Below are 55,064 nucleotides of genomic sequence, written 5' to 3' on the forward strand. Positions count from 1 at the left end.
TGCAGAAAATTACATTGAACAAGCTCTAAAAGAAAATAAATAACTACACCCAATAACTAAGCATTCTGACGGCTGGAACCCTTCGACAGGCTCAGGGACCAGTAGTGTTGGAAACTTGGTTTTTATGGGGAATGGTTTTCTTTTTTTAAGTTTTTGGGCAGAGCGTTTGAAAAAGTAGATATTTTTAAGTAATTCGTTGTTCTAATTTACCTTTTTAATGACAGTAACCTTTGATTTAGGCGTTTTTTGGATTCAGATCAAACCGATTTATTATTTTACCTCTAATTGAATGGGGACTGAAATTTTATTTGCGTAGTTACTTTTAGATCAATAAAAAATTTTTGAGCCATCAGGTTCTATTTAATATTAGTTATACCAACAATGAAAAAACTTTTTATATTAATTATTTTCATCCAAATAGCTTCACCTGTTTTTGCTCAAAAAGAAGCGAATAATTGGGCGCTTTCAAATTATCAGCTAGACTTTAATGCAGAGGAGCCTGAAGTGCATTTCGAATATGCTGAATACCTCAATGTGGGATTAGGACTAATAAGCGATGAAAATGGAGATTTGCTGTTTTATTCTGATGGGTATTCTATTTGGAATAAAAATCATCAGTTGATGCCTAACGGATCTGAAGTAATTCCTTCTCCAGAAGGTTTAACTTCCCGAGAGTCATTGGTAATCCCTCACCCTTCAGACAATCAATTGTACTATTTATTTACTGTAGATCCCTGGGAAGGTTTTGAGTCTTCGGGCCTCTATTACTCAGTCATTGATATGAGTCTTGAAGGTGGTTTAGGAGATGTAAAGAGCAAGGGGAAAAAAATATTAGCCAATACCAGCAAACGAATTACAGCCGCACTTCATGAAAATTTAGAAGATTATTGGGTAGTAGTACATGAATACAATACAAACAATTATTATTCCTTCTTGGTTAATTCGGAAGGTGTTTCAAATGTGCCTGTTGTCAGTTCAATAGGAGGAGCCTATGAACTTTTTCAAGGGCAATTGAAGTTTTCTCCCGATGGGAGAAGAATAGCATCCAGCCGAGATTATGACAATTTAAATAATACATCTTTAGATTTATTTGATTTTGACTCTGGCACAGGAAAGTTGACCAATGGAATTAATTTAGTCCTTCCGGCTATGAGAACTAGTTATGGTGTAGCGTTCTCATCAGACGCTAAAAAACTCTACGTAAGCCAAGAGGGTAGTACAGGTGAAAGTGGATTGTATCAGTTTGATCTTGAATTTGTAGACAAGGCATCAATCCAAGATTCTCGAAAGCTTTTGCACAGGGAGGTATTTAATCAATTTCGCTTTTTACAATTGGCAACCAATGGAAAAATCTACATAACCAAAGGCGGAGGTGGAGGTGGAACTGAGCATTTGGGAGTGATATCAAATGTTAATGAAATCGCTGAAAATGTTGTAGTTGAGGAAAATGGTTTTTTTACTGAAGGGGGCTATTCACTTGCCAACGCTACCCCAAACTTTATACAGAATTACTTCTTCAAAACAAGTTTTCTTCAAGAGGGGACCTGTCAATCCTCTCCCACTAATTTTAGAATAACCAATTCATATCTTTTAAAATCAACGCATTGGGATTTTGGAGATGGGGCTACATCCGTAGAGACCAATCCTCAACATACATATATTGAAGCAGGAACTTATGCAGTTACCCTCACAGCTAATTACGCTGATCATTCGGATGTAATTACCAGAGATATAACGATTGATCCATTTCCGGTCCTAGAACTTGGAGAGGCCTTGGAATTGTGTTCTGGCTCCAAATTAACTGTTGAAGATGTATATGCTTCCTATCGTTGGAGTACCGGGGATACGACGCATACAACCAGGGTTAGCCAGACGGGTTATTATTTCCTTGAGGTTACGAATGAGCTTGGATGTATTTCTAAAGATTCGGTATATATTGATGTCGTGGAATTACCGGAGATCAACCTTCCTGATACACTTTCTCTTGGAATTGATCCAGTTGAAATTAATCCTGGACAATTCAATAGTTACGCTTGGAGTACAGGCGAAATCACTCCCTCAATTTTTATTGCGCAGCAAGGTTGGTATTCAATACTTGTGTCAAATGAATTTGGATGTGAATCAGCTAAATCATTTTACGTAAGTGATGATTCTGAAATACAGGAAAAGCCAAATAAATGGATTCGCCTTAACCCGCACCCCTCATCTCTAGCGGGAACTGACATTGTTTTTGTCGATGATTTTTCAGGATTTGTCGTTAACAGTGAGGAGTTGCTTATAACGAAAGACCAAGGGAGTAACTGGGAGAAATTAATGAATTTAGATAATGGTTTTAGGATAAGTTTCAAAGATGGTTATGGGATCATTATAGGTAGTAGAGGGGCAATATACGAATCAACTTATAAAGGAGAAGGGTGGAACCTATTGGAGATAAACCTTAATGATAAGCTCAACAGTATCAGTCAGCTCAGCAAAGAAACCTTTTTCATTACAGGTGATAGCACTTTATATAAAACTTTTGATGGAGGGGTAACCTGGAGTGAATTGGAGATCCCAGATGTGACCGTTGAAGATGCTTATTTTATCAGTGAAAATATAGGCCATGTAGTCTGTAAGAATGGTGTTATTAAGAAAACAATTGATGGTGGAGAGACTTGGTATTTGACGGAAGCTTCAAATACAGCTCCTTCTAATTTTTTCAGGGTCACTTTTGTCAATGAACAAATTGGTTATGCAACACAAGAACATAGTGAAGTATACAAAACTACAGATGGAGGAGAAACATGGCATGAAATAACATCACTTGATGCAGCTTACGCAATACAATTTATTGATAAGAATATTGGGTTTATTGCTGGTGAAGATGGCGTCATTCACAAAACTGAAGATGGTGGAGATACATGGGATTGGCTAGGGTTTGATGGTAGAGAATTCGGAAATAGCCTTTATGGTATTCATTTTATTAACACAAACCTAGGGTTTGCCACAGGGCTAGGTGGTAGAATTATCCGGACTTTTGATGGGGGAAAAACTTGGGAAAACTATAGCATCACTTACGGTGAAATCTCAAACGTAGAAGTTACATCAAATGAAACAGTGTATGTGCATGTGGGTAATGATATCATTAAATCGACAAATCAAGGGGAAGAGCTGATCAACTTGGGTAGTCCCTTTATAGATCAGAAAACACAAGAAATTGACTTTATAAGTAATGAAATTGGGTTTGCCTTAGTAGGTGGCACACCTGGTTCTTCAGGGATTAGTAAAAAGGTTCTAAAAACAGTTGATGGGGGGCTAACATGGTCCTTACAAAATAGGAATGATATTGAATATGGATCTAATGGCCTTATAGCTATGAATTTTATAGATGAAAATACAGGATTCATAAGCGGAAGTAGAGGGCAGATATTTAAAACAGTGGACAGTGGCATTTCATGGACAGAAATTAATTCCCCAGGAGATAGAATTGGAGAATTTCAGTTTACTGATTCGGATATAGGATATGCATCTAACACCTACAGTTACTACAACCGGGTTTTTAAAACAATGGATAAAGGGGAAAATTGGGAGTTGATATATGAAAATTCTGGAGACCCAATTTATGCCATGCATTTTATTGATAATGAAGTTGGTTACCTTATTGGTGATCCGGAATTGGGCTTGCATAAAACCAGTAATGGAGGAGATACATGGGAGGCTATTGATATTCCGAGTGGTTGGTTTAAAGATGTCTATTTCCATAATGAAAACTATGGATTTATTTGTAATGAAAATGGATATGTTTTTGAAACTTTGGATGGAGGCAAAAACTGGGAACCTACAAATGAGCTTTCTGGAATAATGTCTTTTTCAAGCCATCAAAAAGAAATCTATGCGTATGGGGTTAATGGTAATCTTCTTAGAAACAGTATCTTGTTGAGCGATCAGTTTAGGTTGTCTTCACTAAAAGTTGTTGATTTTAGAGATACAAAGACTACTCTTTTAAATACGGAATTGTTGTCAAGCATTGATAAGTTGGCTGTTAGTCTTGAGCTTAGCTCAGAAGGGTCCATCATTGGGCTTTATGAATATGGGATAGTAAATGCAGGGACTGAAAACCTGGAATGGGAATTGACCAACTTGGAAGACAATAGCACTTATTATTGTCGGATTAAAATTGAATTTGGAGACGAGGTGTTTTTCAGCGAGCAAATAATGTTTGACACCTTCCTTTTCGATCCAATTTTGGGTTTAGAAGAAGGTTTTGGAAAAGACATAGTGATTTATCCCAACCCTACTGAAAATTACTTGAAAATAGAGGGATTTGATAACTTGTTAGAAGCCGTACTACTCAATCTAAATGGTGTTGAAATCAAAAAAGAATTGGTAAACCCTTATACTATGGATCTATCAGACATAGCTCCCGGAATTTATATTCTTCTTCTTAATGGGAAAACGCATCATGTGTTTAGGCAAGTAATAGTTCGCTAAAAAAAAACAGTAGGCGACCATGGACAGGCTTTAGCGTAATTAATAAAGTGGATTGCTCTAAAGCCTGAGATTTATCGGTCAGAAATTAATAACCAAGAGACAAAAATAAGCAAGAGGACCTACCTAAAACTGGTAGTTTTCCATACAATTCACATTAAACGGTAAAAATATCCTGTACTTAACACTTCAGGTTTTGATAAGAGGCGACTGATCCTTTGGTTTTTATTGTTACTTTTAAAAGTATTTTTATTGGGTAAAGAATCACCCCCCCCTACGTTTATATGAAGAATTAAAATGAAAAACATGAAATTAAAATTAATCCTACTTTTTGTATGCTGTAATGTTTTTTTACTAAAAGCCTCTCAGGTAGACACGGTCTTTGTGGAAAGTGAATCCATGAGTAAACCCATTGCAAACATTGTCATCCTACCAGACAGTTACGCCAGCCAAAAGGAAAGTTTCCCTGTTTTGTATTTGCTTCATGGGGCAGGTGGAAACCATACGGATTGGATATCCAAAGTGCCTGCCATTAAAGAATATGCAGACCAATACAACATGATAATTGTTTGCCCTGACGGGAATGCCACCAGTTGGTATTTTGACAGCCCTGTGGACGAAAAGATGAGGTATGAAACCTATCTTTCTAAAGAATTAACTGGAACCATAGACAAAACCTACAATACCACAGCCGAAAAATCAGGAAGAGCCATTACAGGTTTAAGCATGGGAGGACATGGGGCCTTTTACCTTGCCTTTAAACATCAGGACATTTGGGGTGCCGCTGGAAGCATGAGTGGGGGACTGGACATTCGTCCATTTCCTAAGAACTGGGATTTAAGCAAACGCCTGGGAGATTACTCCGAGTACAAAGAAAATTGGGAAAACAATACGGTTATTAACCTGGTGTATAAACTCAAAGGAGACAGCTTAAAACTCATTTTTGATTGCGGTGTAGATGATTTCTTTTACGATGCCAATAAACGATTGCATGAAAAATTGATGGAACGAAATATTCCACATGACTATACAGAACGTCCAGGAGGCCACAGTTGGAATTACTGGACCAACTCATTAAAGTACCATTTGCTGTTTTTTGACGATTACTTTAACCAATAAAAACTGCAAATTACAACCCAAAATGAACCTACTATGAAGGTGTTAAACAAAATAAATCTAAGGTGGCTTTCGCCCATTTTTATACTATTGTTTTTGGTGTCAAGCTTAAATGCACAGCATTTACCTTATAAATTGGAAAACCCCATTACCGCAAAGTACCTAAAAAATAACCTGAGTAAAACATCACCTCGGCTTGTCCTGAACAAGGATATAGAGAAGAAGCTGAAGAAAAAATTAAAAACTGATCCAATTGTGCAGAATGTCTATAAAGGCATAAAGCAAAATGCAGAAGCTGTTTTTGAGCAGACGATTATTAACCTGGATATTCCCCTAGAAGAAAGGTCACAGAACAATCAGCTGGATATTTCCAGGGACTTGCTGCATAGGATCAGCATGCTGGCGATGGTTTACCGAATAGAAAAGGATCCTCGCATGCTTGCTCGGATAAATGAGGAGGTTATTGCGGCCTGTAATTTCCCTACCTGGAACCCCAAGCATTTTCTCGATGTAGGAGAAATGTCTCTTGGAATTGCCCTGGCTGTGGATTGGGTAGGGGAGGACTTGCCAGCATCCACCGTAAAGCTGGCTAAAAAAGCCCTGATTGAAAAAGGCATTAATCCAAGTTGGCCGGAAAATGGGGAAGACCCTAATTGGGCTTATGGACATAATAATTGGAATCAGGTATGTAATGGTGGATTGGTAGCGGCAGCGATTGTGGTGGCTGAAGAAGCTCCTGAACTGGCGGCCAAGACCATTCATAGAGCCATTGACGGAATGGCAAACGCCATGGATCAATATGGGCCTGATGGAGTCTATCCTGAAGGTGCTACCTATTGGCGGTATGGAACTTCTTTTTCAGTGGTAACGGCTTCCATATTCGAAAGTGCCTTTGGTACTGATTTTGGAATACTTGAATATCCCGGGTTTAAGGAAAGTGCCCTATTTAGGGTGCTTTCTGACAGTCCTATGGGCCTGTTTTATAATTTTGGAGATTGTGGAGACAATAGCGGAGAAAATGGTGACATTACCTTGGCTTGGTTTGCCTCTAAAACAGGGAACAAAATCTTCTTTGAAAAAGAAAAATTCATGAGACCCTATGAGGAAACGGGGAAATTGTCAAGATTGATGGGGCCTGCATTGGTGTGGATGTCCCAATATGAAGAAAAAGATGAAATGACGGTTCCTTCTGCATGGAGCGGGAATGGAGCAAATCCTGTCGTGTTTTTCACAGGAGGAGACAATGATCCCAATAAATTTTATTTCGGAGGCAAAGGAGGAAGTGGATCGGTGAGTCATGGCAATATGGATGCAGGTTCATTTGTTTTTGAATTGGATGGCGTGCGTTGGAGTATAGACCTGGGAAAAGATAGGTTTTATGGCGTTATTGAGAGGACTGGCTTTAAACTCTGGGGAAGATGTCAGGATTGTGAGCGATGGACACTATTGAATAAGAATAACTTCGGACACAGCACACTTTCTGTAAATAACCAACTTCATGTAGTGGATGGGAAAGCCACCATTATTGATTTTAAAGAAGGAGCAAATCCGGAAGCTACGATTGACTTGTCACCGACCTTTGAGGGACAATTGAAAAGTGCCAAACGAAGGTTTGTAAAAAGCAGTCCCAGGTCACTCTTGATTGAGGACGATATAGTATTGTCCGAGGATGCAGAATTGATCACCTGGCAATTAATTACTCAAGCTGATGTTAAGATTGTTGATGGTGGGGCAATTTTAAGCCAAGATGGGAAAAGCCTAAAAATAGAAAATCTATCCCATCCTGAGTTTAGCATTTCTGTTATTTCGCTCAATCCTCCTCCATTCTATCTGGACACCAAAAAAGACAATCTAAAACGCCTGGAAATTCGGATTCCTGCCTGGACTGTAGAAGGTATGGAAACAAAAATTAGGGTGCAACTTTCCGGGGAATAAGCCATTTTATATGACTAGCGCTGGGTTCTTTTTTCAAGGCTTTTTTTTAGAGGTTTGGGTTTTTACCTGAACCTTTTTTTGGTTTTAAGAATAATCAAGTGGTTGCATGATTACCGCCATTAAACAGCAATAAGTTCCAAATTATAAATCCGAATATATCATAAGTTTTTCAGGACTTTTAAAACATGACTTGATCTTAATATTGTAAGAGAAAATAAAACGGAGGTTAATTGTTTAAGACAAACTTTCAGTTATTCATTCATTAAAAAAAGATTGTTATGTATTGGAGTAAAAGGACTTATGGGTTGATTGCAGGAGCATCGATCTTGGCCATGGCTATAATTGCCATGTTTAGTTATGGTTATGTTTTTGAAAAGTTAATCGTGAAAGGGGATTCAATTGAAACTTTCAACAATCTAAAATCTTCCTATACTATTTTTGTAGCAGCAATTATTGGTTTGGCTGCTATACTTTTATTGGATGTCTTGGTGGCTTGGTCTCTAAATCATTTTTTTAGGGAATTAAACCCCGGACTTTCTCTTTTAACCGCGGTGTTGAGAATTGTTTACGCCGTGGGATTGGCATACGCCATTCTTCAATTGGTACCTATTGTCTCGCTTTTAGGCAGTTCTACTGAAAGACATGGGTTAGTACTGATGAAAATAAAGTCTTTTGAATTAATATGGTTAAAATCTTTAATCATATTTGGTTTTCACCTCATTGGTTTGGGCTTTGTTGTATCTAAAATTAATATTATTTTTAATAAATTTGGTTATTTTATAGTCTTTGCCGGATTATGTTATGTATTGCTCAACCTGGTGAAGGTAACATTCCCATCCCTAGCTGAGGAGATCAAAATGGCAGAGTTGATATTGAGTTTACCTATTGCAATGGCTGAGATTGGCTTAGGGTTTTGGCTACTTTTAAAAGGAGGCAAAGCTTCTTATCAGAAAGGAAAAGAGCAATTGATATGAATTATATTAAAAGGTTTCTCCAAATAATAGGGGTAGCGGTAATGCTTCTGCTTGCCATTTTGATTTTCTCCTTTTTGCAGGAAAGGCACAATCTTGCTTTTCTTAGCATAGAACAAAATGACTCCTTTCAGCAAAACAGCTATTTAATAAAGGATGTGAATATAATCCCTATGTCAGAAGATACACTGCTTAGGAATCAAATGATCTTAATTAAGGAAGGGGTTATTGCAGAGATTTCACACGACATTCCAGCAGGTGATTGGACCATTATTGAAGGCAAAGGAGCTTATATGTTACCGGGATTAATCGATATGCATGTGCATGTTTGGGATGAATATGAATTGGGCTTGTACTTGGCCAATGGGGTTACGGCAGTCAGAAACTTATGGGGGCAGCCCATGCATCTAAGGATGAAAGAAGCCATTCATGAAGAAAAGATAATAGGCCCTTTATTTTTTACCTCCAGCCCTAAATTGACAGGACCTGTTTTTATTGGAGACGACAACCTCCAAATGAGAAGTCCCCAACAGGCCGCTGATAAGGTTAAGGAGTACAAATTGAGAGGGTATGATTTTATTAAAACCTACAATGGATTGACAAAAGATATTTTTGATGCCATAGTCAAAGAGAGTAAGGTACAGGAGCTTGACATAGTGGCCCATCCCAGTTCGGAATTGCCCTATGAATATCATATGGAGACTGAGGCTGTTACGGTGGAGCATGCTGAAGATATTGTCCAACAGCCATTGCATTATCAGCTGGATACCAATAAACTCAATGAGGTAGTTGCTATGTTTAAAGACCATCCTGAGGTCTCATTTTGTCCTACTTTGGTGGTTTTTTATAATATTTATCGCATGTTAGTGGACCGTTCGGTTTTAAATTCCAAGCAGCTGATTTTTATGAACCCATTGATACGAAGGGTAGACAGTAAAGCGCAATTTGATCGGTGGAGCCAAACCAAATCGAACGATGCTACGGTAGTAAAGAGAATTGAGGCACAGCATGATTTTCACTTATTGGCGATAAATAAACTTCATAAGGCCGGGGTAAATATTGTGGCTGGGACGGATGCAGGGATAGGCATTACGCCTGCCGGTTTTTCTATTCATGAGGAACTTAATTTTTACAAACAAGCCGGCTTGTCAAATTTTGAAGTCCTAAAAACAGCCACAATCAATGCATCAAAAACCCATGATTTTTTAGGTAAAGTGGGCACAGTCGAAGTGGGGAAAATAGCTAATTTGGTATTGGTAGAAAATAACCCTCTGGAAAATCTGAATGAATTAAGAAAGCCAAGCAGCGTTTTTATCCAAGGAAGACACCTACCCCAAGAAGTCTTAATAAACTTTAAAAAAAGCGCCATGGAGCGGAACAACTTGATTGTTTCAGGTCTGAAATATTTAGAATATTTATTGGTCGAAAAATGACATTTACAGCCAATACCATTATTTGTCGATGAGCTTTATTCAAACCAATCTAAACTTATCTTTAACCTAACGTCATGAAAAATAAAAGAACTCAATTAATCGTCAGAATTGGATTAGCTCTAGGCACCGTAATTTCCTTATGGTTTGTTCCTTGGGTTTTATTTCTTGCTTGGTTAACGCCTATATCGGATACTATTCAGGAAGAGTTAAACAATGCGCTTTCCCATGATTTTGAAGGAATCATTGTTTATGTCGATAAAGCCGGTCAAGCACCGGGATTTTATGCCGCAGGTTGGCATGACAGAGACAAAAAAATTCCAGCTGATCCAAAGGCATTGTTCAAAATTGCTAGCATCGGCAAATTGTATGAAGCAGTCACCATTGCAAAGCTGGTAAATGACAATCGCCTCTCACTGAATGAATCGTTGGGTAATTATTTACCCGAGCTAGTAGGAAGAATTGAAAATGCGGAAAAAATCACCTTACGCATGCTGGTGCAGCACAGGAGTGGCATACCCAACTATACCAACAGTCCAAATTTTTGGATGGATCCGCCAACAAATGTTCAGGAGACTTTGGATTTGATCCTTGACCAAGCTGCTAATTTTGAGCCGGATGAAGATTATGAATACTCAAATACCAATTATTTACTCCTCTCCCAAATTAAGGAACGGGTTCTCGGAATCAGTAATTTTCAGTGCATTCGTGAAGAGATTCTTAACCCTTTGGGTCTTAACAATACCTTTGCCTCGATTCAGGACGTGAATATAGAAAAATTAATGAGTGGCTATTACAAAGGTGTACCGGAAGATATAAAAGAAGTGAATTACGGTTCCATGGTGGCTACCGCTGAGGATGTGGTCGTGTTTTTACGAGCCTTGAATGATGGATCCCTTTTTGAACCCGGAGGTCAGGAGGTTTATTCTTCTATTTATAAGTATGAGCATACTGGGCTGATTCCCGGCTACCAAAGCATAGCCAAATATCATCCCGATATAGATGCGGTTGTGGTGCAATTTATAAATACTACTGATTTTGAGGGATATCATTGGAGTCTGTCTGAGATTGTTTACAACCGGATTATAAAAATCATTACCCATAAAGAAGAAGATTAATAGGAGGATTTACTTTTAAGAATGGATTGTTTGAATCAATGATTTTTTTATCAATTCTTTTGAAAGGTGTATGAATTAACTGCAGCTTGGAACTTTTGACCTTAACCAATTAACTGTTATCTTTCAACCTCTTGTCATTGGTGGATGGTTTTGGGTAGGGGGCAACGCAAAAGGCTGTTATTAATGCGAATGAGTCATTTTATAAATTGGAAGTGACCTCCATTCATACCGCACCATGGCAAGGCCAGACCCTAATTAAAGAGGTCGTTAGATACTCCCTAAAAGATTTCATCGAGGCTAGGTACAGCTTCTTATAATTTTTGTAAGGACTTTTCATAACCGATCTAATTTGATTTCGACTTATGGTTAATGGCAAGTCAATTTCACAAGTGCCTGATTTATTTTTACTTTTCATAAATTTTGCTTAATATTTTAAGGATTGAGATTGACAATGCGCTCTGAATACTGAGATAACAATCGTTTCAGAACCACTGTATTTTGGGGTTTTTGCCTAACTAACTGGTATTTTATAAGCATTAAAATCATTTAAAATGAAAAATATTTTAGTCCCAGTAGATTTTGACAAAGGGGAAGCATTATTAATTGAAAAGGCATTTCAAATGGCAGATGCTTTTGGTTCCAAATTGTGGTTAATGCATATAGCGGCCCCTGATCCGGATTTTGTTGGGTATGATGTAGGTCCGGAATACATAAGAGAAAGCAGGGCCTCGGAGCTAAGAAAGGAACATCGGCAGATTCAAGCCTACAGTGAGACACTCAAGAAAAGAGGTGTCGCGTCGGAAGGCTTATTGGTTCAGGGAGCTACCATTGAAATGATATTAAAAGAATCGAAAAAGCTGAACGTTGATTTGATCATGGCTGGTCATCATGAACATGGATTTTTTTATAAGGCCTTTGTGGGGAGTGTGTCTGCTGAGATTATCAAAAAATCAAAAATACCTGTCCTTATCGTTCCATTGGACTAGCTTAGAGCCAATCTCCAATAAAAAAGCCCCTTGAAATCAATCAAAGGGCTTTATAATATGTGGGTCCGTGCAATTATAAATGCAAGGCTCTATTGTCTGTGGCTCCCAAACATGCTTCTTTAAAAGCTTCTGTATAGGTAGGGTGTGCATGTGACATTCTTGAGATATCTTCAGCAGAAGCCCGGTATTCCATGGCCACCACTGCCTCAGCAATCATGTCTGCTGCGCGAGGCCCAATCATGTGTACCCCAAGAATCTCATCTGTTTCAGCATCAGCCAAAACCTTCACAAGTCCATCTATATCTCCACTGGCTCTTGCCCTGCCTGAAGCCATGAAAGGGAATTTTCCAGTCTTGAATTTTTTGCCATTTTCTTTGAGCTGCTCTTCAGTATAACCTACGCTCGCTACTTCTGGCCAAGTGTAAACCACACCTGGTATCAGTAAGTAATTGACATGCGGTTTTTGACCAGCTAAGGTTTCAGCTACAAATACGCCTTCTTCTTCTGCTTTATGGGCCAACATGGCTCCTTTCACCACATCTCCGATAGCGTAGATATTGTCAGCGGAAGTTTTTAGGTGTTCGTCAACTTCTACCTGTCCTTTTTCATTGATTTTCACACCTGCAGCAGCAGCGTTCAAACCGTCGGTATAAGGTTTTCTGCCTATGGATACCAGGACATAATCTCCTTTAATGCTGATGGTTTCATTTTTGCTGTTTTCAGCAGAAACGGTAACTTCTTTCCCCTTTCTTTCTACTGCCGTTACTTTGTGTTTCAAAAAGAATTCAAAACCAAGTTTCTTTAGAGACTTTTGAAGCTCCTTGCCCATGGTTTTGTCCATCGTTGGGATAATGCCATCCATGTACTCAACTACGGATACCTTAGCGCCTAATCTTGCGTAAACAGACCCCAATTCAAGACCAATAACACCACCACCTATAATGACCAGGTGTTTTGGAATTTCTTTAAGTTCAAGTGCCTCAGTAGAGGTGATGATACGCTCTTTATCTAAAGAGATAAATGGAAGGCTAGTAGGTTTAGAACCAGTGGCAATAATGGTGTTTTTTGCCGTTAACTCTTCCGTTTTGCCATCCTCTTTAGTGACAATAATGGTGTTTTTATCTTTGAAAGAACCGATGCCTTGGTGAACATCGATTTTATTTTTCTTCATTAGGTATTGAATACCATCCACGTTTTGACTTACTACTTCACGCTTTCTGCTAACCATTTGCTTGAAATTGACTTTCAAGGAACTAAGGTCTATACCATGATTTTTAAAAGTATGGGCAGCATTGTGATAGTGTTCTGAAGAATCCAGAAGTGCTTTTGAAGGGATACATCCTACATTCAGGCAAGTACCTCCAAGAGTAGAGTATTTTTCTATAATAGCGGTTTTCATGCCCAGTTGTGCAGCTCTAATTGCAGCTACATAGCCTCCAGGTCCAGATCCGATTACGATTAAATCATACATTATATATCATCTTTTAGAACCATGCCGATCTTTGATTTATAGGCAGGTAATATTTCTAATAAGTTTTAAATTCCCAACATTAATCTTGCAGGATCTTCAAGAAGCTCTTTCATTCGAACTAAGAAGCTAACAGACTCTCTACCATCAATGATTCTATGGTCATAAGACAAAGCAAGGTACATCATTGGAAGAATCTTAACCTCTCCATTTACGGCCATTGGTCTTTCTACGATATTGTGCATTCCCAGGATTGCTGCTTGAGGAGCATTAATAATAGGAGTAGACATCATCGAACCAAATATACCACCATTGGTTAGGGTGAAAGTTCCACCTGTCATTTCATCGATGGATAACTTACCGTCACGCGCTTTAACAGCCAGACGAACAACTTCTTTTTCTACACCGGAGAAAGATAGGTTTTCCGCATTTCTGATTACAGGTACAACCAATCCTTTTGGAGAAGAAACTGCAATTGAAATGTCACAGTAATCATGATAAATGATCTCGTTTCCGTCAATTTGAGCATTTACTGCCGGCCATTCCTGAAGGGCAACACATGCTGCTTTGGTGAAAAAAGACATAAAGCCAAGGTTAACTTCATACCTCTCTTTAAATTTGTCTTTGTATTGTTTTCTGATGTCCATGATTGGTTTCATGTTGACCTCATTAAAGGTGGTCAGCATGGCCGTTTCATTTTTCACAGAGACCAATCTTCTGGAAATGGTTTTTCTTAGAGAGGTCATTTTCTCTCTTCTTTCTCCACGTTCACCTTTTACTGCTGTGTCTTTGACATCTGCAGAGGCAGGTTTAGAAGTACTTTTAGCTGCTGCTGGAGCTGCTGGTTTTGCTTTCTCTGCTTTTTCAGCATCTTCCTTAGTGATCCTACCGTCTTTTCCAGTACCCTTTACACTGGCAGGGTCTATTCCTTTTTCCGATAAGATTTTACTTGCAGCAGGTGAGGCATGACCTGTAGCATAAGTCTCATTGCTGCTTGTGTTTTTATTACCGCTATCAATTGCTGCCGTATTTGAAACAGTTACATCAGCTGTTTCTGGAGCTCCATCAGTCACCTCAATTTTACAAATCAGGCCGCCGATCTCTAAAGTATCACCTTCACCGGCCACCTGTCTTAGAATTCCTGATGCTTCAGCAGGAAGTTCAAAGGTGGCCTTGTCAGAATCCACTTCGGCTATTATTTCATCCAATTCCACATAATCGCCATCGGATTTGATCCAAGAAGCCAAAGTGACCTCAGTAATCGATTCTCCTACTGCAGGTACGTGCATTTCTTTTACCTCTCCTGTGCTTTTGGCAGGTGCAGCTGTTTGGTTTGGTTGACTGTCTTCTTCAGTAGACTCAGTTGTTTTTGGGCTTTCTACTTCCTTTCCTTCTGTGTCAATTTCACAAATTACAGCTCCAATTTCAAGTGTATCACCTTCCTCAGCTTTGGTGAAAAGCACTCCTGATGCCTCTGCTGTAAGCTCAAAAGTAGCCTTGTCGGATTCCAGTTCGCAAATGACTTCATCCATTTCTACAAATTCACCATCTTTTTTAAACCATTGACCTATGGTTACTTCGGTGATGGATTCTCCTACTGCAGGGACTTTGATTACTATACTCATCGGTTATTTGATTTTTTCCCGTTATTAAAATGCTTCCGGGTCGAATTTCAATATTTTAGATATAAATGATAATAGAAATGGGAAATTAAGGATTTATTTTCAAAGCTTTTTCCAAAATTTGTTTTTGTTCTATCAGATGCACTTTATGGTATCCTGTTGCCGGCGAAGCACTTGGCTTTCTAGCGATGACATCCATGGCCAAATCTTTATAAAGATTTCTGACAATGAAGGCCCAGTATCCCATATTTTCCGGCTCTTCCTGAAGCCAAACTGTTTCTACATCTTTTTTGTAAGCCTTTAATGCTTCGAGAATTTGATTTTTTGGCAGCGGATGAAGTTGTTCCACACGAATAATGGCTACATCTTCAATTTTCTCCTTCTCCCTCATTTCAATCAATTCATAGTAGATTTTTCCTGAGCAAAGTACCACCCTGTTTACCTTTTTAGGGGTGGTGGTTTCGTCCAATAAAATCTCTCTGAAATTACCACTGGTAAATTCACTTAATGGTGAAATTACTTTTGGATGACGAAGCAATGATTTTGGAGACATCACTATGCATGGCTTCCTGAAATTCCAAGCTAGTTGACGGCGAAGAAGGTGGAAGAAATTGGAAGGTTCTGTAATATTGGCAACGATGATATTGTATTCTGCAGCCAATTGTAAAAACCTTTCAGGTCTTGCATTGGAATGTTCTGGTCCTTGTCCTTCATATCCATGAGGTAAAAGCATTACCAAACCATTCATTTTCTGCCATTTCGATTCACCTGAAGTGATGAATTGGTCGATCATGGTTTGTGCACCATTGGCAAAATCACCAAATTGAGCTTCCCATATGTTTAGCGCATTTGGGTTGGCCATGGAATATCCATATTCAAAGCCCAGTACTGCATACTCTGACAATAAGGAGTTATAGATATAGAACTTACCTTTACTGTCCTTTAATTCCTTTAAGGAGTCATAAGGTTTGTTGGTATTTGCATCATGAACTACAGCATGCCTATGTGAAAAGGTGCCTCGCTCACAATCCTGACCAGTCATTCTGACGGTCTTGCCATCAAGCAATAAAGAACCATATGCCAAAAGTTCTGCCGCAGCCCAGTTGAGTGTTTTGCTTTGGAAAAACATCTCTTTCCTTTGCTTGAGCTGTGCTTCTATTTGTTTGATTGGTTTAAATCCTTTAGGAAGAATGGTCAAAGCTTCTGCCACTTTTTCAATGGCTTCCTTGCTTATGGATGTATTCGGAGATTTTTCAAAATCTTCTGGTTTGGAATAATCCAATGCTTTCCATGCCTTTTCAAATGGTGAAATGGTGTAGGGAAGTGGTTTTACCTTTACCATAGCCAATCTGTCTTGAAGCAATTGACGGAATTCTTTGTCCATTTGCTTGGCAAGCTTGGCATCTACCTGGCCCCTGTCCAATAGGGTTTTATTGTAAATCTCTCGTGGATTAGGATGTTTCGAGATGATATTGTACAATTCCGGCTGGGTAAATTTGGGCTCGTCAGACTCATTGTGTCCATGTCTTCTGTAGCAAACCATGTCAATAAATATGTCCTGATTGAATTTTTGACGGAATTCAACAGCAATTTTCGCTGCAAATACCACCGCTTCAGGATCATCACCATTGACGTGAATAACAGGTGCATCAATTATCTTGGCCACATCTGTGCTGTAGATAGAGCTTCTTGCATCATCAAAATCTGTAGTAAAACCTACCTGATTGTTAATTACAAAATGGATGGTTCCACCTGTGTTATAGCCTTTTAGATTGGCCATCTGGGTGACTTCATAGACGATACCTTGTCCTGCTACAGCCGAATCCCCATGGATAAGAATTGGAATTACCTTGTCCTCATCTCCTTTATAATGGTCGTCTATTTTAGCCCTGACAAATCCTTCTACAACTGGGTTTACAGCCTCTAAGTGAGAAGGATTAGGAGCCAATTTTAAGATCATTAATTTACCATTGGTGGTAGGTACTTCCGAAGAGAAGCCCATGTGGTATTTTACATCACCATCTCCCATGGTTAAGTCTGGCGTAGCAGTACCTTCAAATTCAGAGAAAATCTGTTCGTAGGTCTTGCCCATTACATTGGCCAGAACATTCAGACGTCCCCTGTGGGCCATTCCTATCATCATCTCTTCCACTCCTAAATCTGATGCTTTATTAATCAATGCATCAAGGAATGGAATGGTGCTTTCTCCGCCTTCTAATGAGAACCTTTTTTGACCTATATATTTGGTATGCAAGAAGTTTTCAAAAACTACTGCTTCATTTAATTTGAATAGAATTCTCTTTTTCTCCTCTAGAGGAGGGTTGAATTCCAGAGATTCTTTTTCTACAATTATCCTAAACCAATCCAGCATTTCAGGATCCCTTATGTACATGTACTCAAAGCCCATTGAGCCTTCATATATGATTTTGAGGGAATCAATTATTTTGGAAAGTTTGGCATCGCCTATTCCAATTTCATTTCCTGCTTGAAAGACGGTATCTAAGTCTGATTTTTCCAAACCAAAATCACTCAAGTCCAACAAAGCACGTCGATCTCTTCTTTCTCTTACAGGATTGGTTTTAGACCTAAGGTGACCCCTGGATCTGTAAGCATGGATCATTGCCCTTACCTTTATTTCCTTGGGTAATTGCTCCATGTCCATAATAGTGCCCTTTGTGGCCAAGTTGCCATTTAAAGGAGCTTGATTACCTGAAGCAGTCTCTCGGGTTTCTTCTTCACCAAATTTGTTTATGGCGAAATCGAATCCATCAAAAAAAGCTTTCCAACTGCTGTCTATTGCTTCGGGGTCTTTTTTATAATCCTCATATAGCTCATCTATGTAAGCAACATGGGCATTGGAAATATAAGAGTATTTATCCATGGGGTTATTTAATATATTGCGCTCCAAAATTAGGTTAATATGTTATTTAATAAAAACCGCTTATGCGGATTAGCGAATATCTCTGATTATCAGGAGTGTTTAATTTATGATACCATATAAAAGTTTGCCTTTTCTTACTTGGTAAAATTTAATTCTTATCCAGTGGGTTTTATAAAAGTTGCTTCTGATTGTTTTGGCTAGTTTTCCGGAATTAATAAGAATTCTTGTTATGTTTTTTTTATTGGGAATGATTTTATCACGTTTTATGTCTCTGAAAATCTAGTATTTGCTTTAATTAACCGGTATAGGTGAAATCAAGAGGGTTTTCATATATAAATTGAAAATTTGTGTTCTTCCATTTTTCCACCGAAATCTTCTTCCATGCCTGAGTTTCCTTCTTTGAATAAGATGCAGGAGCAGGGAAGCCCAAGTCAGCTGCATTCTTTTCAAAGATTTCCCGCTTGTTTGGATGTTCAGGACAAACAATATTGTACGTTTCATTCCATAACTTGTTTTCAACCAGCCAGAGAATTGCCCTTGCAGCATCTTTTCGGTGAATGTAGTTCACCGGATGTTGTCCTGCAACATTTTCTTTTCCTGAAAAATATTTCCCTGGGATTCTGTCATCCCCCAATAAACCTCCAAAACGAACAATTGTTAAATCATAGGTTTTGTCTTCTCTTAATATTTTTTCAGCATTGAATAGTGCTAGGTTTCCAGTATTGCCCGCATCAAGAGGGTCAGACTCTTTTGCAATTTGATTCTGGCTGGGATAAATTGAGGTTGCGCTAATGTAAATGATTTGTTTGATGCCATGCTTTATGGCCATGGACTTGATAATTTCGATCTGACGTGGATGGTAATCAGAAGGCTTTCTTCTGGTAGAAGGAGGGATGTTGATAAATAAGATGTCTGTATCGAAAATTTTCTCTGGGGGCGGACCGACTAATTCTGGTGATAAAATCAGTTGTTCACAGGCAATGCCTTGATCAGCCAATGAATGCAATTTATCAAGGCTTCTTGTAGTTCCTTTTACGATTTCTCCTGATTCCTGTAAGGCCTTGGCCAAAGGAAGACCTAGCCATCCAAGCCCAATTATACTAATAGTCATTAGCTCCGTTTGTCGTTTTGGTGAAATGTCTTCTTAAAAGTATTTTAACCCGGATTCAGCAATAAGGTTCGTGAAACCTGTCCCATTTTGAAGGAAATTGATTTAATTAATAGAAAATTGCTGTATTTGGTGATTGAGGAAGGCGATGCTTAAATAGCATAGGGCTAGCTAATTTTATATTGTTCCTTATAAAAGATTGTAGATTCAATTGCCTATAACTTAAAAACTCCATTCACCTAAAAGTATTTCAACCTAAATAAAGGAAGTGGAAATACTAGATAGTTGAATGGAGTTCAACGAAATTAATAGCTACTTATGATTAAATGGACTTTTCAAAAAGAATTCAATCTGGCTGTTATTAGCCTTTAACGTATTCTTCCGATCATTTTCTTTTTTATTTTTTTGGGGCCGTCCCGAATACGTAATCCCAAATAGGTGTACTTACACCAAAGGCTACATCTGGATCTTTGTAATGGTGAATGGCATGATTCACCCATAGAACTTTCAAGAAGTTTTTAGGTGGCTGAAAAGCATGCACGATATAGTGAACACCTAAATAAGAAGCGTATCCTACTAAAAATCCTGGAAGAAAATACAGTGAAAAATCTCCCATCAGGAAGCTGAATAGGAAATAAAGAATTACTGCATAGAGTCCGGAAATAAAAGGCGGCATGGCTAATCTATCCTTGTCTTTAGGGTAGTCATGATGAACCCCATGTACGTTGTACTGCAGTTTGTCTTTGAATTTAGTATCCGGAACCATATGGTAAAGGTACCTATGGAGAAGGTATTCCACCAATGTGAAAGTGAAATAACCCCCAAGAAAAAGTGCTAAAGCTAATGTAAATGAGATAGAGGTTGTTGAAATACCAATATAGAAAGCGTATAAGCCAACCCCTAAAAATAAGGCGATTGGTATACTGATATGCGTTCTGCTCAAGCGTTCCAAAACTGGGTTGGTGAACATTTGGGCTGTTCCGCTATTGTCGGGCCGGTCCAATCTTCCAATTTTTTTCATTTCATGGTTGTGGTTTTATCCAACATCTTATTCAATTATTATGCCTACTTTATTGAAAAGTAAGGCAATTTAATGCTATTTGTATTCTAACGTTACTATTGAGGTAAGTAGTTTCATTTTTAGCAGTTAATTAAAACTGATTTTTATCATTATTTTAGAGCTACTTGCATTTTTTCTATGGTTTTTTGGTAAAAAGCTTCATAAAGTGGAAGGATAGCTGAAACATCAAATAATTTTGCACGTGCCAATGCGTTTTTCTTGAAATTTGATAAATTTTCGTCAGCAAGGATAAATTTTGCTTTTGCTGTCATTGTTTCAATGTCACCTACTTCACATAAGAAGCCAGTTTCGCCTTCGATATTTAACTCGGGAATTCCGCCTACATTACTTGTTAAAAGAGGGACCTCACAGGCCATGGCTTCCAAAGCTGCCAAACCAAAGCTTTCTTTTTCGGAAGGCATTAGAAATAGATCTGCTACTGACAATACTTCTTCAACAGCCTCGAGTTTTCCTAGAAAACGAACATCCTCACAAGTTCCTAATTCTCTACAAAGCCTTTCCATCTTGTCTCTTTCAGGTCCATCACCTACAAGTAATAGCTTTGAGGGAATGGATTTTCTCACCTCGTAAAAGACTTTAATTACATCCTGAACACGTTTTACTTTCCTGAAATTGGACGTATGAACCATCAATTTTTCATCATTAGGGCAGATGGCTTTTTTAAAATGATCTTTTTTCTGTCTCTTAAATCTAGAAAGGTCAATGAAATTGGGGATGACTTCAATGTGGTTGTCCACATCAAAATGCATATGCGTGGCCTTTTTAAGGTCTTCAGAAACTGCCGTAACTCCATCAGATTCGTTGATGCTAAAAGTGACCACGGGCTCATAACTGGGGTCTTTACCTACCAGGGTTATGTCTGTGCCATGAAGGGTAGTGACCACGGGGATGGTTATACCCTGTCTTTTTAATATCTGTTTTGCCATATAGGCAGCAGAAGCATGCGGTATGGCATAATGAACATGTAAAAGGTCCAAATCTTCATACTTGACCACATTCACCATTTTACTCGCTAATGCAAGTTCATATGGGGCATGCTCAAAAAGAGGATAGCTTTTAATGTCTACTTCGTGGTAATATAAATTCTCACTAAAAAAATCCAGCCGTGTAGGTTGGCTGTAGGTTATAAAATGAATTTGATGACCTTTTGCAGCAAGGGCTTTACCCAATTCAGTGGCAACTACACCACTACCACCAAAGGTGGGGTAACATACTATCCCAATTTTCATTTTAAATTTATTTGATGAGATTTTATTGTAAGTATCTTAAACACTACACAAGTACTGTTTTGTTCATTTATCTGCCAAAAGAAATCTATTTTCTATAGATTGATAGATGATGTCCTGAATGTCAGAACGAACATTGTCTCTTAAAAGTTGGTTATTTCCTGCATTTGGGTGAACCCGATTGGAAAGAAAAATATAAATTAACTGTTGTTCCGGATCTGCCCAAGCAGCAGTTCCTGTAAATCCTGTGTGTCCAAAAGTGCTTGGAGAGGCAAGATTACCTGTTGGTCCTTTATCCTTTTTAGGATCGGGCTTGTCCCATCCCAAGCCTCTTCTGCTCTGAAAGGACTGCTTGCTGGTAAATTTTTCTATGGTGGCCTGATCTATAGGTTCCTCCAATCCGTATTTCCCATTTTGCAGCATCATCTGCATCATTTTAGCCAGATCATTGGCATTACCAAATAGACCGGCATGACCCGCTACTCCTCCATAAAGTGCGGCTCCGGGGTCATGTACATAGCCCTGAACCAGGGTTTTTCTGAACAAGTTGTCTAATTCTGTAGGTGCTATCTGATCAGACTTAAACCTTTTTAAGGGAAGATAGCCAAATTGGTACATGCCTAATGGAGCATAAAATTGCTGTTCCAAAAATTCTTCCATAGGTTGGTTGACCAACTTTTCAATTAGCTTATGTAAAAGGTACATGCCTACATCTGAATACCTGTAGTTGTATTTTGTGCTTTTGGTACCGCTATACCTTAGGTTTGAAGCCACGGTCCATTTCCATACGCTATCTGGAAGGGACTTATTGCCATAAATCCCATTTGCTATTTCCAGAGGGTATTGTTCGCTTTTTTGATGACTGTAATACTCGGGCTTCCAATTACTTCCCTCTAAGGTGTTACTGAAATGGGGGATATAGGGTGTAAGCCCCGCTTCATGGGTCAGGATATTCCGTATTGTAATGTCTCCCTTATTGGTGCCTTCCAATTCAGGCAAGTGTATTTTTAGCTGGTCATCCAAGTTAATCATTTCTCTGCTGTTCAAGAACATGATCGCTTGTGTCGTAGCCATTACCTTTGTAAGCGAAGCCAGGTCGTAGAGTGTTTTGTCAGTTACAGCTTGTTGGTGGGTATAGTCGTAATGACCATAGGTCTTTTCGAACACTACCGAGCCATTTTTTGCAATAAGGATAGACCCTCCTGGTGTAGCTTTGCGAGCAATGGCATTCTCCATTAATCTATCAATTTTCATCAACTCTCTGCTGTCCATTCCCTGGGCCTCAGGGGTGGAATAAGCCAGTCTATGTAAGGTTTTTGTCTTTACCCCTTGACCTTCTTCCCAAGACGCTTGCAGGCTGATGGGGAGTTTTCCCGTGCCTTCCCTACCTCCAAAAATAACTTGAGGTGCTAATTGCTCAGTGAATTCATTTCTTTCATAAGCCATTACCAAATTGTCGAGGTCTTTAAACCTATTGGCGGAATATGCATTTCCAAAAACAACAGTGATGACTTTATGGTTTTTTTGCAATCGATTGATAAAAGCTATTTCATCATTATTTAATCCAAAATTCCTTCGTGAATTATTGGTCATGCCCATTACTCCCACTACGATGGTACTGAATTCTTCCAGGTTTTTTTCCATTGCCTGGAAGTTGTTCTGATTGCTATTGGCCCTTAATGTAAAGTGTTTGAATTCGGCGTATTTGCTTAGGTATTTTTTGAATGTTTCCCCTTTATTTCCTAAAGTGAGGGATGCCATTTTTTCAAGATCCAGGTGCTTTACAGGTATCAAATCATTTTCATTGTTCACCACAGTTAAGGAGGAGGCGTACAATTGTTCAATAAGTGCTTTAGTTCCAAAGTTGGAAATTCGCTCAACCAACTTATGGGTATCTACTTTTTGTTGCTTGTGAAGGCCTGCCCAGTATTTGGCATTCAGGATTTTTCTAACCCTTTGGTCGATTTCTTCCTGACTGATTCTTCCATCTGCTACAGCCTGTAAAATAAGTGTTTTGGATTTGGGTACATCTTCTGCGTACAATAAAACGTCATTGCCTGCAAGTAAAGCCATAAGTTCCACTTCTCCCGGTTTGTATAGACTGCTGACCCCTTTCATGTTGAGGGCGTCAGTAAAAATTAGTCCCTTGAAGTTCATTTCTTCCTTAAGTAGCTGGGTGACTACCTTTGGAGACAGGGTTGTGGGGAGATTGGCTTCGCTTCCTAAGCTTGGAATATGCAGGTGGGCAACCATGATACTCATCAATCCTTCATCAATCATCTCTCTGTAGGGATACAAGTCCACATCCACTATTCTGGCCTTGCTGTTGTTAATGACGGGTGTGGTATAGTGAGAATCTGAATTGGTGTCACCGTGTCCGGGAAAATGTTTGGCATTAGCCAAGATGCCATTGTCCTGCATTCCGCGCATGTATGCAAGAGATTTGTTGCTGACCAATTCTTTCCTTTCGCCAAAGGAGCGGTAACCTATCACAGGGTTGGCTGGGTTGGAGTTTACATCTACTACTGGAGCAAAATTAATGTGCATACCAATTTCTTTAAACTGCCTGGCAATTTCTTTCCCCATTTGATAGACCAGGGCGTCATTTTTGGCCGCCCCAAGGGTCATTTGTTTTGGGAAGTTTAGCACACTATCAAGGCGCATGCCTATACCCCATTCTGCATCCATTGCGATGAAGAGCGGGGTTTTAGAGATCTCTTGGTAATAGTTGGTTAGATTGGCTTGCCTTACAGGTCCTCCCTGAAAGAAAATTAGACCTCCGAGGTTCTCCTCTTCGATTAATTTTGAGATGTTATTGACATGTGCCTGTCCTTTGTTTGAATAGGCGGCTACCATAAAAAGTTGTCCAAGTCTTTCTTCGAAGGTAAGGCTGTTGAAGACACTGTCTACCCAATTGCTTTGAGCAATTGAATTTTCGCTAACCAAGGGATCCCTTGGTTCAGAGACATCGTGACCTGACACCAATCCTATCAAAAGAAGGCAACAGAAAAACATTGCGTAAACTTTTTGCCACATGGGGGTGTTAAAATTTTATTGGTAATAATTTAAGAATAACTTTGTGTAAATCACACGGCATTTGATTCAAACTTACATAAAATCCCTACTTCTACCTATGTAAAAGTGATGAATAGAATAAATTTTATTCAAAACACAGTAAGGCAGTTGAGGGTTCAGTTGGTTTTGTTGGGGAATATTGTCACCAATGGGAAACCAAAAGACTTGTTTTTTGAATCTAAAAATTGTTAAGCAATTAAAAATCAGGCAAAATGAATTTTCCATCCATATTTAGAGTAAATCGGCCAAGTAGGTTTAACATCAACCCTAGACATTACGATCCCGTAAAGGAAGAGATAGCAAGCAGGACGGAAATGATCAAAAAGGATCTGGAAAGTAAGGGAGTGCTTACTCCTGAAGAGGAAGCGCTACTTGAGAGAAGGATGTCGGGAAAAGGATCTACCATCCGAGGAGCATTTACCAGCGGTAGCCCAATTAAAAAGCAACCGACCAAGATCATGGAGAAAACCGGCTTGGTCCGAATGATTATAGTTATATTATTAACTGGAGGCTTCGGTTCTTACATTTATTTTGGGCCAGTAGTAGGTTATTATTTTCTTTATTTAGCTGCCACCGGAGCGCTTTTATTTGGCTTGTTTAAGCTAAAACCACGGAAGAAAGATGAATGATATGATTCAACTGTTGCCGGATGCTATAGCCAACCAGATAGCGGCTGGTGAGGTAGTACAAAGACCGGCCTCAGCTTTGAAGGAGCTTTTGGAAAACGCCATTGATGCGCAAGCCGAATCGATTCAGGTAGTGATCAAAGATGGGGGTAAATCGCTGATTCAGGTAATTGATGATGGACTAGGAATGTCCGTTACTGATGCTAGGATGTGCTTTGAAAGACATGCTACATCTAAAATTAAACAGTCAGCCGACTTGTTCAATATCAGAACGCATGGATTCAGGGGGGAAGCCATGGCTTCCATCGCAGCGGTATCTCAGGTGGAGCTAAAGACCAAACGGGAAGAGGATGAATTGGGAACCCTAATTCAAATAGAGAGCTCTACAGTCAAAAAGCAAGAACCTATTGTATACCAAAGAGGCACCTCTGTTTCGGTAAAGAATCTCTTTTGCAATGTCCCAGCAAGAAGAAATTTTCTTAAATCCAATGCGGTAGAAACCAAGCACCTGGTTGAAGAATTTCAGCGAGTGGCTTTGGCTTATCCAAAAGTGTCATTTTCGTTTTATCAAAACGACATGGAGCTTTTTAAATTAGCCGGTGGGAAATTAAGCAAAAGGATTGTAGGGATTTTTGGCAAACAATATAGAGATAAGCTGATCGTTTGTCAGGAAGAATCCCCTCATATTGATATTCATGGTTATATTGGAAAGCCTGAACAAGCAAAAAAATCAAGAGGAGACCAGTATTTCTTTGTCAATAATCGATACATAAAAAGCAATTACCTTGGGCATGCTGTTAGTACGGCTTTTGAATCCTTAATTGGACCTGATCATCATCCGTTTTATGTGCTTTTTCTAGAGATTGATCCCAAACATATCGATATAAATGTGCATCCTACAAAAACGGAAATTAAATTCGATGATGAACGAACCATATATGGTGTAGTAAGGGCTGCTGTAAAGCAGGCTTTAGGTGCTCATCATGTGGTACCCACCATAGATTTCAGTTTGGATGTCAACTTCACTGACAATTGGAGTCAGGATACAGAAAAAAGAAAAGAGGTAGGGCTGGAGAACAATTACAGGACCTATAGAGGGCCAGGAATGGCCAATAAGGATGCCAAAGGTTGGGAGCAATTGTTTCATAAAGACCATGAGGAGCGTGCTATAAATTTTGATCCTGAAAAGGACAATATAGGGCAGCAAGAGCTTAAAACTTTTCCCAGTAAAGTAAATAGTAGGGATGAGACTACCATTGGTGAGATTAACAAACCTTCTATTGGTACAGGGAATACCTTTCAGGTGGAACAGGCATATATTGTTACTCAAACTTCTTCAGGATTGCTTATCTTTGACCAACAGGCAACGCACCAGCGAATTTTATATGAGCGGTATGCAAGTCAATTGGATCAATCGAAAGGAGCATCACAGCAGTGTCTTTTTCCTCAAAACATTAGACTAAGTCCTGCGGATTTCTCTTTGGTCATGGACCTAAAGGAGGAGCTCAATGACCTTGGTTTTCAATTGACGGAGTTTGGCCAACATGCTATTCTTATCAATGGTGTGCCTGCTGATATACATATTGCCAGTGAAAAAGTGCTGTTTGAAGAATTATTGGAGCAGTTCAAGCATTTTAAAAATGAACTTTCATTAACTAAAAAAGAAAACCTTGCCCGGTCTTTGGCAAAGAAAACCTCCATTAAAAGAGGTGATAAGCTACAAAGCCAGGAAATGGAGAATCTTGCAGGTCAATTATTTGCCTGTCAAAACCCCAATTACAGCCCTGAAGGAAGCAAAACCTTTATCAAATTGGATTTAAATAAAATCGATCGCTTTTTTTATTCCTGAATTAAAACACGAACTTATGTTTAGAGCCCTTACACCCATTGTGAAAAACCTATTACTGATCACGGTGGGTATGCATGTAATAGCTTCTTTTTTCCTTCCGCAATTGAAAGGACTTTTTGCCTTGTATTATATAGACAGTAGGAATTTCATGCCTTTTCAATTTGTCACCTACATGTTTATGCATGCAGACTTTTGGCATTTGTTGAGCAATATGTTTGGGCTATTTATATTTGGCCCCTTACTAGAGCAATTTCTAGGGCCTAAAAAAATCCTGATTTTATGGATGGTGTGTGGTGTAGGTTCAGGGGTGTTGTATTCCGGGTATGTGGCTTACAATATGGGTCAATTAAACAATAGGATTGAAACATTCGCGGAAAATCCTGATCCTGAAGAATTCAATCGCTTTGTTTCAGACAACAGTCATTACTTCAATGCCGGAATCTATGATTTTATAGATGAGTACAGTCGCGATGCTGATAATACTGAGTTACAAGAGAGGGCGAAAAGGAATATGCTTGGAATAAGAGATCTGAAAGCAAACATACCAATGGTGGGTGCTTCCGGTGCCTTGTTTGGTATTCTGATTGCATTTGGAATGCTCTTTCCCAATACCCAGCTGTTTTTGCTTTTCCCACCAATGCCCATAAGGGCAAAATACCTTGTCTTGTTCTATGGACTATACACAGTTTATAATATATTTGTATCTAATCCCACAGACAATGTAGCCCATTTTGCCCACTTATCAGGATTATTGATAGGGGCAGTTTTGGTGACTTATTGGAAAAGGGACAGACAAAATTTTTATTAAAAGAATATGTACGGAGGGTTTTGGTACCATATCAGACATGCATTTGACCATAAAAACAACGGTCTCTACAAGATAATTGCCATCAACTTATTGGCCTTTCTGGTATTGATGGTGCTTAGGGTATTCTTGACAATAGGTGGGGCAGAAGCCACTTATCGTTCAATCATCTCTGTTTTTATGATGCCAGCAGCTATTCCCCAGTTTTTAATGCAGCCCTGGACGATCATAAGCTATATGTTTTTGCATGAAGGCTTCTTGCATATAATATTCAATTTGCTGTTTCTTTATTGGTTCGGCTTGTTAGTGCAAGAGTACCTGGGAAGTAGAAAGTTGGTCAATTTGTATATCCTTGGCGGAATTGCCGGAGGATTACTTTATATGATCCTTTATAATATTGCCCCTTATTTCAATGATAGGGTTGATGGTGCTTTAATGCTTGGAGCAAGTGCCGGAGTATACGCCATAGTGGTAGCCGCGGCCACTTTACGACCTGATACCCAGTTTCAACTGCTTTTGATAGGGCCGGTAAAAATCAAATACATCGCAATTTTCTACGTGCTTGTGGCCTTTGCCAATTCTGACGGAGCGAATGCCGGTGGGGAATTGGCTCATTTGGGAGGAGCAGCAATGGGCTTTGTTTATATTCTTCAACTGAATAAAGGGATAGATTTAGGTAAGCCTGTACAAGCAGTAGGGGTGTTTTTTGAAAAGTTGTTCTCACAAAAGCCTAAAGTAAAAGTGACTTACAGACGGGATGGGGAGGCTTCGAGGAAAAAAACCACTATGAGTTCCTCCACTAGTAGTTCTACAAGTAGAAGCACACAAGAAGAAATAGATCGGATTTTAGATAAAATTGCTGATAAGGGCTACGATAATCTTACCAAAGAAGAAAAACGCAAGTTGTTTGACTTTAGCAACAAAGACGCTTAATGCCAAGCACAATTAATTAAGCTTTTCATAGCCCAGAATTTTCTTATAATCAACCAATCCTTTTTCGGTAAGGTAGGGGAGAACTGCAGAAAATATAAGCTTATTGTAGTAGGGCAAGCGAATATCATCTGGACCAAAAACAATCTGATTATGGATTAGCCAATAATCGGACAGCATAAACATTTGGTTGGCAAGGTTTTCAAAACTTCCCGGAAACTTTTCTTCGGCAAAATAACCCTCTGTAGCTAATAACTTAAAGAGATGTATCAATTGCGTTTTTCTTAGCGCAATCATATCTAAGTATCGATCTTTGATAAGCTCCTGGTTTTTCATTATTTCCAGTAGATTAAAGAAATAGAATTGATACTGAATATGTAGATGGTAGATATTATCTAATAAGTGGTATAACTTGTCAAGAGAGCAGGAGAATTTGTCAATTGATTTTGAAAAACCATCAGCCTCATCACACAATCGATAAAAAGCCTTTGTAAGCAGATCGTTCAGGTTATTAAATGCTGTAAAGAAATCTTCCTGAGATAAGTTAGCGCTTTCCAGAATCGATTCTAGCTCCAAGTTATGGTAAGATTTTTCAGCTAATATTGGAAGAACTTTATCGATGATTTGGTTTGGATTCATAACAATACTTTACTTTGTATTTAAATTATTTAGAACACCCTCCAACCCTAAATAACGCAAAGCCGTTATAATTCGTTTTTATTCGCCAATTGACCACAAGCAGCATCAATATCCTGTCCCCGAGATTTTCTTACTTTAGCAACTATACCTGCTGATTCCAACACAGAAAGGTAAAGCTCAATCTTATCTGGTGATGCTTGGCGAAATTCTCCTTCATCAATTGGGTTGTACTGGATAATATTGACTTTCGATGGCACATGCTTGCAGAACTTTGCCAAGGCACGTGCATGTTTTTCGTCATCATTGATCCCGTCCCAAATGACATATTCATAGGTGACTTTTCTTTTTGTTTTACTGTACCAATATTTCAGAGCCAAAGCAAGATCCTCAACGGTATTGACTTGATTGATTGGCATTAGTCTTGTTCGTGTTTCGTCGATTGCTGAATGCAAAGATAGGGCCAAATTGAATTTAACCTCATCATCAGCCAGTTTACGTATCATCTTGGCTATACCAACTGTAGATAATGTGATACGTTTTGGGGAAATTCCTAACCCTTCTGGGGAACAAATCTTATCAATGGCAGACAACACATTTTGGTAGTTAAGTAAAGGTTCGCCCATTCCCATAAATACAATATTGGTCAGGGGCCTATCGAAATACAAGCTGGCCTCTTCTTGAATAGCAACGACCTGATCATATATTTCATCAGGATTTAAGTTACGCATTCTTTTTAACCTCGCAGTAGCACAAAAGTTACAATCTAGGCTACAGCCAACCTGAGATGAAACACAAGCTGTAATTCTTTTTGAGGTAGGGATAAGCACAGACTCTACAATATTGTCATCGTATAACTTGACGGCATTTTTTATGGTGCCATCACTGCTCCTTTGAAATTGATCTACTAGAATGTGGTTGATGGTGAAATTGGATTTCAATATCTCTCTGGTAGATTTAGAGATATTGCTCATGTCATCAAAGTTTTTCAATGATTTGTTCCAAAGCCACTCGTAGACCTGTTTGGCTCGAAACTTTTTTTCACCTACAGAGAGAAAATAAGCTTCTAGTTCTGCGAGCTCTAATTTTCTAATGTCTTGTTTTTTTTCTGTCTGCATGATTTTTGATTTGATTCGAACGCGAATTTAACCCGGATTATGTAATAGGATTCGTGATGGGTGTTGCAATCGCAAGAAAATCAGGCTGTTTGGAGATTTTAGCATAGCACCGCTATGGTGAAATTGAAAACAGCAACGAAGTGGCTGATTTTATAGCGATTTCAGCACGTAATAGAATGTCTATTGCATATTTCGGGTTTAACAGCCTCTTAGCCATTAAAGGTTCAAAATTCCAATTGTTATTTTTAAGGTTCTAAATTTCGAGCTATTTTCTAGAAGGAAGTTTACCACCTGTTTTTTCTAATTCTTTCATTAGTTTACCCTCCAAAGCTACCACCATTTCTGGCTGACTATGCGATAGGTCTTGATTTTCCCCTGGGTCATTTTCAAGATCGAAGAGTTGGTTCTCACCGCTTTCGTAGTCATGAATTAATTTCCACTTCCCTTCTCTTATAGCTGAGCCTGGCTTCCATGCGCTTCCATGGTATTGTGGGTAATGCCAAAAGAGGAGGTCTCTCTCAGGGGCCTTACCTCCTGTAAGGAATGAAGAAAGGTCTATCCCGTCATTGGATTCAAAATTGGATCCAGCAATACTGAGTAAGGTAGGGAAAAAATCCATGCTTGTGACAGGTAAATCTGTTACTTTACCTGGCATTTTGATTCCAGGTCCTTTGATGATTAGAGGCACCCGTATTCCTCCCTCATAACACCATCCTTTTCCTGCCCTTAATGGTCCATTGGCCGTAGGCGCACCTTCTCCGTACAAGGTGGACAGGCCTCCATTGTCACTCGTAAGGATTACCCAGGTGTTTTCATCAAGTCCCTTTTCTTTTAGCTCCTTTAGTATTCTGCCCACATTTTCGTCCATTGCAGCCACCATAGAGGCGTAGGCTGCATTGTCTTGAATCAGTTTGGTTTGCCCATCACCTTCTTGTCTGTAGCTAGGTTGGCCTTCCTCTAAGGTTATTTTTGCTTTTTTATTAATAAAGTACTTATGCTTTTTTGGGGCCGCTTGTATGGGCGTGTGCACACTGTAAAATGAAAGATACAGCAAAAACGGCTTGTCAGAATTTTCCTGAATCAATTGCAAACTTTCATTTGTCAACCTGTCCGTTAGGTATTCGCCTTCAGGACCATCAGGAAGTTTTGGATTCCCATAAGGGGCGTAATAGCCATTGCTCAGGCCCTTTTTTAGCTGAGGAGCTCCTACGCGCCACCCACCGATGTTTTTATCAAATCCCTGATATTCCGGCCAGTATTTTTCTTCTTCGCCTAAATGCCACTTGCCAATGAAATAGGTCTGATATCCATTTTCTTTTAACTTTTCAGCTAGAGTCGTTTCTTCCAGAGCAAGTTCATCGCGAATGGGAGGGGTGACAATTGGGCGTTGGTCCTCAAACTTATCAAAGCCAGGGATCCAATCTGTGATACCTAGCCTGTTGGGATGCTTTCCGGTCATCAACGCCGCTCGGGTGGGGCTGCAGACAGGGTGGGCTGCGTAAGCCTGTGTAAATCGAATCCCTTCCGAAGCCATTCGGTCTAGGTTGGGCGTTTCATAAAAACTATCAGGGTAATTGGCTTTAACATCTGCCCATCCAAGATCATCAACAAGAATAAATACGAAGTTTGGTTTTTGCTCTTCCTTTTTCTGACAAGAGCTCGCTACCAATCCTATGTAAAGAAGTATCAATATTTTTTTCATACGATTAATTGGTCAGGCCTTTAAAATGTAAAGGTAAATAATACAATGAAATTATAGCTAGAGATTTTAAAGAGGAACAAATCTTCACTAATAAATATATACAATCTCTGTCAAAAAGGCCGTTTTTCTCTTTTTTTATGACCGAAATCGGACATAATTACAGTGTTTGGCTTAAAAAATCGTTTGGTTTCATATTTGATAAATGGATAATAAGCAATACAAAATATTCAAAAAATAATCAAAAGAGCGATATGGATTTCAAGCAATTTACTATAAAATCACAAGAGGTGATTCAAAAGGCTTTGGAGCTTTGCACCTCTGAGCAACAACAGCTTATAGAGCCAGCTCATTTATTAAAAGGTATAATTCAGGAAGACGTCAATGTAAGGGAGTTTTTATTTAAGAAGTTGGAGGTTAATTCTGACTTGGTTCTTCAAAAACTGGATGAAATCATTGCCCAATACCCAAAAGTTAGTGGGCAACAGCCTTATTTATCCAATGCAACCAATGAGGCTATAACCAAGGCTAAGAATTACCTTAAAACTTTTGGTGATGAATTTGTGGCTGTAGAACATTTGTTATTAGGAGTTTTGGCCGGATCGGAGAAAGTAGCTCAGCTATTGAAGGATCAGGGGCTAAATGAAAAGAGGTTAATAGAAGTTATTAAGGAACTTAGAAAAGGAAATAAGGTGACTGATCAAAATGCAGAATCAAAGTACAGGTCATTAGAAAAATACTCTAAAAACCTAAATGAACTGGCCAAAAAAGGGAAAATTGACCCTGTAATCGGTAGGGATGAGGAGATCAGAAGGGTTTTACAGATTTTGGCCAGAAGGACAAAAAACAATCCGATTCTCTTAGGAGAACCAGGAGTTGGTAAAACGGCCATTGTGGAAGGGCTGGCCCAGCGTATAGTTAGTGGAGATGTACCTGAAAACCTTAAAAGCAAAATTCTTATCTCTTTAGATATGGGTTTGTTGGTGGCAGGAGCCAAATACAAAGGTGAATTTGAGGAAAGGCTTAAATCTGTTATCAAGGAAGTTACAGATTCAGACGGAGAAATTATTCTTTTCATAGATGAGATCCATACTTTGATAGGCGCCGGTGGAGGTGGAGAGGGAGCAATGGATGCTGCCAATTTGTTGAAGCCTGCCTTGGCTAGGGGTGAGTTACATGCAATTGGAGCCACTACCCTAAAAGAGTATCAGAAGTACATTGAAAAAGACAAAGCGCTTGAACGAAGGTTTCAGCAAGTAGTAGTGGATGAGCCGGATGTAGCTGATGCCATTTCTATTTTAAGAGGGATCAAGGACAAGTATGAATTGCACCATGGTGTAAGGATTAAAGATGATGCAGTGATTGCTGCTGTTGAGCTTTCTCAACGGTACATTACAGATCGATACCTGCCTGACAAAGCCATAGATTTGATGGATGAGGCAGGGGCGAAGTTGAGGATGGAGATTGATTCTCTGCCTCAGGAGCTGGATGAAATGAACAGGCGTATCATGCAATTGGAAATTGAGCGGGAAGCCATTCGTAGAGAGAAGAACAAGGATAAAGAAACAGTCCTTAGCAAGGAATTGGCAGATTTAACTGAGAAAAGACAGGAAATAAAAGGCAAATGGGAAAGTGAGAAGGCGGTTATCCAAGGCATCCAACGCGAAAAAGAAAACATTGACAAGTTCAAGATTGAAGCAGAACAGGCAGAAAGAGGTGGTGACTTTGGTAAGGTAGCTGAAATTCGCTACGGTAAGATTGTGGAAAGTGAGAAAAAACTGGAATCCTTTAAGCAGCAATTGAAAGAAATGCAAGAGGGCTCTCCTTTATTAAAAGAAGAAGTGGATGCGGAAGACATTGCAGCCGTAGTGAGTAAATGGACAGGAATTCCATTGTCTAAAATGATCCAAAGTGAAAGAGAAAAACTGCTTCACTTAGAAGAAGAACTTGGAAAACGTGTAGCTGGACAGACAGAGGCCATTGTGGCGCTGTCGGATGCGGTGAGAAGAAGCCGAGCTGGATTGCAGGATCCCAAAAGACCGATAGGTTCATTCATATTCCTAGGAACAACAGGGGTGGGTAAAACAGAGTTGGCCAAAGCCTTGGCAGAGTACTTGTTTAGTGATGAAAATGCCATGGTTAGGATTGATATGTCTGAATACCAGGAAAGGCATGCGGTCAGCAGGCTGGTAGGAGCACCTCCAGGATATGTAGGTTATGATGAAGGAGGTCAACTTACAGAAGCTGTCAGAAGAAGACCTTATTCAGTAGTGCTGCTTGATGAAATTGAAAAAGCACATCCTGATGTGTTCAATATTCTCTTGCAGGTATTGGACGATGGTAGGCTTACTGACAACAAAGGTCGAGTAGCTAACTTTAAAAATACCATCATCATTATGACCACCAATATAGGCTCTCATTTGATTCAGGAGCGATTTGAGACCATCAATGAATTCAACAAGGAAGAAGTGATGGAAACTACTAAGGAGGAGGTTTTCAATATGTTGAAAAAATCCATGCGACCTGAATTCTTAAATCGTATAGATGAGACCATCATGTTTGAGCCACTAAATAAGGAGATTCTTCGAAAAATTGTGGACATACAATGGAGAGAGATTCAAGATCGTTTGTCTGAAGCCGGTATAGAGATTGACGCAACTCAGGAAGTGTTGGATTATTTGGGAGAGGTAGGTTTTGATCCTCAATATGGTGCCAGACCATTAAAAAGAACAATGCAAAGGTTGGTGCTTAACGAATTATCTAAACAAATCTTGAGTGGATATGTTAAGAATGATGGCGCAGTGTTGGTAGACCTTGATGCAGAGAATCAGATTTATTTCAAAAACATAGATAATGTAGAAGTAAGTTAATCCCTAATTAGGCAATGCCATTGCCTAATTGTACAGGGAAGCGATTATATCGAGTAATAGTAGCGCGATAACTTCTTTCAGCATTAAGTAATGGAATGGTTATTGTGTTAAGTTTTATAGAGTTTGGTTAATTGGGTTTATTAGTTGGACAGCCAACCCGTTTTCGGGTTGGCTGTTTTTTTGTGTCCAATGAAAAATGGATAAACAGCTTGCCATGTGGTTGGTGTTTTAAGCTTTTGAAACTGGGTTAAATATTTATATATTAAGCATATAATATATTCTTAATCAAGTTTAGAACAATTAGCCCATTCAATGCATAAATTATTCTCTTTTCAACTGCTGTTTTTTATTTGTTTTTTCTCTGCACTGCAACTTTTAGAGGCTTCGGAATTAGCGCCATTGGCTAAATCAAAAAAAATAGTACTGATAGCAGGTCCAAAAAGCCATGGACCCAAAGTTCATGAATACATTAAATCTATAAGGCTGATTAAAACCATGTTGGACAATTCCAATGTGGAGGGCATAACTACGGAGATTCATTTTAATGGTTGGCCTGAAAATATTCAAAGCTTGGATGAAGCTGATCTTGTACTTTTTGTTTCCGATGGTCGAGATGGACATTTGGGTTCTGAAGTTCCATTTATGGCCGAAGAGCGAATGAAAATAATGCAAAAACAAATGGAAAGGGGCTGCGGATTGTCCCTAATTCATTTTTCAACTTTCGCATCAGATGAAAATGGTAAGAAGGTTTTGGAATGGGGAGGTGGCTATTTTGACTGGCAGGATGAACAAGGGGAAAGGAATTGGTATTCAGCAATAAAGACCATGGAGAGTAAGCTTGTGTTCCCTAATGCCAAACACCCCATTTTATCTGGCATCGAACCTTTCAAGCTGAAAGATGAATTTTATTACAATATTCGTTTTCAGGCTCATGACAATCGTTTAAAGCTTATAGCGGAAGTTCCGGAATTGGAAGGCGTGGAGGACAATGGCAATGCTGTAGCTTGGGCTGTAGAAAGGCAGGATGGGGGTAGAGGTTTTAGCACTACCATGGGACATTTTTATTCCAATTGGGAGAATGACAACTTTAGGAAAATGATCCTAAATGGGATTGTCTGGGCAGCAGGAGCAAAGATCCCTAGGGGAGGAGTTGAAGCAAAGTTTTATGAGGATGCTGAAGTGACCCAATTTTTGTATGAAAAGTCCCGAAAAGCCTTGCTGTTGACAGGAAATCATCATCCCGCACACCCATGGGAGAAAACTTCTCCACTTATTAAATCTGCCATCGAAGGTAATAGTGATTTCTATGTGGATATTTCCACAAACATTGATGACCTTTCCCAATATGATCTTGATGATTATGATGCTCTAATCCTAAACTATGCGAATTGGGAAGATCCCAGAGGATTGTCAGAAGCGTCTAAAAATTCATTTGTTAATTATTTGAATCAAGGAGGTGGATTAATGGTGTTGCATTTTGCGAATGGAGCTTTCCACTTCTCTTTACCAAAAGCGAGTGAATCGGATTGGGCAGAGTACAGGAAGATCGTTAGTAGGGTTTGGGATCACAATGCAGACAGTGGCCATGATTCTTATGGTGAATTCATGGTCAAAATCTCCAATAGTGAACATGCTATTACTTCAGGGATAGATGATTTTTCCACATTTGATGAATTGTATTTCAATCAAAAGGGTGATCAAACCATTGTCCCTTTGTTTACCGCCAAGTCTAAAGTCACAGGGAAGGAAGAACCATTGGGATGGGTATACCATTATGGGAAAGGTCGGGTTTTTCAGACCCTCTTAGGGCATGATGCCAAGTCATTTACTGCTCCAGCATTTCAGCAAATCTTAAGCAACGCGATTAATTGGGTTGGGAAGGAAGAAAAATAGCGACGGCTTTAAGGAAGTTTTAAGACTTTGATTGTTGTAATTTAAGAGAATACTGAAATAGGCGATTTCTACTTTTTCCAAAGCTGACTTTCTTCGGTAACCTCTACATCCCATGCTTGAGAGGGGTTTGGCAGGTACTTGGGGTCATGGTCCTTTTCAGGAAAAGTAGCTATTACTTCATAAAGCTGCTTGAAGTTACTTTTTCGCTCTTCTGAGTTAAGGCTGTCGATCAGGTTATTGCTTTCCTCAGCATCCTGTAATAAATCGAAAAAAGCTTCGGGCTCTCTATTTGAATTGATATACAGTTTGTACTTTTTGTTTCTCAAGACCCGATCTCTGAATAGGTATTGATTTTCAACTCCGTTTTGAGTGAGCGCAGCGTTGTTTCCACCACCCATACCAAGTATCCATTCTCGCTTGGATTCATCTACGTTTTTAAGTAAAACATCCTTAAATGAGTAACCATCGATCTCATAGGTCTTTTCATTAATGGTGTGCTCCCTTTGAACTGCTTGGCCTGCTAAATCAAGAAAAGTCGGGTAAAAATCTGTGAAATCAATTAATGCATTAGAAATTCTATTCCCTTTGATCTTTCCAGGCCAACTGGCAATAAAGGGCGCGCTAATTCCTGGTTCAATTGTTTTTGCCTTTCCACCTTGTACCTTTAACCCATTTCTTTTCCCAGTGATGGCTCCAGTTGTCCCATTGTCAGTGGTCCACAAAACGATTGTATTGTCCCTGATTCCAGCATTTTCAAGTGCCTGAATTATTTCACCAGTTATTCGATCAGTGTATTTTACCATGGCTTTATGCTTTCCCAAATTGTCGGTGGCTGAGTCCGTCGGAGTATTTACAAAAGGTGTATGGGTGAGAACCATGGGGAAGTAAATAAACATGGGGCTCTTTTTATTATGGTCAATAAAGTCAATTATAAAATCTTTAAATACATCAGGGCCAAATGCTCCTTTGTGGGTTTTGCTTCCCTCTTTTGTAAAGATATAGGGATCCTGGTATCGGTTAGCACTTGCCTTTATTCCTGATTCATAACCTGTCCACATACAAAATTCATCAAAACCATTCCTTAGCAATGCATCCGGTTCAACGCGAAAATCATCAATTTGCCATTTACCTGCGATACAAGTGGTGTATCCAGCTTCTTTCATGGCTATACCTATGGAGGGATTCATTGTTTCATCGAAGTGTGCACCACCACCCCAGCGTGGGACATCCCAATGGTTTACCCATCCATGTTTGAAGGGGTATTGGCCTGTTAATAAGGTGACCCTTGTAGGCGTACATTGTGGCATTGAATATACATTGTTGAAAGTGACTCCACTTTTGGCCAAGGCATCAATATTTGGTGTCGATATATCTTCTGCCCCGTAATGGCTAACCCATTCTTTACCTAGGTCATCTACCATAATTAGAATGATATTGGGGGGTGTTTCCTTCGTCTCAGTTTGATTTTCTTGTTTACAGCTTGAAAGTAGGAGTAGGGAGAAGAAAAAAAGTGCAGTTTTCATTGGATAAATTTTATCATAGATTAAAGGAAGCATGGCTTATCTTGGCTTCAATTCGTAAACATAACAAGCAGTGTCATTAAAAAACCTCTCTTCGACAAACTCAAACCCAATTTTTTCATAAAATTTATGGGCTTTGGTATTCGATTTTAAGGGGTCGATTAAAATGCCATCTACCTCTGTTTGGCTGAAACATAGTTCTATCGCTAGTTTCATTATGGCCGTGCCATAGCCTTTATTCAAGTTTCTTTCTTCCCCAATCCAAATATCTATGGCTCTTTTGTTGGGAGCTATATCACCCCAATAATGGGTCTCTTCCTCGTAGGGGTCAATGATCTGTACAAAGCCTATTGGATCGTCATTCAATTCTGCCACCAATTGCTCGCGCCAAGCAGGTTTTCGTGCCAATTCTTTTTCCCAATCCCAGTCCTCATCAGGATCACATTCAATTACATGCTGTTGCTTGTCCCAATATTTAAGCAATTCGAGGTCTTTGATCGTGGCGGGTCTTAATTTTATCATTGTAGGAATTCTGGCATTTTATTGTCTCAGACTGATGGAAGACTCCTTAGGTAAGTGAGGTCATAGGATGTTCCTCCGGCAATCAAGTTTGCTTAGCAATAAATTGATTTAATTTTTTATTGGTGGTTTTCTGAATTTTGCTTTTCATAAATGGTGTCCAACCAAGCAGGTATCCTACGGCTCCCATCGCTTGCCTTGTCCATTTCCATAAATTAAATGAATCGATATGTTCGATAATTTTATCGTCTTTAAATCTAAACTCTCCACTAACCTTATTGGTCACTTTTCTTTTTTTCTCTCCATAAACATACTCAGCCACCCAGTTCACCTTTCCTCTTTCATCAGAAACACGTCTGATGTCAAAACTAATTTTCGTGTCGGTCTTTTTATTGGAAAGTAACATCTCCCACATTTGGCAGGCTCGCTTTCCTTTTAAAGTGCCAAAGACAGGGTCTTGGAAAACGATGTTTTCGTGGTAGCATTCTACCATTCCTTTGCTATCCCCTTTAGAAAAGGAGGTGTAGAATTTCTTTAGTAATTCGTTATTGTCCATTCAATATTATTTGCTTGTTGCTCTCCTTTATTGGTAGAGAGAATGCCTTTCTTTAAGTCCAATTTATCAATTAGTTTTCTTTTAACCTAAGCGGATACTCTTTAGGGGTTTATTTAAGGGGATTGTTTTTTTAATCTTTTGATCCATTTTTCTGTTTCTACCGACCAGAATATTATGCTAGACAAGCCAAGGCATAGGGCTAATTCTGATAGAGTGAGGTTCTGTGTTCTGAACACACTTTGTAAAAAAGGCATGTAAATCACGGCCAACTGCAATCCCAGGGTTACCAATACAGCGAAGATCAATTGTTTGTTGCCGAAAATACCCATTGCGAAAAGGGATTTAATATCACTGCGAATGGCCAAAGCATGCCCCATCTGTGAAAGGCTAAGTACTGTAAATACCATTGTGGCCCATTTAGAGTTTTCATTATGAATGGCCCAAGCCTGTGTACCTAGACATACAAGGCCCATAAGTAGTCCCACCCATAATATGTGGGTGGCAATTCCGCCTGCAAAAATGCTTTCATTGTTTTTCCGTGGTGGTCGGTTCAGTATGTTTTCTTCTGCAGGTTCGGCAGCAAATGCCAGGGCAGGCAAGCCATCGGAAATTAAATTAACCCACAAAATTTGTATGGGAATAAGGGGGATGGGGAGTCCCAATAAAGGGGCTAAAAAGATGGTCCAAATTTCCCCGCTATTTCCCGTCAGGATGTACTTTACAAATTTGCGAATATTGTCAAATATCCTTCGACCTTCACGAACGGCAAGAATAATTGTAGCAAAATTGTCATCCAGTAGGATCATGTCGGCTGCTTCTTTCGATACATCAGTACCGGTAATACCCATTGCAACGCCTATATCGGCACGTTTCAAAGCAGGGGCATCATTTACCCCATCTCCAGTGACGGCTACAAAATGATTCTTATTTTGAAGGGCTTTGACAATGTTTAGCTTTTGCTCAGGAGATACCCGCGCAAACACTTTAATGGAATCAAGTTTGTCTTGAAATTCCTGATCCGTAAACTTTGCAAGTTGGGTACCGGTGACGATCATGTCTGTTGCATCCTGTAAAATTCCAGTTTCTGTAGCTATGGCTTTTGCGGTTATGGGATGATCTCCTGTAAGCATGATTACAGTGATCCCTGCAGCATGACAATCGGTAATGGCCTGTATTGATTCGGCTCGAGGAGGGTCAATCATCGCTGCAAGTCCTATAAAACTCAACTCCTTTTCAAAGTTTTCAGCTGTGATTTGTTGGGGAAGCTCGGATATTTCTTTGATGGCATAGGCCAGTACTCGCTTGCCTTCTTGTGCAAATTGTTCTGTTTTAGCGTTAATGACTTCGGTTTTGTTAGCTGGGCAAATGCTGAGAAGCCTTTCTACTGCACCTTTTGTAACGACCAGCCATTTCCCGTTAAAAGGATAGACTGTGGTCATTCTTTTCCGATCGGAATCAAAGGGGAACTCATAAGCGCGTTTAAAATCAATGCGCCATTGTGGGTTATAGTTTTTATTTTTCCGGGTATAATCTACCAGGGCTGTTTCGGTGGGGTCACCTACTAGTTCATTGTTTTCATCTGTAGTAACATCATGATTAAGTTCCATCCCCAGCAGCATCAACTGTTCTGGTGAATAATCATCGATTGCTTTGGCTTCCGGTGAAACCCAACAATCGTTTACAGTCATTTTATTTTGGGTGATGGTACCTGTTTTATCAGTACAAATATAGCTAACGGCTCCTAATGTTTCAGCTGCAGGCAATTTCCTAATGAGGGCATTTTGACGAACCATGCGTTTTGCACCGAGGGCCAGCGCAATGGTTATAACAGCAGGTAAGGCTTCTGGAATAGCTGCTACAGCTACGGAAATGGCTGTCAATAGCATTTGTATAGGCTGTTCACCACGGAGCCATCCAGCAATAAATAAAGCAATACAAATCCCGATTACAGCAAAGGACAATTTCTTGGCAAAATCTGCCAACCTTTTCTGCAAGGGTGTTTTCACTTTGTCCTCTTGTAATAGTTGTGCTATGCGACCGATTTCCGTATTCATCCCTGTGGCCACTACAATTCCTTCCCCTCTGCCATTGGTGATGGTAGTGGATTTGTAGGCCATATTTAAGCGGTCGCCTAAAGGTACATTTTCAGAAGTTATCTTATCAGAGGATTTTGTTACTGCATGCGATTCCCCTGTGAGTGATGCTTCTTCAATTTTTAAAACATGGGTTTGTATTAGTCGAAGGTCTGCGGGCACCAACATACCAGCTTCAATTATTACTATATCCCCAGGGACCACTTCAGTTGCAGGAACCTGGACAATGGTGCCAGCTCTGCGCAATGTTGCATTGAGGGAGGACATTTTCTTTAAGGCTTCCATTGCTTTTTCTGCTCGGTATTCCTGTACAAAACCAATAATTGCATTCAGAAAAACAATGATTAAAATGACAATGGTGTCTTTGCTATCCCCTACGATGAAAGAAATTACTGCCGCTACCAGTAAAATAAGAATCATTACATCCTTAAACTGATGAAGGAATAAACGAAAGATAGAAATCTTCTTTTTTTGAACAAGCTCATTTGGTCCATATTGCGTTTTCCTCTTTTCGGCTTCTGTACTATCCAAACCTTGTTTACTTGTGTTAAGCTCCTGATAGATTTTTGAGGTGGATTGACCGTGATAATTCATCTTTATTTGAATTAGTAAGGATGCAGGTACTGATAGGGCTTCCTTTGGGAAATAGAAAGACTATCGCCTATTTTGGGCTTGAGCAAATATTAGTTACTTCACTTTAAATGGTCAATATAATTTAAATTGCTGACCGTTGCAATGGTTTGAAAGACTGAATTTTATTTCATTTCTCAAACTGTATTCTCTATTTTTTCTAAATGCCGTTACTTGATTGGCGCTTCAAATTTAGTCTGTGCAAATGCAGATGGAATATGAAAGTCAGGTGTTGGGTTTTGGGGTTTTATCCAGGAATACCAGCTAATATCTTTGCTCTGTGGCTTTTTAAAATCTGCTCTGAAAACACCTAGATAAAAGGGGGTAGAAATCCCCAATTCATTTAGTTCAGCTAAAGGAATCCTACCTTCCACACTGTAGCCCTTGTCGGTGATTTCTGTTGCCACGTTTATATTTTTAAAGTCCCAAGATTCATTAAATTCACGGTAATGTTCGGCTGAATAATCAAGAACATTTCCATTGGGATCCATTTCGATACAGTAATACTTTGCTAAGGTGCTGTCACCTGAAAAAAACAATTCAACCCGATCACCAGCTGCCACAGACAGTTCTCTCTCGAAAGGTATCGTTACTAGGGTTTGGTCCCAAACTTGGAAGCTGAAATTGAAATAATTGCTGGAAACAAAAGCCTTTAACAGTGTTTTATCAGTAGCATCATTTTCCCAAGGAGCGATCAATTTCTCAATTATGGCAGCTTGACTCCACTCTTCGGAATCAATTACACCATCAACCTGTATATCTTTTTCAGAATAAGGAATGGTAAGCTTTGAGGGCGGTGATTCTCCACAAGAAGCCAATAGTAATATTACTGTGAAGGATAGGATAAACTGATTAAATATATTATTCATTTTAAAGGGCTTCTTCATATTTCCTAATGATTTTTCTCTCGTAGCCAGCACCTTACTAAATTGTTGGGTTAACGGCTTGACCTCATGGTTTGCAGGTAATTTTTATCTTAAATGATCGTAGAATTTAAAGCAATAAGCTAAAGCCAAATCAAGGTAGTAGAGGTTTTAATTTATGGACTAACCAATTCCAGAGAATAATTAAGTTTGGAGGAGATGATTTCTTCTTCCTGATCCAAAAGGGTTAATTTTCCAGTTTTGTCTTGCATAAAGCTTTTTATCGGAGATGAGCTGTCATCCAAAAGCCGGATGGCCATTGCACCAGGATTGTCTTTAAGGCCATAAATCACCTCATAAATTCCAGAAGTGGTGTACTTACGGTCACCGTCTTTGGTTTCAAGGTAAGTTTCTGTCAGTTCGTAGGTGCGTTCCAGTTTTTCCGGGCTATTCTCAAGCTTCAATTCTGTTTTAATCCCTGAGCAATCTGCACAAGGGAGAACACCGGCATAATTTATCCAGGTAGATTCTGTATTGTCAAGAACAATTTCTTTCTCAAGGGAAGGGGAAGATTCTGATCCCTCATCGTATTTCTTTTCTTCAGAAGGGCTATCACAAGCAAATACTAATAGTGCAAGTAGCATTATGGTTAGTCTTTTCATAGCGTCTAATTTTTGTCTAGCCATTCGGGTAGGTTTTTTAGGATGTCTTCGGTCATTTGGGCCAGGTCATATTCCGGAAGCCAATTCCAGTCTTGCTGTGCTCTTTGATCATCGATTGATTGAGGCCAGTTTGCTGCAATTTCCTGTCTGTAATCGGGAGCGTAATTTATTTTAAAATTTGGATAATATTTTTTCAATTCCAAAAATATTTCTTCAGGGGTAAAGTCCATGGCTGCCAGGTTGTAACTGGACCTTACTTTGATGTTTTCCTTTGGTGCTTGCATTAGCTTTAAGGTAGCATTAATGGCATCTGGCATGTACATCATAGGTAGGCGGGTGTCTTTTTCTAGAAAAGATTCAAAAGGTAGCCCTTTCATTGCCTTATAAAAAATATCTACCGCATAGTCAGTGGTGCCTCCTCCTGGTTTTGATTTGTACCCAATTAGCCCAGGGAATCTAATACTTCTTACGTCTACATTGTGGTGTTGGAAATAATAATCACACCAGCTTTCACCAGCCATCTTAGAAATGCCATAGACGGTATTTGGGCTTTGCACGGCATTTTGGGAGGTAAGTAGTTTAGGGCTTTCTTTGCCAAATACAGCGATGGATGAGGGCCAAAATATTTTGTCTAATTTTAGTTCTTTTCCTAACTCAAGTAAGATCAATAAACTGTCCATGTTCAGCTTCCATGCTAAAAGTGGATTTCGTTCGGCTGTGGCTGATAAGATTGCAGCAAGGTGATAAACCTGGGTGACATTTTCTTTGATGATGATGTCTTTAAAACTCACCTGATCCATTACGTCTAGTTTTGCAAATTGGCAATAAGGGAATTTTGCCGCAGCTTCTTGATTAAGGTCAGAAGCAATAATTGCATCAGGTCCATATACCTCACATAACATTTGTGTTAGTTCTGTCCCTAACTGTCCAGCAGATCCGGTTACGAGTATTTTATCCATTGGCTTTATTTTGATTATGTCTAATTCAATTGCCAATTTCAGAATTTTATTACAATTATGTGTCATTAATCTTTAAAAATCGTAAGTTTAGTGTTTATTCAAAATGGTGGTTTGTTTCCATTATTTAATTAATCTACAGGCTTATGTTTGGCACATTAAAAGAAAAACTTGAGAAAGAGTTAGCTGATCTGAAAACAGATGGGCTCTACAAAAATGAGCGGATAATAACCTCCCCTCAGGGGGCAAAAATCACCCTAAAGGGTGGAAGTGAGGTTTTGAATTTTTGTGCAAATAATTACCTTGGACTTTCTAGTCATCCGCAAGTAATAAAAGCAGCTAAAGAAGCCATTGATAGCCATGGGTATGGGATGTCTTCTGTCAGGTTTATTTGTGGAACACAGGATATTCACAAAACGCTGGAAGACAAGATAACAAAATTTTTAGGCACTGAAGATACCATCCTTTATGCAGCGGCTTTTGATGCCAATGGAGGTGTGTTTGAGCCAATTCTTGGTCCAGAAGACGCAATCATCTCCGATGCTTTGAACCATGCTTCTATCATAGATGGAGTAAGGTTATGTAAAGCCATGCGTTTCAGGTACAAGCACAATGACATGCAAGATTTGGAAGAGCAACTTAAAGCGGCTGATTCAAAAGGTGCCAAGCAAAAGTTGATTGTCACCGATGGTGCCTTTTCTATGGATGGGACAATTGCTCAAATGGATAAAATTGTGGCTCTTGCAACAAAATACAATGCTTTGGTGATGAGCGATGAATGTCATTCTACAGGATTTATTGGTAAATCAGGTAGAGGTGTGCATGAACTGAAAGGCGTAATGGGAGAGGTAGATATTATTACCGGGACCTTGGGCAAAGCTTTAGGGGGCGCTTCGGGAGGCTTTACCTCTGGTCGGAAAGAAATCATCGAAATGCTACGTCAGAAGTCCAGGCCTTATTTGTTTTCCAACACACTGGCTCCATCCATTACGGGAGCTTCCATTGCTATTTTTGATTTGTTATCAGAAACTACCGCACTTAGGGATAAACTGGAGGAGAACACCTTGTATTTTAGGTCGGGAATTCAGAAAGCTGGTTTTGCAATCAAGGAAGGCACACACCCAATCGTGCCAATCATGCTTTATGATGCTCCACTGGCGCAAAAAATGGCAGATCAATTGCTAGAAAAAGGTATTTATGTCATTGGTTTTTACTATCCGGTAGTACCAAAAGGACAAGCGAGAATCAGGGTACAACTATCTGCTGCTCATGAGAAAGCAGACCTGGATAGAGCTATCGAGGCATTTAAGGGAGTAGGCAAAAATCTTGGGGTAATTGACTGAGATTAAAGTTCAGAAATTCGTTTTAATTCAGCCCTTCTTTCAGATTGATTGAGGGGCTCGAATTTATCATCAATTTCTTCTCCGGTCAGGTAATTGTTTATCAATTCTCGAACCTCCTGAAAAGAGAGGTTGTGAAGTATTTTACCATTTTTGGCCAAAGAGACCTGACCAGTTTCTTCTGAAACGATAAGAATCAATGAATCTGTTGCTTCAGACATGCCAATGGCTGCCCTGTGGCGAAGGCCAAATTGTGCAGGTACCTCACGTTCTGTCACAGGTAGTATGCATCTTGCTGCTTTAACACGACCATTAAAAATGATTACACCTCCATCATGCAATGGGCTGTATTTATTGAAAATTGAAACCAATAAACGCTTGGAAACCACTGCGTCAATATGGTCTCCACTTTCCGCATAGAATTTTAACTCGGAATTTCTTGAAAGCACGATTAAGGCTCCTGTGCTGCTTCCCGAAAGGGTTTTGGAGGCCTCTATAATTGGGGTTACATTGAATGCCTGACTTTCCCTTTTTCTCCAAAACAATAATTCTTGCCACAAATTTTCATTTGAAAATATGGAAGACTTACCCACAATGAGGAGAAATTTCCTGATTTCCTGCTGAAACAAAATTATTGCAGCCAACACACCTACACCCATAAACTGGCCCAAAATTATTGTTAGGAGTTCCATCTGTGCTGCACTTACCACAAGGTAGATTAAGTAGATGGATAGGAAACCTAAAAATATCTTAATGGCTACACTACCTCGCATCAACTTATATACCTGGTAAATGAGCACACTTACCAAGGTAATGTCTATAAGGTTGACTAGAGAAATGTCCAGAAAGCCAATTTTAAAGAGTAAATTCAAGTGTAGATTTGTTTATATAATTTTAAAGTTTCATTTGCTTCTTTAACATCATGCACCCTTAATATATTAGCTCCATTAATGAGGGCTGCCATATGTAAGGCAGTAGTCCCGTTTAAAGCTTCTTCAGGGCTTATTTTTAATAATTTATAAATCATGGATTTTCGAGAAACCCCTATTAGTACAGGTAATTGTAATGATTTAAAATAGGAAAAGTTTTTAATAAGTTCGTAGTTCTGTTCTAAAGTCTTCGAAAAACCTAATCCTATATCAAGTATTACATCTTTTATGCCAGCTTTTTTACATTTATTAACTTTTTCCGAAAAAAAATATTGAATTTCTTTTTCCATATCGACATAATCAGAAAAATTTTGCATTGATTGAGGAGTTCCTTTCATGTGCATACATATATATGGAACACCCAAACCACCTACAGTATCAAGCATTTGGCGATCAAGTTCGCCGCCTGAAATGTCATTAACAATGTCAGCACCTGCCATTACAGCTTCTTTGGCAACTTCAGATCTAAAAGTGTCAATAGAAACCAAGTTGTCAGGAAACCTATCTTTAATACTCTTAATAACGTGAATTACTCTTTTTAATTCCTCTTTTTCTGAGACCGGGGCAGCGCCAGGTCTGGAACTATACCCTCCAATGTCTAAAATGTGAGCACCATCTTCGATCATCTGCGCTGCTTTTTCTAAAAAGTCCTCTTCCTTGCCTGAGGTTCTACTCTTGTCATAGAAAGAATCAGGGGTGCTATTTATTATCCCCATAATCCATGGTTCATTCAAAGCAAAAAGCTTTCCTTTGATTTGAAGTGTTATTTTTGGGGGAAATAAAGTATCTTCGAACTTATAAATTGAATGTGAATTTTCTAACATAAAACACCCTTGCTTTGGAAACGCAAACCGCAAGCGAATATAACGAAGTTATTGGCCTTTGTAAAGAACTTTTTAAGAAGAAGACGCAGGATTATGGTACCGCGTGGAGGATTCTGAGGTTGCCATCACTGACAGATCAGATTTTCATCAAGGCCCAAAGGATAAGGTCTATTCAGGAAAAGGGATCCCAGAAGGTGGATGACCCTGTAAAGGATGAATTTATTGGTATTATTAATTATTGTCTTATCGCTTTAATGCAAAGTGATTTGGCTGGAGATTCCCGAATGGAATTGACTTTTGAAGAATTGGAGCCCATTTATGACAAATGGGTAAGCGATACCAAAGATTTGCTGGCCAATAAAAACCATGATTATGGTGAAGCTTGGAGAGGTATGCGGATTTCTTCCATTACAGACATTATTCTTATGAAACTGTATAGGGTAAAGCAGATCGAAGACAATCAAGGTCACACCCTTGTGTCTGAAGGAGTGGTGGCCAACTATCAGGACATGCTCAATTATGCTGTTTTTTGTATGATAAAATTAAATCAAGATGATCATTAAAACATTAATTGCTATTTCCCGTGTTTTGGTCGGTGGGCTTTTTATCTTTTCAGGTTTAATAAAGGTGAATGATCCTGTAGGTACCTCCATAAAAATGCAGGAATATTTCGATGTTTTTGCTACTGACATTTCCCCCATATTTGAACCACTAAAAGAAATTTCCCTGGCCATCGCCGTATTCTTGGTGGTTTTTGAAGTGGCCTTAGGAGTCATGCTTCTTGTTGGTTGGCGATTAAAGCGAGCGGTTTATCTTCTGCTGGCAATGATACTGTTCTTTACCTTCCTTACCTTTTATTCTGCGTATTTCAACAAAGTAACCGACTGTGGCTGTTTTGGAGATGCCATCAAACTTACTCCTTGGGAATCCTTTTACAAAGACATCGTTCTTTTGGTTATGATCGTGTTTTTGCTTGTTTTTAAAGAAAAACTACCCAACAAACGCTCGGCCTTTGGTAAGTGGGTTACAATGGGTACTTTAGCACTTTCTTTGGTATTGGCTATTTACGCCATAAGAAATCTTCCATTTATAGATTTCAGGGCTTTTAAAGAAGGGGTTAATATTCATCAAGCCATGCAGCCATCTGGGGAATTGCAATATTCCTACCTTATGGAAAAAGATGGGGAAAATCATGCTTTTGACCAATACCCAACGGATGATAGTTATACTTTTTTAGAGATGACTTTGAAGAATCCTGAAGTGCTCCCTCGAATCTCTGATTTTGCGGTATGGAATGATGCAGGAGACCATACAGAGGAAATACTTCAGGGTAAAAAGCTATTGATCCTTTCCAGTAATATTGAAAAAATAGGGTTGTCAGTAAATGAATTGGATAGAATCAGTGCTTTAATTAATTCATTTCAGGGTACTGGGGTAAGTGTACTTTTGATAGCTGCCTCCTCTGAAGAAGAAATGAAAAATTATCTTGAGAAGAAAGGTCTTCGTATCGGTTATTATATGGCTGATGCTACCGTAGTAAAAACCATAATCAGGTCCAATCCAGGTTTGGTGTTTATTGAAGAAGGAACCATCCTTAAGAAGTATCATTACCGTAATACTCCAACACCTGAAATAGCTAATAATATTTTTTCCAAATAACAATGGATCCAAAGAAAATTGTACTTGTAGGCATGCCGGGTAGTGGGAAATCTACTTTGGGAAAGGCGTTGGCACTAAAGTTAAATTGGCGCTTTTATGATTTAGATGATTTAATTGAGAAGTCAGCAGGGAAGGCCATAGCTGAAATTTTCCCTACCCATGGGGAAGGCTATTTTAGAAAATTAGAGTCAACAGTTTTAGATGAGATTCTTAGTAAAGAGGAAGAGTTCGTCTTGGCTACGGGTGGAGGTGCACCTTGCTATAATGACAATATGGATCTGATAAATAAAAAAGGTGTTTCTGTGTACCTAGATGTTCCACTAAAAAATATTCTGGAGAGATTGTCAAATACTGAAGTGGCTATTAGGCCCTTGTTTTCCAGTTTGAACACGCCTCAAATAATTCTAAAGCTTAAAGATATGTATTCTCAAAGAAGTGCATTTTATGAAATGGCAAAAATAAAACTCAGGGGAGAAGACAGTTCCCCTGAGTTATTGATATCTGAGTGGATGCCTTTGTTAAAAGCTAAACCCTAAAGTAAGCAATCCAGTAGTTCGATTGTTGTCTATGATGGCTGTATCAGGATAGGTGAAATACGATTTCATGAAACTACTGTTAACAATACCTAAGTCTATGCTAAAGCTTGAAAGTTTCACGCCTAAACCACCAGAAAACTGGGTTGTTCTTTGGCTAATGTTCCCTGTTGCCGCATATGGATCACCAAAGTAGGCGTAACCAGCCCTTAGTCTAAACTTGTCGAATCTAAATTCTCCACCTAAACTGTAATTGATCGTTTGGCCATAAAGATTACTGATTTCAGTATTGTCCTGTTCAGTATTGAATACATTGGACCTAAGATTGGCTGAACTGTAATCTAAGTAATTTACATCTGCGGTAATAAATCCATTTTTCCCAAAGAAGTAGGTTAATCCACCACCCATACGCATAGGGGTTCTCAAATTATAGCTGCTTACGAAAATATCTGTTTGTGCATCAGATTCTGAAATAGAGCCAAATTCCGGGTCCTGATAAGGAGGGAAGAAATTGGCAATTATGTCCGCATCATACTCCTCATTAAATTGATTCCAAGTAGGGGATTTGAAGTTCAATCCAATATTCAATTGGTCTACCGGTTTATAAATCAATCCAAGCCCAATATTTAATCCTGAACCTTCAAGGCTTAAATTCTCTTGTAGAGAACTAAATAGAGAAGTTTGGTTATTGTCATCTATAAATGTCTCTTCATAGGTTTTTGTAGACCTAAAAGTAACCGAGCTAATACCAAGAGAGGCGCCTATAAACAATTTATTTTTATAATTACCCCCGTAAGAGAAGCTGATTTGGGACATTGAACCTTGATTTTCAACTTTTTCTGCTTTATCTAAAGCTAAGGTAGCATTTGGTGAATAATCATATCCGCCTCCATCTACTGGGTTAATTAGAAAAGCATCGAAAAATAAACCGTCTGTTCCACCAGGTACACCGTTTTGATTGTAGTCATCCACGTAAAAATCAAGGATGGATCCTTGGTCAAGCTGGTTTGAAAAATAGCCAAAATCATTATTGTAGGAAGCTTGTCGATTGATACTAATACCAAAGGAACCGCCTCGCCAATCGCCTAATTCTAAAGGCATTTTAGCTCTACTGATTACTACTCCAAGATTGGGCAAAGAGAAATTTGTCGTATTGAAGTTTTCATTTTGCCCCCATAAGGAAGTAGATGCATTCCAATCACTATAGCCTGCTGTGAAACTAAATTCTGAATTTTGATAAAAGCCTAAACCAGCAGGGTTGTTATGTATATTACTTATGTCTCCTCCTAATGCATTGCCTGATCCTCCCAGTGCGCTGATTCTAGCGGAACCGGTAGATCCAAATTGGCTAAACCGGAGTGCGTCTTCAGCGTAACCAGCTTGTGCTTTTACCTCACTTATATGTAATGCAAGCAAAGCAGATAAAGATAAAATCAATTTAAATCCTTTCATGTCAATTCTATTAAATCCTTTTTAATGTTTTGTTCCCCAATGCAATTTTATATAAGAAGCATTTCAAAAACTCCTGCTTTTTTAAAGGCATTGAAATTAAGAACCAATACTATCCAAAACGGATAATGTCTTAAATAGGTTAAGGTAAAACGTTACTTCAAGGGTAGGTATTTAGATAAATAAAGTCAATAAGGTAATGCCACTTTGATCCAACCTTGTGGATTAAAGCGAAAAAAATCATTGTTTGACAATGGGAGTGATGATTAAAGGATAGAAAAAAAGAGGGAATTAATTCCCTCTTCTACTTCCGCTGCTGCTACCTCCTGTACTTCTTGAAGAGCTACCTGAACTCCTTGGAGCGCTATAGCTAGATGAAGACCTGGAAGGTGCAGAATACGTGCTACTTCTACTTGGTGTAGTAGAGCGTTGATATGATGGTGTAGTTGTTCTTGTGCTCCTGGATCTATTGTAAGATGGAGAAGAACTTCTACTATTTGAGCTAGGTGCTGAATATTGCGACCTGCTGTTGCTTGATGAATTGTAATTTCTGGACCTGCTATTTGAAGGTGCAGAAGATCTGTAAGTTCTACTACTATTAGTTGTTCCGTAACTGCTTCTTGTAGAAGTGTTTCCAGACCTGTTCATTACTGGAGAATTAATGTTTCTCCTTGAAGGCGCAGCAGACGCTGAATTATAGAAGTCATTTTGTGATCTGCTGAATGAATTGCTTGTGGCAGATGACCTGTTTCTAGATACTGCACTAGAGTTGTTAGATAAAGCATCTCTTCTTGCACTTGCTCTAGATGAAGTTGGACTTGCAATACTTCTGCTTCTGCTGGAAGTATTCGCATTGGCCAATGAAGAAGATCTGTAAGGTCTTGCTCCTTGAACAACCTGACGCCTGTTGGCTTCATTTCCGCCAGGCATCACTATTACAGTAGTAGGGTAATAACCAAATCCACCGCCATATAAACCGCCGAACCCTGGTCTGTAACCGTATCCATAATTCATGAATGGATCATACATTCCGAATCCGCGTCTGAAATAAGGGTTTCCAAAACCGAATCCCATCCCAAGAGACAAGTTAAAACCTGGTCGGAATCCAAAACCTGGGTTGAAACCAAATCCTGAATAGAATGGATCATAAAATCCCATGCTTCCAAATCCTGAACCAAAGTATGGATTGTACATGCTACCCATCATGGGTGACATACCAAATCCCATCATTGGACTCATAAAGAAGTTGTTGTTGGTAACTGATCCACTTCCATTTGCGCCAGTATAATTGTCATAGGCGTTAATGTTGGGGTCTCCAGTTCCAAGATCTGTTCCGGTCTGAGAGTCATCGAAGTATACCGTAGCTTCTTCAGCAGCAGGTGCAGCTGAGCTTTGGTATTTGGCGATGTATTCAGGATTTACATTTTTTGCAGAAAAATTTTCTACATCTCCGTCAATATCGCGGATTTGTTCAATTTCCTTAAAGTTTTCCGGATTATTATTGCTTACAGCATATTCAGTTGCTATTCTAGCATCTGAAGCCATAAAATATAGGTTGTCGACTTCCCCGCCCATATTGCTGGCTTGGTAGCTGGTGCTACAAGCAGCAAGGCCTAAAATCGCAAAGGCACCCATTGTCCGAATTGGATTGAAATTAATCATATAGATATTTAGTTTATTCCTCACTTACTATATACGAGAATATACCAAGAGGGTTATCAATTTTTAATTTATATTTGTCACAAATCAAGAATCTAAGATAAAGAGTTTTTTTATTACAACAAAGAAATAATAATGAGTAAAGGATTACCCAAGCGCAGTGAGGATTATTCCCTGTGGTACAATGAATTGGTGAAAAGAGCTGACTTGGCTGAAAATAGTGCCGTCAGAGGGTGTATGGTGATTAAACCATACGGTTTTAGTATTTGGGAAAAAATGCAAGCTGAGCTAGATCGGATGTTTAAAAAAACTGGACATAGCAATGCCTATTTCCCTTTGTTCATCCCCAAATCGTTTTTATCCAAAGAAGCAAGCCATGTTGAAGGATTTGCCAAGGAATGTGCTGTCGTAACTCATTATCGATTAAAGACAGATCCAAATGGAAAAGGAGTCATTGTAGATCCAGAGGCTAAATTGGAAGAAGAGTTGATCGTTAGGCCTACTTCTGAGACAGTAATATGGAGTACTTATAAAAATTGGATCCAATCCTACAGGGATTTGCCTTTACTTATTAATCAATGGGCCAATGTGGTGCGTTGGGAAATGCGAACTAGACTATTTCTAAGGACTGCAGAATTTTTATGGCAAGAAGGGCATACGGCCCATGCTACCAAAAAAGAGGCCCAGGAAGAAACATTGCAGATGATGAATGTCTATTCCGATTTTGCTGAGAAATTTATGGCCATGCCGGTAATAAAAGGTGTGAAGACGGAAAGCGAGAAATTTGCTGGAGCTGAATCTACTTACTGTATAGAAGCGATGATGCAAGATGGAAAAGCCTTACAGGCAGGCACTTCGCATTTCTTAGGGCAAAATTTCGCTAAAGCTTTTGATGTGAAGTTTGCTACCAAAGAAGGTGGCTTAGAGCATGTTTGGGGAACAAGCTGGGGAGTAAGTACCCGTTTGATGGGTGCCTTGATAATGGCGCACTCTGACGATAGAGGTTTGGTTTTACCTCCAAAATTGGCACCTATCCAAGTGGTGATCGTTCCTATATTTAAAAGTGAGGAAGAGCTGGCCGAAATTAGTGTTAAGGCTTTGGAAATTGTTGATCAGTTGGATGAGCTTGGTATTTCTGCCAAGTTTGACAATAGAGATACCTACAAGCCAGGCTGGAAGTTTGCTGAATATGAGTTGAAAGGTGTTCCGTTGAGACTTGGAATTGGACCTAGGGACCTCAAAAATAAAACAGTGGAAATGGCAAGAAGGGATGACCTCTCCAAAACCGTTGTTAATTTTGAGTCAGAAGATTTAATTGCGAAAATTAAAGAAACGCTGGATGAAATTCAGCAGAGCATATACCAGAAAGCCAAATCCTTTACCGAGGAAAAAACGACTTCTGTCGAAACTTGGGAGGAATTTGTAGATGTGTTGAACAATAAAGGTGGTTTTGTTGCTGCCCATTGGGATGGTACTTCCGAAACTGAAGAGAAGATCAAAGAAAAAACAAAGGCGACAATTCGTTGCATTCCTTTGGATCAGGTTCAGGAGGAGGGCAAGTGCATACTTACAGGAGCACCTTCCACGGGAAGGGTGCTTTTCGCTAAGGCTTATTAGATTTAAAAAGTATTGGAAGCAAAAGCTAAACTTTTAGCTTAGCTAATAGTAGAACAGGATTTTGGAAAAGTGTTGCTGGATTGATCAACACTTTTTTTCAAAATCCTGTTTTTTTTAACTCTTCTTTACAAAGGACTTTGGCTTTGAACCGGATTTGCCATTTTTAAACCCGAAATATGCAATAGACATTCCATTACGTGCTGAAATCGCTTTAAAATCAGCCACTTTGTTGCTGTTTTCAATTTCACCATAGCGGTGCTATGCTAAAATCTCCAAACAGCCTGATTTTCTTGCGATTGCAACACTTCCCGTAAACACGGGACAGGCTTCACCCCTGACTATTGT

Annotated in this window: 39 protein-coding genes; 18 read left to right on the forward strand and 21 right to left on the reverse strand. The window is 39.2% G+C overall.

Translation table 11 applies throughout. The features are described 5' to 3' along the window. Window positions 1-381 precede the first annotated feature (381 nt). The 7 genes from AC13EX_RS07285 to AC13EX_RS07315 all read left to right on the forward strand — a co-directional run bounded on the left by AC13EX_RS07285 (window position 382) and on the right by AC13EX_RS07315 (window position 12,023). Window positions 382-4,470, forward strand: coding sequence for a YCF48-related protein (locus tag AC13EX_RS07285; RefSeq protein ID WP_482892149.1), 4,089 nt, complete (start codon window positions 382-384; stop codon window positions 4,468-4,470). Between the two features lie 303 nt (window positions 4,471-4,773). After that, a complete protein-coding gene (locus AC13EX_RS07290; RefSeq protein WP_482892150.1) occupies window positions 4,774-5,586 on the forward strand; it encodes an alpha/beta hydrolase in 813 nt (270 codons plus the stop codon). Between the two features lie 33 nt (window positions 5,587-5,619). Then, window positions 5,620-7,518 carry a heparinase II/III domain-containing protein gene (locus AC13EX_RS07295; protein WP_482892151.1) on the forward strand — a complete coding sequence of 633 codons (1,899 nt, stop codon included), beginning with the start codon at window positions 5,620-5,622 and terminating at the stop codon, window positions 7,516-7,518. 278 nt (window positions 7,519-7,796) lie between these two features. Beyond that, window positions 7,797-8,492 (forward strand): DUF4386 domain-containing protein, encoded by a 696-nt coding sequence (locus AC13EX_RS07300; RefSeq protein ID WP_482892152.1) that lies wholly within the window; start codon window positions 7,797-7,799, stop codon window positions 8,490-8,492. Beyond that, window positions 8,489-9,922: an amidohydrolase family protein gene (locus AC13EX_RS07305; RefSeq protein WP_482892153.1), complete on the forward strand. Its 1,434-nt coding sequence runs from the start codon at window positions 8,489-8,491 to the stop codon at window positions 9,920-9,922. The genes AC13EX_RS07300 and AC13EX_RS07305 overlap by 4 nt, the downstream gene beginning before the upstream one ends. 74 nt (window positions 9,923-9,996) lie before the next feature. Further along, entirely contained in the window at window positions 9,997-11,037 is a 1,041-nt protein-coding gene (locus tag AC13EX_RS07310) for a serine hydrolase domain-containing protein (protein ID WP_482892154.1), read from the forward strand. A gap of 551 nt (window positions 11,038-11,588) precedes the next feature. After that, a complete protein-coding gene (locus tag AC13EX_RS07315; protein WP_482892155.1) occupies window positions 11,589-12,023 on the forward strand; it encodes a universal stress protein in 435 nt (144 codons plus the stop codon). A gap of 73 nt (window positions 12,024-12,096) precedes the next feature. Here the strand turns inward: AC13EX_RS07315 and lpdA are convergent, their stop codons facing one another. From lpdA to AC13EX_RS07350, 7 genes are all read right to left on the reverse strand, one after another. After that, complete coding sequence (gene lpdA / locus AC13EX_RS07320) at window positions 12,097-13,494, reverse strand: dihydrolipoyl dehydrogenase (RefSeq protein WP_482892156.1); 1,398 nt, start codon at window positions 13,492-13,494, stop codon at window positions 12,097-12,099. Window positions 13,495-13,559: 65 nt separating this feature from the next. Further along, window positions 13,560-15,116 (reverse strand): 2-oxoglutarate dehydrogenase complex dihydrolipoyllysine-residue succinyltransferase, encoded by a 1,557-nt coding sequence (odhB, locus tag AC13EX_RS07325; RefSeq protein ID WP_482892157.1) that lies wholly within the window; start codon window positions 15,114-15,116, stop codon window positions 13,560-13,562. Window positions 15,117-15,201: 85 nt separating this feature from the next. Then, window positions 15,202-17,994, reverse strand: a complete 2,793-nt coding sequence (locus AC13EX_RS07330; RefSeq protein WP_339713296.1) for a 2-oxoglutarate dehydrogenase E1 component — start codon at window positions 17,992-17,994, stop codon at window positions 15,202-15,204. A 295-nt stretch (window positions 17,995-18,289) separates the two neighbouring features. After that, window positions 18,290-19,105, reverse strand: coding sequence for an NAD(P)H-binding protein (locus tag AC13EX_RS07335; protein ID WP_482892158.1), 816 nt, complete (start codon window positions 19,103-19,105; stop codon window positions 18,290-18,292). A 394-nt stretch (window positions 19,106-19,499) separates the two neighbouring features. Beyond that, a complete protein-coding gene (locus tag AC13EX_RS07340) occupies window positions 19,500-20,123 on the reverse strand; it encodes a sterol desaturase family protein (protein ID WP_048642147.1) in 624 nt (207 codons plus the stop codon). 149 nt (window positions 20,124-20,272) lie between these two features. Continuing rightward, a complete protein-coding gene (bshA, locus tag AC13EX_RS07345) occupies window positions 20,273-21,412 on the reverse strand; it encodes an N-acetyl-alpha-D-glucosaminyl L-malate synthase BshA (RefSeq protein ID WP_048642148.1) in 1,140 nt (379 codons plus the stop codon). A gap of 63 nt (window positions 21,413-21,475) precedes the next feature. Beyond that, complete coding sequence (locus AC13EX_RS07350) at window positions 21,476-24,445, reverse strand: serine hydrolase domain-containing protein (protein WP_482892159.1); 2,970 nt, start codon at window positions 24,443-24,445, stop codon at window positions 21,476-21,478. A 251-nt stretch (window positions 24,446-24,696) separates the two neighbouring features. On the opposite strand from AC13EX_RS07350, the gene AC13EX_RS07355 reads away from it, so the two are divergent. From AC13EX_RS07355 to AC13EX_RS07370, 4 genes are read left to right on the forward strand one after another with little or no spacing between them, the layout of a single operon-like run. After that, on the forward strand, window positions 24,697-25,113 hold the full coding sequence (locus AC13EX_RS07355; protein ID WP_482892160.1) for a hypothetical protein: 417 nt from the start codon (window positions 24,697-24,699) through the stop codon (window positions 25,111-25,113). Continuing rightward, the gene (gene mutL, locus AC13EX_RS07360; RefSeq protein ID WP_482892161.1) at window positions 25,106-26,959 is read left to right on the forward strand and encodes a DNA mismatch repair endonuclease MutL; all 1,854 of its coding nucleotides are present in this window, start codon (window positions 25,106-25,108) and stop codon (window positions 26,957-26,959) included. Before AC13EX_RS07355 ends, mutL begins: the two co-directional genes overlap by 8 nt. A gap of 16 nt (window positions 26,960-26,975) precedes the next feature. Then, window positions 26,976-27,767: a rhomboid family intramembrane serine protease gene (locus AC13EX_RS07365; RefSeq protein ID WP_048642152.1), complete on the forward strand. Its 792-nt coding sequence runs from the start codon at window positions 26,976-26,978 to the stop codon at window positions 27,765-27,767. A gap of 6 nt (window positions 27,768-27,773) precedes the next feature. Continuing rightward, the gene (locus tag AC13EX_RS07370; protein WP_482892162.1) at window positions 27,774-28,697 is read left to right on the forward strand and encodes a rhomboid family intramembrane serine protease; all 924 of its coding nucleotides are present in this window, start codon (window positions 27,774-27,776) and stop codon (window positions 28,695-28,697) included. A gap of 12 nt (window positions 28,698-28,709) precedes the next feature. On the opposite strand, the gene AC13EX_RS07375 is transcribed toward AC13EX_RS07370, so the two are convergent. The 3 genes from AC13EX_RS07375 to AC13EX_RS07385 all read right to left on the reverse strand — a co-directional run bounded on the left by AC13EX_RS07375 (window position 28,710) and on the right by AC13EX_RS07385 (window position 32,150). Continuing rightward, window positions 28,710-29,333, reverse strand: a complete 624-nt coding sequence (locus AC13EX_RS07375; RefSeq protein WP_482892163.1) for a TetR/AcrR family transcriptional regulator — start codon at window positions 29,331-29,333, stop codon at window positions 28,710-28,712. A gap of 65 nt (window positions 29,334-29,398) precedes the next feature. Further along, complete coding sequence (gene rlmN, locus AC13EX_RS07380) at window positions 29,399-30,448, reverse strand: dual-specificity RNA methyltransferase RlmN (RefSeq protein WP_482892164.1); 1,050 nt, start codon at window positions 30,446-30,448, stop codon at window positions 29,399-29,401. 265 nt (window positions 30,449-30,713) lie between these two features. Next, complete coding sequence (locus tag AC13EX_RS07385; protein ID WP_482892165.1) at window positions 30,714-32,150, reverse strand: sulfatase; 1,437 nt, start codon at window positions 32,148-32,150, stop codon at window positions 30,714-30,716. A 251-nt stretch (window positions 32,151-32,401) separates the two neighbouring features. Between AC13EX_RS07385 and clpB the strand changes: the two genes are divergently transcribed. Both clpB and AC13EX_RS07395 read left to right on the forward strand, forming a co-directional pair. Next, a complete protein-coding gene (clpB, locus tag AC13EX_RS07390) occupies window positions 32,402-35,017 on the forward strand; it encodes an ATP-dependent chaperone ClpB (RefSeq protein ID WP_482892166.1) in 2,616 nt (871 codons plus the stop codon). Between the two features lie 312 nt (window positions 35,018-35,329). After that, entirely contained in the window at window positions 35,330-36,910 is a 1,581-nt protein-coding gene (locus AC13EX_RS07395; RefSeq protein ID WP_482892167.1) for a ThuA domain-containing protein, read from the forward strand. A gap of 68 nt (window positions 36,911-36,978) precedes the next feature. Here AC13EX_RS07395 and AC13EX_RS07400 read toward each other — a convergent pair whose 3' ends face one another. The 7 genes from AC13EX_RS07400 to AC13EX_RS07430 all read right to left on the reverse strand — a co-directional run bounded on the left by AC13EX_RS07400 (window position 36,979) and on the right by AC13EX_RS07430 (window position 44,712). Further along, window positions 36,979-38,433, reverse strand: coding sequence for a sulfatase family protein (locus AC13EX_RS07400; protein WP_482892168.1), 1,455 nt, complete (start codon window positions 38,431-38,433; stop codon window positions 36,979-36,981). Window positions 38,434-38,469: 36 nt separating this feature from the next. Continuing rightward, on the reverse strand, window positions 38,470-38,952 hold the full coding sequence (locus tag AC13EX_RS07405) for a GNAT family N-acetyltransferase (protein WP_482892169.1): 483 nt from the start codon (window positions 38,950-38,952) through the stop codon (window positions 38,470-38,472). 82 nt (window positions 38,953-39,034) lie between these two features. Next, window positions 39,035-39,505 carry a nuclear transport factor 2 family protein gene (locus tag AC13EX_RS07410; protein WP_482892170.1) on the reverse strand — a complete coding sequence of 157 codons (471 nt, stop codon included), beginning with the start codon at window positions 39,503-39,505 and terminating at the stop codon, window positions 39,035-39,037. A 113-nt stretch (window positions 39,506-39,618) separates the two neighbouring features. Continuing rightward, entirely contained in the window at window positions 39,619-42,192 is a 2,574-nt protein-coding gene (locus AC13EX_RS07415; protein ID WP_482892171.1) for a calcium-translocating P-type ATPase, PMCA-type, read from the reverse strand. 206 nt (window positions 42,193-42,398) lie between these two features. After that, complete coding sequence (locus AC13EX_RS07420) at window positions 42,399-43,097, reverse strand: carbohydrate-binding family 9-like protein (RefSeq protein WP_482892172.1); 699 nt, start codon at window positions 43,095-43,097, stop codon at window positions 42,399-42,401. Window positions 43,098-43,267: 170 nt separating this feature from the next. After that, window positions 43,268-43,777 carry a copper resistance protein NlpE N-terminal domain-containing protein gene (locus AC13EX_RS07425; RefSeq protein WP_482892173.1) on the reverse strand — a complete coding sequence of 170 codons (510 nt, stop codon included), beginning with the start codon at window positions 43,775-43,777 and terminating at the stop codon, window positions 43,268-43,270. Next, the gene (locus AC13EX_RS07430; RefSeq protein WP_048644498.1) at window positions 43,759-44,712 is read right to left on the reverse strand and encodes an NAD-dependent epimerase/dehydratase family protein; all 954 of its coding nucleotides are present in this window, start codon (window positions 44,710-44,712) and stop codon (window positions 43,759-43,761) included. Before AC13EX_RS07430 ends, AC13EX_RS07425 begins: the two co-directional genes overlap by 19 nt. Window positions 44,713-44,855: 143 nt before the next feature. Here AC13EX_RS07430 and kbl point away from each other — a divergent pair, with 143 nt between their 5' ends. Continuing rightward, on the forward strand, window positions 44,856-46,052 hold the full coding sequence (gene kbl / locus AC13EX_RS07435) for a glycine C-acetyltransferase (protein WP_339713349.1): 1,197 nt from the start codon (window positions 44,856-44,858) through the stop codon (window positions 46,050-46,052). 2 nt (window positions 46,053-46,054) lie between these two features. On the opposite strand, the gene cdaA is transcribed toward kbl, so the two are convergent. After that, window positions 46,055-46,921, reverse strand: a complete 867-nt coding sequence (gene cdaA / locus AC13EX_RS07440) for a diadenylate cyclase CdaA (RefSeq protein ID WP_048642163.1) — start codon at window positions 46,919-46,921, stop codon at window positions 46,055-46,057. Further along, complete coding sequence (folP, locus tag AC13EX_RS07445) at window positions 46,918-47,802, reverse strand: dihydropteroate synthase (RefSeq protein ID WP_482892174.1); 885 nt, start codon at window positions 47,800-47,802, stop codon at window positions 46,918-46,920. Before folP ends, cdaA begins: the two co-directional genes overlap by 4 nt. A 14-nt stretch (window positions 47,803-47,816) precedes the next feature. On the opposite strand from folP, the gene AC13EX_RS07450 reads away from it, so the two are divergent. From AC13EX_RS07450 to AC13EX_RS07460, 3 genes are read left to right on the forward strand one after another with little or no spacing between them, the layout of a single operon-like run. After that, window positions 47,817-48,365: a DUF1599 domain-containing protein gene (locus AC13EX_RS07450; protein ID WP_339713354.1), complete on the forward strand. Its 549-nt coding sequence runs from the start codon at window positions 47,817-47,819 to the stop codon at window positions 48,363-48,365. Continuing rightward, entirely contained in the window at window positions 48,355-49,461 is a 1,107-nt protein-coding gene (locus AC13EX_RS07455) for a BT_3928 family protein (RefSeq protein WP_482892175.1), read from the forward strand. Before AC13EX_RS07450 ends, AC13EX_RS07455 begins: the two co-directional genes overlap by 11 nt. 2 nt (window positions 49,462-49,463) lie before the next feature. Further along, a complete protein-coding gene (locus AC13EX_RS07460) occupies window positions 49,464-49,997 on the forward strand; it encodes a shikimate kinase (RefSeq protein ID WP_482892176.1) in 534 nt (177 codons plus the stop codon). On the opposite strand, the gene AC13EX_RS07465 is transcribed toward AC13EX_RS07460, so the two are convergent. Further along, window positions 49,980-51,446 (reverse strand): OmpP1/FadL family transporter, encoded by a 1,467-nt coding sequence (locus AC13EX_RS07465; protein WP_482892177.1) that lies wholly within the window; start codon window positions 51,444-51,446, stop codon window positions 49,980-49,982. The two genes, AC13EX_RS07460 and AC13EX_RS07465, sit on opposite strands and share 18 nt — an antisense overlap. A gap of 288 nt (window positions 51,447-51,734) precedes the next feature. Continuing rightward, complete coding sequence (locus AC13EX_RS07470; protein WP_482892178.1) at window positions 51,735-53,105, reverse strand: hypothetical protein; 1,371 nt, start codon at window positions 53,103-53,105, stop codon at window positions 51,735-51,737. A gap of 132 nt (window positions 53,106-53,237) precedes the next feature. On the opposite strand from AC13EX_RS07470, the gene proS reads away from it, so the two are divergent. Beyond that, window positions 53,238-54,719 carry a proline--tRNA ligase gene (gene proS / locus AC13EX_RS07475; protein WP_482892179.1) on the forward strand — a complete coding sequence of 494 codons (1,482 nt, stop codon included), beginning with the start codon at window positions 53,238-53,240 and terminating at the stop codon, window positions 54,717-54,719. Window positions 54,720-55,064: the final 345 nt, after the last annotated feature.

This window comes from Cyclobacterium sp. L-R, assembly GCF_056859355.1.

What these genes read in the sequence shown, in the direction of transcription:
- AC13EX_RS07315 (WP_482892155.1), top strand. Translation starts at nt 11,589, where the DNA reads ATGAAAAATATTTTAGTCCCAGTAGATTTTGACAAAGGGGAAGCATTA.
- folP (WP_482892174.1), bottom strand. Translation starts at nt 47,802, where the DNA reads ATGTTAGAAAATTCACATTCAATTTATAAGTTCGAAGATACTTTATTT.
- AC13EX_RS07310 (WP_482892154.1), top strand. Translation starts at nt 9,997, where the DNA reads ATGAAAAATAAAAGAACTCAATTAATCGTCAGAATTGGATTAGCTCTA.
- AC13EX_RS07290 (WP_482892150.1), top strand. Translation starts at nt 4,774, where the DNA reads ATGAAATTAAAATTAATCCTACTTTTTGTATGCTGTAATGTTTTTTTA.
- odhB (WP_482892157.1), bottom strand. Translation starts at nt 15,116, where the DNA reads ATGAGTATAGTAATCAAAGTCCCTGCAGTAGGAGAATCCATCACCGAA.
- AC13EX_RS07330 (WP_339713296.1), bottom strand. Translation starts at nt 17,994, where the DNA reads ATGGATAAATACTCTTATATTTCCAATGCCCATGTTGCTTACATAGAT.
- AC13EX_RS07335 (WP_482892158.1), bottom strand. Translation starts at nt 19,105, where the DNA reads ATGACTATTAGTATAATTGGGCTTGGATGGCTAGGTCTTCCTTTGGCC.
- AC13EX_RS07455 (WP_482892175.1), top strand. Translation starts at nt 48,355, where the DNA reads ATGATCATTAAAACATTAATTGCTATTTCCCGTGTTTTGGTCGGTGGG.
- AC13EX_RS07465 (WP_482892177.1), bottom strand. Translation starts at nt 51,446, where the DNA reads ATGAAAGGATTTAAATTGATTTTATCTTTATCTGCTTTGCTTGCATTA.
- mutL (WP_482892161.1), top strand. Translation starts at nt 25,106, where the DNA reads ATGAATGATATGATTCAACTGTTGCCGGATGCTATAGCCAACCAGATA.
- rlmN (WP_482892164.1), bottom strand. Translation starts at nt 30,448, where the DNA reads ATGCAGACAGAAAAAAAACAAGACATTAGAAAATTAGAGCTCGCAGAA.
- AC13EX_RS07375 (WP_482892163.1), bottom strand. Translation starts at nt 29,333, where the DNA reads ATGAATCCAAACCAAATCATCGATAAAGTTCTTCCAATATTAGCTGAA.
- AC13EX_RS07350 (WP_482892159.1), bottom strand. Translation starts at nt 24,445, where the DNA reads ATGTGGCAAAAAGTTTACGCAATGTTTTTCTGTTGCCTTCTTTTGATA.
- lpdA (WP_482892156.1), bottom strand. Translation starts at nt 13,494, where the DNA reads ATGTATGATTTAATCGTAATCGGATCTGGACCTGGAGGCTATGTAGCT.
- AC13EX_RS07370 (WP_482892162.1), top strand. Translation starts at nt 27,774, where the DNA reads ATGTACGGAGGGTTTTGGTACCATATCAGACATGCATTTGACCATAAA.
- AC13EX_RS07420 (WP_482892172.1), bottom strand. Translation starts at nt 43,097, where the DNA reads ATGAATAATATATTTAATCAGTTTATCCTATCCTTCACAGTAATATTA.
- AC13EX_RS07355 (WP_482892160.1), top strand. Translation starts at nt 24,697, where the DNA reads ATGAATTTTCCATCCATATTTAGAGTAAATCGGCCAAGTAGGTTTAAC.
- AC13EX_RS07295 (WP_482892151.1), top strand. Translation starts at nt 5,620, where the DNA reads ATGAAGGTGTTAAACAAAATAAATCTAAGGTGGCTTTCGCCCATTTTT.
- AC13EX_RS07430 (WP_048644498.1), bottom strand. Translation starts at nt 44,712, where the DNA reads ATGGATAAAATACTCGTAACCGGATCTGCTGGACAGTTAGGGACAGAA.
- AC13EX_RS07470 (WP_482892178.1), bottom strand. Translation starts at nt 53,105, where the DNA reads ATGATTAATTTCAATCCAATTCGGACAATGGGTGCCTTTGCGATTTTA.
- AC13EX_RS07340 (WP_048642147.1), bottom strand. Translation starts at nt 20,123, where the DNA reads ATGAAAAAAATTGGAAGATTGGACCGGCCCGACAATAGCGGAACAGCC.
- AC13EX_RS07305 (WP_482892153.1), top strand. Translation starts at nt 8,489, where the DNA reads ATGAATTATATTAAAAGGTTTCTCCAAATAATAGGGGTAGCGGTAATG.
- AC13EX_RS07365 (WP_048642152.1), top strand. Translation starts at nt 26,976, where the DNA reads ATGTTTAGAGCCCTTACACCCATTGTGAAAAACCTATTACTGATCACG.
- kbl (WP_339713349.1), top strand. Translation starts at nt 44,856, where the DNA reads ATGTTTGGCACATTAAAAGAAAAACTTGAGAAAGAGTTAGCTGATCTG.
- AC13EX_RS07285 (WP_482892149.1), top strand. Translation starts at nt 382, where the DNA reads ATGAAAAAACTTTTTATATTAATTATTTTCATCCAAATAGCTTCACCT.
- AC13EX_RS07300 (WP_482892152.1), top strand. Translation starts at nt 7,797, where the DNA reads ATGTATTGGAGTAAAAGGACTTATGGGTTGATTGCAGGAGCATCGATC.
- AC13EX_RS07405 (WP_482892169.1), bottom strand. Translation starts at nt 38,952, where the DNA reads ATGATAAAATTAAGACCCGCCACGATCAAAGACCTCGAATTGCTTAAA.
- bshA (WP_048642148.1), bottom strand. Translation starts at nt 21,412, where the DNA reads ATGAAAATTGGGATAGTATGTTACCCCACCTTTGGTGGTAGTGGTGTA.
- AC13EX_RS07395 (WP_482892167.1), top strand. Translation starts at nt 35,330, where the DNA reads ATGCATAAATTATTCTCTTTTCAACTGCTGTTTTTTATTTGTTTTTTC.
- AC13EX_RS07410 (WP_482892170.1), bottom strand. Translation starts at nt 39,505, where the DNA reads ATGGACAATAACGAATTACTAAAGAAATTCTACACCTCCTTTTCTAAA.
- AC13EX_RS07460 (WP_482892176.1), top strand. Translation starts at nt 49,464, where the DNA reads ATGGATCCAAAGAAAATTGTACTTGTAGGCATGCCGGGTAGTGGGAAA.
- proS (WP_482892179.1), top strand. Translation starts at nt 53,238, where the DNA reads ATGAGTAAAGGATTACCCAAGCGCAGTGAGGATTATTCCCTGTGGTAC.
- AC13EX_RS07385 (WP_482892165.1), bottom strand. Translation starts at nt 32,150, where the DNA reads ATGAAAAAAATATTGATACTTCTTTACATAGGATTGGTAGCGAGCTCT.
- AC13EX_RS07400 (WP_482892168.1), bottom strand. Translation starts at nt 38,433, where the DNA reads ATGAAAACTGCACTTTTTTTCTTCTCCCTACTCCTACTTTCAAGCTGT.
- AC13EX_RS07425 (WP_482892173.1), bottom strand. Translation starts at nt 43,777, where the DNA reads ATGGCTAGACAAAAATTAGACGCTATGAAAAGACTAACCATAATGCTA.
- AC13EX_RS07415 (WP_482892171.1), bottom strand. Translation starts at nt 42,192, where the DNA reads ATGAATTATCACGGTCAATCCACCTCAAAAATCTATCAGGAGCTTAAC.
- clpB (WP_482892166.1), top strand. Translation starts at nt 32,402, where the DNA reads ATGGATTTCAAGCAATTTACTATAAAATCACAAGAGGTGATTCAAAAG.